This window comes from Streptomyces sp. NPDC056628 (assembly GCF_042792555.1).
In the GTDB taxonomy this organism is placed as follows: domain Bacteria; phylum Actinomycetota; class Actinomycetes; order Streptomycetales; family Streptomycetaceae; genus Streptomyces.
Genome location: NZ_JBHTWG010000021.1, coordinates 53,792 through 108,911, shown reverse-complemented (window position 1 = coordinate 108,911; position 55,120 = coordinate 53,792). Strand labels below are relative to the sequence as shown.

Annotated in this window: 52 protein-coding genes and 1 pseudogene (2 of these 53 cut by a window edge); 17 read left to right on the top strand and 36 right to left on the bottom strand. The window is 75.0% G+C overall.

Going from position 1 to position 55,120, the window contains the following annotated elements:
- From ACFRAC_RS24005 to ACFRAC_RS23985, 5 genes are all read right to left on the bottom strand, one after another.
- Positions 1-542, bottom strand: the 5' portion of a protein-coding gene (locus ACFRAC_RS24005) for a DUF5914 domain-containing protein (RefSeq protein ID WP_382927164.1). The gene continues 460 nt to the left of window position 1, outside the view; only the first 542 of its 1,002 coding nucleotides appear in the window; it begins with the start codon at positions 540-542; its stop codon lies beyond the left edge, outside the window.
- Positions 539-1,540, bottom strand: coding sequence for a phytoene/squalene synthase family protein (locus tag ACFRAC_RS24000; protein WP_382927162.1), 1,002 nt, complete (start codon positions 1,538-1,540; stop codon positions 539-541). The genes ACFRAC_RS24005 and ACFRAC_RS24000 overlap by 4 nt, the downstream gene beginning before the upstream one ends.
- Positions 1,527-3,101 (bottom strand): phytoene desaturase family protein, encoded by a 1,575-nt coding sequence (gene crtI / locus ACFRAC_RS23995; RefSeq protein WP_382927159.1) that lies wholly within the window; start codon positions 3,099-3,101, stop codon positions 1,527-1,529. The genes ACFRAC_RS24000 and crtI overlap by 14 nt, the downstream gene beginning before the upstream one ends.
- The gene (locus ACFRAC_RS23990) at positions 3,098-4,231 is read right to left on the bottom strand and encodes a polyprenyl synthetase family protein (RefSeq protein WP_382927156.1); all 1,134 of its coding nucleotides are present in this window, start codon (positions 4,229-4,231) and stop codon (positions 3,098-3,100) included. The genes crtI and ACFRAC_RS23990 overlap by 4 nt, the downstream gene beginning before the upstream one ends.
- Before the next feature lie 295 nt (positions 4,232-4,526).
- A complete protein-coding gene (locus ACFRAC_RS23985) occupies positions 4,527-6,596 on the bottom strand; it encodes an FUSC family protein (protein ID WP_382927207.1) in 2,070 nt (689 codons plus the stop codon).
- A 283-nt stretch (positions 6,597-6,879) separates the two neighbouring features.
- Here ACFRAC_RS23985 and ACFRAC_RS23980 point away from each other — a divergent pair, with 283 nt between their 5' ends.
- Positions 6,880-8,010 carry an AI-2E family transporter gene (locus ACFRAC_RS23980; RefSeq protein ID WP_382927154.1) on the top strand — a complete coding sequence of 377 codons (1,131 nt, stop codon included), beginning with the start codon at positions 6,880-6,882 and terminating at the stop codon, positions 8,008-8,010.
- Here the strand turns inward: ACFRAC_RS23980 and ACFRAC_RS23975 are convergent.
- The 9 genes and pseudogenes from ACFRAC_RS23975 to ACFRAC_RS23935 form a co-directional block, all read right to left on the bottom strand.
- Positions 8,007-8,681: an adenosylcobinamide amidohydrolase gene (locus ACFRAC_RS23975; RefSeq protein WP_382927150.1), complete on the bottom strand. Its 675-nt coding sequence runs from the start codon at positions 8,679-8,681 to the stop codon at positions 8,007-8,009. The two genes, ACFRAC_RS23980 and ACFRAC_RS23975, sit on opposite strands and share 4 nt — an antisense overlap.
- A 99-nt stretch (positions 8,682-8,780) precedes the next feature.
- Positions 8,781-10,073 carry an ABC transporter substrate-binding protein gene (locus tag ACFRAC_RS23970; protein WP_382927148.1) on the bottom strand — a complete coding sequence of 431 codons (1,293 nt, stop codon included), beginning with the start codon at positions 10,071-10,073 and terminating at the stop codon, positions 8,781-8,783.
- Entirely contained in the window at positions 10,070-11,209 is a 1,140-nt protein-coding gene (locus ACFRAC_RS23965) for a branched-chain amino acid ABC transporter permease (protein WP_382927146.1), read from the bottom strand. Before ACFRAC_RS23965 ends, ACFRAC_RS23970 begins: the two co-directional genes overlap by 4 nt.
- Complete coding sequence (locus tag ACFRAC_RS23960) at positions 11,202-12,101, bottom strand: branched-chain amino acid ABC transporter permease (protein WP_382927143.1); 900 nt, start codon at positions 12,099-12,101, stop codon at positions 11,202-11,204. Before ACFRAC_RS23960 ends, ACFRAC_RS23965 begins: the two co-directional genes overlap by 8 nt.
- Positions 12,098-12,898, bottom strand: coding sequence for an ABC transporter ATP-binding protein (locus ACFRAC_RS23955; RefSeq protein WP_382927139.1), 801 nt, complete (start codon positions 12,896-12,898; stop codon positions 12,098-12,100). Before ACFRAC_RS23955 ends, ACFRAC_RS23960 begins: the two co-directional genes overlap by 4 nt.
- The gene (locus ACFRAC_RS23950; RefSeq protein ID WP_382927136.1) at positions 12,895-13,704 is read right to left on the bottom strand and encodes an ABC transporter ATP-binding protein; all 810 of its coding nucleotides are present in this window, start codon (positions 13,702-13,704) and stop codon (positions 12,895-12,897) included. The genes ACFRAC_RS23955 and ACFRAC_RS23950 overlap by 4 nt, the downstream gene beginning before the upstream one ends.
- Positions 13,705-14,430: 726 nt before the next feature.
- Positions 14,431-15,732: a PucR family transcriptional regulator gene (locus ACFRAC_RS23945; RefSeq protein WP_382927133.1), complete on the bottom strand. Its 1,302-nt coding sequence runs from the start codon at positions 15,730-15,732 to the stop codon at positions 14,431-14,433.
- A gap of 216 nt (positions 15,733-15,948) precedes the next feature.
- Positions 15,949-17,394, bottom strand: a pseudogene (locus ACFRAC_RS23940) (LuxR C-terminal-related transcriptional regulator); the annotation flags it as partial.
- 288 nt (positions 17,395-17,682) lie between these two features.
- Positions 17,683-18,594, bottom strand: a complete 912-nt coding sequence (locus ACFRAC_RS23935) for an alpha/beta hydrolase (RefSeq protein WP_382927131.1) — start codon at positions 18,592-18,594, stop codon at positions 17,683-17,685.
- A 256-nt stretch (positions 18,595-18,850) separates the two neighbouring features.
- Here ACFRAC_RS23935 and ACFRAC_RS23930 point away from each other — a divergent pair, with 256 nt between their 5' ends.
- The 4 genes from ACFRAC_RS23930 to ACFRAC_RS23915 all read left to right on the top strand — a co-directional run bounded on the left by ACFRAC_RS23930 (position 18,851) and on the right by ACFRAC_RS23915 (position 22,332).
- Positions 18,851-19,498, top strand: coding sequence for a dihydrofolate reductase family protein (locus tag ACFRAC_RS23930; RefSeq protein ID WP_382927128.1), 648 nt, complete (start codon positions 18,851-18,853; stop codon positions 19,496-19,498).
- 124 nt (positions 19,499-19,622) lie between these two features.
- Entirely contained in the window at positions 19,623-20,462 is an 840-nt protein-coding gene (locus tag ACFRAC_RS23925; RefSeq protein WP_382927124.1) for a DUF1206 domain-containing protein, read from the top strand.
- Positions 20,463-20,490: 28 nt separating this feature from the next.
- The gene (locus ACFRAC_RS23920) at positions 20,491-20,922 is read left to right on the top strand and encodes a hypothetical protein (protein WP_361349538.1); all 432 of its coding nucleotides are present in this window, start codon (positions 20,491-20,493) and stop codon (positions 20,920-20,922) included.
- Between the two features lie 282 nt (positions 20,923-21,204).
- Entirely contained in the window at positions 21,205-22,332 is a 1,128-nt protein-coding gene (locus ACFRAC_RS23915) for a hypothetical protein (RefSeq protein WP_382927118.1), read from the top strand.
- A 72-nt stretch (positions 22,333-22,404) separates the two neighbouring features.
- On the opposite strand, the gene ACFRAC_RS23910 is transcribed toward ACFRAC_RS23915, so the two are convergent.
- The 4 genes from ACFRAC_RS23910 to ACFRAC_RS23895 are packed head-to-tail and all read right to left on the bottom strand — an operon-like array spanning position 22,405 to position 25,954.
- Entirely contained in the window at positions 22,405-23,286 is an 882-nt protein-coding gene (locus ACFRAC_RS23910; RefSeq protein WP_382927114.1) for an SDR family oxidoreductase, read from the bottom strand.
- A gap of 41 nt (positions 23,287-23,327) precedes the next feature.
- The gene (locus tag ACFRAC_RS23905; protein WP_382927110.1) at positions 23,328-23,789 is read right to left on the bottom strand and encodes a hypothetical protein; all 462 of its coding nucleotides are present in this window, start codon (positions 23,787-23,789) and stop codon (positions 23,328-23,330) included.
- Between the two features lie 49 nt (positions 23,790-23,838).
- Positions 23,839-25,458 carry a phytoene desaturase family protein gene (locus ACFRAC_RS23900; protein WP_382927106.1) on the bottom strand — a complete coding sequence of 540 codons (1,620 nt, stop codon included), beginning with the start codon at positions 25,456-25,458 and terminating at the stop codon, positions 23,839-23,841.
- Positions 25,451-25,954 carry an SRPBCC family protein gene (locus tag ACFRAC_RS23895; RefSeq protein ID WP_382927101.1) on the bottom strand — a complete coding sequence of 168 codons (504 nt, stop codon included), beginning with the start codon at positions 25,952-25,954 and terminating at the stop codon, positions 25,451-25,453. The genes ACFRAC_RS23900 and ACFRAC_RS23895 overlap by 8 nt, the downstream gene beginning before the upstream one ends.
- 119 nt (positions 25,955-26,073) lie before the next feature.
- Here ACFRAC_RS23895 and ACFRAC_RS23890 point away from each other — a divergent pair, with 119 nt between their 5' ends.
- From ACFRAC_RS23890 to ACFRAC_RS23870, 5 genes are all read left to right on the top strand, one after another.
- Complete coding sequence (locus tag ACFRAC_RS23890) at positions 26,074-26,760, top strand: DNA alkylation repair protein (RefSeq protein ID WP_382927098.1); 687 nt, start codon at positions 26,074-26,076, stop codon at positions 26,758-26,760.
- Positions 26,761-26,836: 76 nt separating this feature from the next.
- Complete coding sequence (locus ACFRAC_RS23885; RefSeq protein ID WP_382927095.1) at positions 26,837-27,754, top strand: amidohydrolase family protein; 918 nt, start codon at positions 26,837-26,839, stop codon at positions 27,752-27,754.
- Positions 27,755-28,155: 401 nt separating this feature from the next.
- Complete coding sequence (locus ACFRAC_RS23880) at positions 28,156-29,517, top strand: bifunctional o-acetylhomoserine/o-acetylserine sulfhydrylase (RefSeq protein ID WP_382927092.1); 1,362 nt, start codon at positions 28,156-28,158, stop codon at positions 29,515-29,517.
- A gap of 5 nt (positions 29,518-29,522) precedes the next feature.
- Positions 29,523-30,740 (top strand): homoserine O-acetyltransferase, encoded by a 1,218-nt coding sequence (locus tag ACFRAC_RS23875; RefSeq protein ID WP_382927089.1) that lies wholly within the window; start codon positions 29,523-29,525, stop codon positions 30,738-30,740.
- Positions 30,737-31,570: a DUF1684 domain-containing protein gene (locus tag ACFRAC_RS23870; RefSeq protein ID WP_382927087.1), complete on the top strand. Its 834-nt coding sequence runs from the start codon at positions 30,737-30,739 to the stop codon at positions 31,568-31,570. The genes ACFRAC_RS23875 and ACFRAC_RS23870 overlap by 4 nt, the downstream gene beginning before the upstream one ends.
- Positions 31,571-31,623: 53 nt before the next feature.
- Here ACFRAC_RS23870 and ACFRAC_RS23865 read toward each other — a convergent pair whose 3' ends face one another.
- From ACFRAC_RS23865 to ACFRAC_RS23850, 4 genes are all read right to left on the bottom strand, one after another.
- Positions 31,624-32,406 (bottom strand): sulfite exporter TauE/SafE family protein, encoded by a 783-nt coding sequence (locus ACFRAC_RS23865; RefSeq protein WP_382927085.1) that lies wholly within the window; start codon positions 32,404-32,406, stop codon positions 31,624-31,626.
- A gap of 38 nt (positions 32,407-32,444) precedes the next feature.
- Positions 32,445-33,314: a class I SAM-dependent methyltransferase gene (locus tag ACFRAC_RS23860; RefSeq protein ID WP_382927082.1), complete on the bottom strand. Its 870-nt coding sequence runs from the start codon at positions 33,312-33,314 to the stop codon at positions 32,445-32,447.
- A 92-nt stretch (positions 33,315-33,406) separates the two neighbouring features.
- Complete coding sequence (locus tag ACFRAC_RS23855) at positions 33,407-33,988, bottom strand: helix-turn-helix domain-containing protein (protein ID WP_382927080.1); 582 nt, start codon at positions 33,986-33,988, stop codon at positions 33,407-33,409.
- Between the two features lie 84 nt (positions 33,989-34,072).
- Complete coding sequence (locus ACFRAC_RS23850; RefSeq protein ID WP_382927078.1) at positions 34,073-36,184, bottom strand: MMPL family transporter; 2,112 nt, start codon at positions 36,182-36,184, stop codon at positions 34,073-34,075.
- A 74-nt stretch (positions 36,185-36,258) separates the two neighbouring features.
- Between ACFRAC_RS23850 and ACFRAC_RS23845 the strand changes: the two genes are divergently transcribed.
- Entirely contained in the window at positions 36,259-36,756 is a 498-nt protein-coding gene (locus tag ACFRAC_RS23845) for a MarR family winged helix-turn-helix transcriptional regulator (protein ID WP_382927076.1), read from the top strand.
- A gap of 1 nt (position 36,757) precedes the next feature.
- Here the strand turns inward: ACFRAC_RS23845 and ACFRAC_RS23840 are convergent, their stop codons facing one another.
- From ACFRAC_RS23840 to ACFRAC_RS23830, 3 genes are read right to left on the bottom strand one after another with little or no spacing between them, the layout of a single operon-like run.
- Entirely contained in the window at positions 36,758-38,482 is a 1,725-nt protein-coding gene (locus ACFRAC_RS23840) for an MOSC domain-containing protein (RefSeq protein WP_382927074.1), read from the bottom strand.
- A gap of 55 nt (positions 38,483-38,537) precedes the next feature.
- Entirely contained in the window at positions 38,538-39,422 is an 885-nt protein-coding gene (locus tag ACFRAC_RS23835) for a pyridoxamine 5'-phosphate oxidase family protein (RefSeq protein ID WP_382927069.1), read from the bottom strand.
- 44 nt (positions 39,423-39,466) lie between these two features.
- Positions 39,467-40,336: an alpha/beta fold hydrolase gene (locus ACFRAC_RS23830; RefSeq protein ID WP_382927066.1), complete on the bottom strand. Its 870-nt coding sequence runs from the start codon at positions 40,334-40,336 to the stop codon at positions 39,467-39,469.
- A 147-nt stretch (positions 40,337-40,483) separates the two neighbouring features.
- Here ACFRAC_RS23830 and ACFRAC_RS23825 point away from each other — a divergent pair, with 147 nt between their 5' ends.
- Positions 40,484-41,008, top strand: coding sequence for a CGNR zinc finger domain-containing protein (locus ACFRAC_RS23825; RefSeq protein ID WP_382927063.1), 525 nt, complete (start codon positions 40,484-40,486; stop codon positions 41,006-41,008).
- A 77-nt stretch (positions 41,009-41,085) separates the two neighbouring features.
- On the opposite strand, the gene ACFRAC_RS23820 is transcribed toward ACFRAC_RS23825, so the two are convergent.
- The 4 genes from ACFRAC_RS23820 to ACFRAC_RS23805 form a co-directional block, all read right to left on the bottom strand.
- A complete protein-coding gene (locus tag ACFRAC_RS23820) occupies positions 41,086-41,376 on the bottom strand; it encodes a DUF6355 family natural product biosynthesis protein (protein ID WP_382927060.1) in 291 nt (96 codons plus the stop codon).
- A 202-nt stretch (positions 41,377-41,578) separates the two neighbouring features.
- A complete protein-coding gene (locus tag ACFRAC_RS23815) occupies positions 41,579-42,373 on the bottom strand; it encodes an SDR family NAD(P)-dependent oxidoreductase (RefSeq protein WP_382927055.1) in 795 nt (264 codons plus the stop codon).
- Between the two features lie 183 nt (positions 42,374-42,556).
- Positions 42,557-43,762, bottom strand: coding sequence for a glycoside hydrolase family 64 protein (locus ACFRAC_RS23810; protein WP_382927051.1), 1,206 nt, complete (start codon positions 43,760-43,762; stop codon positions 42,557-42,559).
- Between the two features lie 160 nt (positions 43,763-43,922).
- A complete protein-coding gene (locus tag ACFRAC_RS23805; protein WP_382927047.1) occupies positions 43,923-44,882 on the bottom strand; it encodes a GlxA family transcriptional regulator in 960 nt (319 codons plus the stop codon).
- A 141-nt stretch (positions 44,883-45,023) separates the two neighbouring features.
- Here ACFRAC_RS23805 and ACFRAC_RS23800 point away from each other — a divergent pair, with 141 nt between their 5' ends.
- Positions 45,024-45,323 (top strand): putative quinol monooxygenase, encoded by a 300-nt coding sequence (locus tag ACFRAC_RS23800; RefSeq protein ID WP_382927044.1) that lies wholly within the window; start codon positions 45,024-45,026, stop codon positions 45,321-45,323.
- A gap of 51 nt (positions 45,324-45,374) precedes the next feature.
- Here the strand turns inward: ACFRAC_RS23800 and ACFRAC_RS23795 are convergent, their stop codons facing one another.
- The 4 genes from ACFRAC_RS23795 to ACFRAC_RS23780 form a co-directional block, all read right to left on the bottom strand.
- Positions 45,375-47,231, bottom strand: a complete 1,857-nt coding sequence (locus ACFRAC_RS23795) for a GMC family oxidoreductase N-terminal domain-containing protein (protein ID WP_382927040.1) — start codon at positions 47,229-47,231, stop codon at positions 45,375-45,377.
- A complete protein-coding gene (locus ACFRAC_RS23790; protein WP_382927036.1) occupies positions 47,228-48,625 on the bottom strand; it encodes a hypothetical protein in 1,398 nt (465 codons plus the stop codon). Before ACFRAC_RS23790 ends, ACFRAC_RS23795 begins: the two co-directional genes overlap by 4 nt.
- Positions 48,622-49,338, bottom strand: a complete 717-nt coding sequence (locus ACFRAC_RS23785) for a FadR/GntR family transcriptional regulator (protein ID WP_382927033.1) — start codon at positions 49,336-49,338, stop codon at positions 48,622-48,624. The genes ACFRAC_RS23790 and ACFRAC_RS23785 overlap by 4 nt, the downstream gene beginning before the upstream one ends.
- A 103-nt stretch (positions 49,339-49,441) precedes the next feature.
- Positions 49,442-51,157: a SpoIIE family protein phosphatase gene (locus ACFRAC_RS23780; protein ID WP_382927031.1), complete on the bottom strand. Its 1,716-nt coding sequence runs from the start codon at positions 51,155-51,157 to the stop codon at positions 49,442-49,444.
- A 194-nt stretch (positions 51,158-51,351) separates the two neighbouring features.
- Between ACFRAC_RS23780 and ACFRAC_RS23775 the strand changes: the two genes are divergently transcribed.
- Positions 51,352-52,248 carry a PfkB family carbohydrate kinase gene (locus ACFRAC_RS23775; protein WP_382927028.1) on the top strand — a complete coding sequence of 299 codons (897 nt, stop codon included), beginning with the start codon at positions 51,352-51,354 and terminating at the stop codon, positions 52,246-52,248.
- Positions 52,249-52,259: 11 nt separating this feature from the next.
- On the opposite strand, the gene ACFRAC_RS23770 is transcribed toward ACFRAC_RS23775, so the two are convergent.
- Genes ACFRAC_RS23770 through ACFRAC_RS23760 form a run of 3 tightly spaced genes read right to left on the bottom strand, consistent with a single transcriptional unit; the run spans position 52,260 to position 53,868 of the window.
- Positions 52,260-53,120: an oxygenase MpaB family protein gene (locus ACFRAC_RS23770; protein ID WP_382927025.1), complete on the bottom strand. Its 861-nt coding sequence runs from the start codon at positions 53,118-53,120 to the stop codon at positions 52,260-52,262.
- Between the two features lie 27 nt (positions 53,121-53,147).
- Positions 53,148-53,627, bottom strand: a complete 480-nt coding sequence (locus ACFRAC_RS23765) for an MSMEG_6728 family protein (RefSeq protein ID WP_382927022.1) — start codon at positions 53,625-53,627, stop codon at positions 53,148-53,150.
- 10 nt (positions 53,628-53,637) lie between these two features.
- Complete coding sequence (locus ACFRAC_RS23760; RefSeq protein WP_382927019.1) at positions 53,638-53,868, bottom strand: DUF2945 domain-containing protein; 231 nt, start codon at positions 53,866-53,868, stop codon at positions 53,638-53,640.
- Between the two features lie 229 nt (positions 53,869-54,097).
- Between ACFRAC_RS23760 and ACFRAC_RS23755 the strand changes: the two genes are divergently transcribed.
- The 3 genes from ACFRAC_RS23755 to ACFRAC_RS23745 form a co-directional block, all read left to right on the top strand.
- Positions 54,098-54,259, top strand: coding sequence for a hypothetical protein (locus tag ACFRAC_RS23755; RefSeq protein WP_382927016.1), 162 nt, complete (start codon positions 54,098-54,100; stop codon positions 54,257-54,259).
- On the top strand, positions 54,256-54,360 hold the full coding sequence (locus tag ACFRAC_RS23750) for an SHOCT domain-containing protein (RefSeq protein WP_382927013.1): 105 nt from the start codon (positions 54,256-54,258) through the stop codon (positions 54,358-54,360). The genes ACFRAC_RS23755 and ACFRAC_RS23750 overlap by 4 nt, the downstream gene beginning before the upstream one ends.
- An 80-nt stretch (positions 54,361-54,440) precedes the next feature.
- A protein-coding gene (locus tag ACFRAC_RS23745; protein ID WP_382927205.1) for a chloride channel protein crosses the window boundary here: on the top strand, positions 54,441-55,120 show its 5' portion. It continues 640 nt past the right edge of the window; only the first 680 of its 1,320 coding nucleotides appear in the window; the start codon lies at positions 54,441-54,443; the stop codon falls past the right edge of the window.

Sequence of the window (55,120 nt, the reverse complement as noted above, 5' to 3'; positions counted from 1 at the left end):
ACGTCCTGCGCTTCGCACTCCCCGACCGCCGTGAACACGGCGTCCAGCGCGCCCCCGGCCGGGCGCCGCGGCACCACCGGCCGCTCCAGCGGCTCCTCGCCGCCGACCGCGTCGAGGCGCACCCAGACGAGGACGCCGTCGTCGTGGACGGGGTAGGGCTCCCAGCCGGCGAACGGCGCGCCGTCCAGGGCGAGTCCGTGCCAATGGCACACCAGCGTGCCGCACACCACGCGGCTGTCGCGCAGCGGCGCTCCCAGGTGCGGGCAGATCCCGGACCCGGCGTGCGGTGTCCCGTCCTGCCCGCGCCACAGCACGACCTCGACGCCGCCGACCGTCCTGCCGTAAGGGCGTTCGCCGGCCCGGATGTCGCGGGAGGCGCCGACGACGAACCAGTTGCCGGAGGGGCGGGCCGAGGCCCGTTTGAGGGCGTCGGCGATGAGCGCGGGGCGCGCCTGCCGCCAGGAGGGCTGCTGGCGCGCCCAGTCCGGCGGGCGGCGGAACCGCAGCGGTGAGGTCCAGCGGTCGTCCGGTCGTCGGGTCACCTTGCCCGCCCTTTCGTCTGCGGCGCCGGCTGCCCGGCCCGGGGTGCCGGGTGCGCGGCGCGATTGGTGGTGTGCCGGCGGGCCGCGAGGATGCGGGCGGCGCCGGCCGCGGCGGTGGCCGCGCGGCGGCCGAGCGACACGACCGCGCGGCGGTGCAGGACGTCGTGGTCCTGCTCGGCGATGGCGTCGAGGATGCCGCCGTACAGGGTGAACGCGGTGCGGATGCAGGGCCGTACGCGGGGTTCGAGCATCGCGATGCCCGGTTCCGCGGCCCGGTAGACCTCGCGGGTCAGGGCCTCGGCGGCGACGAACGCGGCGCGGATGCGCGGGTCGCGCCGGCCGGTGCGGCGGCTCCACTCCAGCAGCGGCCGGTCCACTCCGTGGGCGGCGAGCAGGTCGGCCGGCAGATAGACACGGCCCCGGTCCAGGTCCTCGCCCACGTCCCGCAGGAAGTTGGTGAGCTGGAAGGCGACGCCGAGGTCCGCGGCGTGGGGGGCCGCCTCCTCGCGGGGGACGACGGTGCCGAGCACCGGCAGCATCTGCAGGCCGATGACCGCGGCCGAGCCGTGCATGTAGGCGCGCAGGTCGGCGTAGGTCGGGTAGTCCGTGACGGTCAGGTCGGCCCGCATCGAGGCCATGAAGTCGGCGAACAGCGCGGTGTCGATGCCGTACCGGGCGGCGGTGTCGGCGACGGCGCGGACCACGGGTTCGTCGCCGCCGCCGGTGCGCAGTCCGTGCGCGAGGTCGCTCTCCAGGCGGCGCAGCAGCACGTCCCGTTCCGCCGGGGTGCGGCTGCGGTCGAGGTCGTCGACGATGTCGTCCGCCCAGCGCGCGAAGCCGTACAGGGCGTGCACGGCGCAGCGGCGTTCCACCGGCAGCAGACGGGTGGCGAGGAAGTAGGTGCGCCCGTGGCGGGCGTTGAGGGTGCGGCAGCGCAGGTAGGCGTCGCGCAGCGCGGGGTCGGTGATGCGGGCGGCGTCCAGTTCACGACGGGACATCGGTACCTCGTACGGTCGGGGCGGACGCGACGCGCCCGGTGGGCGGAAGGGCACGGGCGCGGGGCGGGCGGCGGCGCGCGGTGACGCCGGTGACGCGGGCGGCGGCGAGCTTGCCGCTGACGAGCACCGTGGGCACGCCCACCCCGGGGGTGGTTCCGCAGCCGGCCAGGACGGCGTTGTCGAGGCCGCGGACGAGGTTGCGGGGCCGGAAGGGGCCGGTCTGCGCGAACGTGTGGGAGACCGAGAAGGGGCCGCCCGCGGCGTGGCCCTGGGCGGTCCAGTCCAGCGGGGTGACCAGCATCTCCTCCTGGACGCTCGCGTCGAAGCCCGTCAGGCCGCGCCGTTCGAGTTCGGCGACGAGGCTGTCCCGGTAGCGGGGGCCGAGGTCGCGCCAGGCGGGGGCGGACGGTCCGACGTCGGTGTTCGGGCAGGGGGCCAGGACGTAGTGCAGATGCCGTCCGGGCGGGGCCAGTTCCGGGTCGTGGGCCGTGGGGCGGGTGATGAGCAGGGAGGGGTCGCTCATCAGGGCGCCCGTGCGGGTGAGTTCGTGGAAGGTGGACTCCCACGCCGCTCCGAAGGACAGCGTGTGATGGGCGAGGCCGGGCCAGGTGCGGTCGGTGCCGGCGTGCAGGATCACCGCGGACGGGGAGTGCCGCAGGGGGACCGGGCGGCGCGGGGCGCGGCCCAGGAGCCGGTAGGCGGCGGGCAGTTCGCAGGTCAGCACCACCGCGTCGCAGGCGATGCGCTCCCCGGAGGTGAGGCGGACGGCGCGGACCCGGCCGGCCGACTGCTCCAGCGAGTCGACCTCGGCCGACCAGCGCAGGTCGGCGCCGGCTTCGGCGGCCGCGTCGGCCATCCCGCGGGGAAGCGCGTGCATGCCGCCGCGCGGGAACCAGACGCCGGCCACGGTGTCCATGTAGGCGATCACGGCGTAGGCGGCGAGGGCGCGGGCGGGGGCGACGCCGGCGTACAGGGCCTGGAAGGAGAAGACGCGCCGCAGCCGCTCGTCGCCGAGGAAGCGGCCGATCCGCCGGTCGAGGCGGCCGAAGCCGCCGAGGGCGGCGAGCCGGGCCAGGTCGGGGCCGAGGAGCTGCAGCGGGGAGTCGAAGTTGGCGTCGATGAAGCGGCCCATCTGCGCCCGGTAGAGGCGTTCCAGCCAGTTCCGCAGGTCCCGGTAGCCCGCCGCCTCGGCCGGTCCGGCGAACCGCCGGACCTCCTCCTCCATGGCCGCGCCGTCGGTGTGCACGTCCAGTGCGCTGCCGTCGGCGAACCGCGCCCGGTAGGCGGGGTGCAGCGGGATCAGCTCGACGTGGCGGGCGAGGCTGTCGCCGACCGCCGCGAACGCCTCGTCGGCCAGGTGGGGCATGGTCAGGACCGTGGGCCCGGTGTCGACGGCGTACGGGCCGAGCTGGACGCGTCCGGCCCGGCCGCCCGGGACGGCGTCGCGTTCGACGACGGTGACCCGGCGTCCGGCACCCAGCAGGTGGAGGGCGCAGGCGAGGCCGGAGAGGCCGGCGCCCACGACGACGACGTGTTCCGTCGGTCCCGGTACGGTCCTCACGCGATGTCCTCCGTCCGCTGCGGGACGCCGCCCGAGACCCGCGCGACCAGCGCGGCGAACTCCTCGCGTACGGCGGTGTCCGCGCCGGTCCCCTCGAAGTGCCGCAGGCTCGCCGCGGCCAGTTCGGCGATCTTCGCCTCGGTCAGCGCGCGGGCTCCGGTCCACTCCAGTGCCTTGCGCATCCGCTCGACGGCGCCGTCCGGCCGCTCGGAGGGGCCGGGGGCGAGCGCCGCCACGGCCTCCTCGTCGCCGGAGGCGTCGGCGAGCCGGGCGGCGACGGCGAGCAGGTAGGTCAGCTTGCGGGTACGCAGGTCCTCGTCGGCCGGCTTCCCGGTGAGCGCCGGGTCGCCGAACGCGCCGAGCAGGTCGTCGCGCAGCTGGAAGGCGAGCCCGGCGTCCCGTCCGGCGCGGCGCAGAGCGTCCACGGTGCGGGCGCCGGCCCCGGCGAGGGCCGCGCCGAGCGCGAGCGGCCGTTCGACCGTGTACAGGGCGCTCTTCAGGGTGGCGACGGTCAGCGCCTCCTCGACGCCGGACGCGCCGGTGGCCTGGGCGTGCAGATCGCGGTACTGCCCGGCGACCATCTCACCGCGCATGGCCCGCCACTCCTCGTACAGCAGCGGGCCGTGCGGGAGGCGCAGTGCCGTCTCGGTCAGCAGGTCGTCGGCCCAGGCGAGCGCCAGGTCGCCGGCGAGCACGGTGGCGGAGGCGCCGAACGACTCCCTCGAACCGGTCATTCGGGTGGCGCTGTGGAGGCGGGCCAGCTCCACGTGCATCGTGGGACCGCCCCGGCGCAGCGGTGAGCCGTCCATCAGGTCGTCGTGTATGAGCGCGCACGCCTGGAGGAGTTCGAGGGCGGCGCCGGTGCGCAGCACCGCGGTGGCGTCGCCCGTGCCGCCCGCCGCCCGCCATCCGCACCAGACGAACGCGGTGCGCAGCCGTTTGCCGCCTCTGCGGATCAGACCGGCGACCCGGTCGGCGACGTCCTCGGCGAAGACCGGGTCCACCTGACGGGCCTGGCGCAGTCTCGCGTCCAGGACGTCGTCCAGCACGGCGTCGACGTCGCGGGCGGCGTCGAGGGCCGTCGCGGGCGCGCGCGCCGCGTCGGCGGCCGTCGGCCTCAGTTCCAGCATGCACGGCCCCTTCTCACTCTCCGTCACCTGCACACCTGCACTTCTGCCGACACCTCGGGTGTGGATGCGCCCATGTGTTCCCCGCCTGCTCGGTCCGCCGGTCGAATGCACTCCCTGGGCCGAACGCGGCCGCGACGGCGAGCCCCGCGTGCCCTCGGGGGCCCGCGGCCCACCCGGCGCGCCTACCGATCGGAACCGGGACATGAAGGAGTGAAACGGACTCCCAGTGGACCACCGTCCGGGCACGTTCCCGCGCTACGGCACGGGGTTTCGCCCGCTCGCACCGCACGGCCCTCTACTCCTCGGACCGGGTGCGCGGGGGCCGCCGGAGCGCGTCGGGCAGCCCGGACTCGATCCGGCCGAGCTGGGCGGCGAGGCCCCGCAGCCAGAGGTCGAGGTCGACCAGCGCCGGTGTGGGCCGCCCCGACGGGCGCACGGCCGGGGGCTCCGTCCGCCGGGGCGGCGGTGTGTCACCGGCGCACAGCGCGGCCAGCCGGTCGGTGGTCTCGGCGAGGGCCCGGGCGCCTGCCCGTTGCCGGTCGGCCGCGGACGGCGGCAGCGCGGCGACGGGAAGATCGAAGCGGGGCAGCCACTGGGCGCCCAGGAAGACGTGGTGCGCCGTCAGGAGGACGGCCTGCCAGTCGGCCCCGCCGTGCCCGCCGCCCCCGGGTTCGCTGCGGAACTGCGCGTACGCGGCCTCCGCCAGCCGCAGCCGATGCAGGGCGGGCAGCGTCGGCGGGGGCGGCACCGATCCGGGTGGCACGGCGGCGAGCATGCCGACGGTGTCCTTGATCAGGGGCCCGCACTCGCGCAGGAGCCCCGCCATGGTGCGGCGCACCTCCGCGCGGGCACCGGTCGGCCAGGCGAGCAGCCCGCACAGCAGTCCGATCGCGCTGCCGGTGACGACGTCCACGATGCGCACCTCGGCCAGTTGCCAGGACGCCGGACTGATCTGGGCGAACGCGGAGGACACCACCAGGGTGAACAGCCCCTGGGCCCAGGCGATGCCCAGCAACGGCCCCACGGAGAAAGCGAGCAGCATGGCGGGGGCCAGCATCGCGGCGTAGGCGTCGGTGTGCCGGCCCAGCCCGATGAGCAGCGCGCCGGCGGCGACGGCGCCCAGCAGGTTGCCGAGGACGGCCAGGCGGATGGCCGCCCAGGTCTCGCCGACGGTGGTCCGGCTCAGGGTGAGCACCGTCAGCAGCACCCAGAAGCCGTGGGCCAGGTCGAGCGACCCGGCCACGAGCCGTGCCGCGGCGAGCGCCATCGCGATGCGCAGCGCGTTGTGGAACTGCACGGAGCGCGGCGTCAGGTTCCCGGTGATCCGCCGCAGCCACAGGCGCGGGACGGTGCTGTACGCGTACCAGAACAGCACCGGCGGGTCGATGGGCGCCCTGCGCCGTCCGTCGAGGCCGACCCGCACGGAGATCTCCAGGGTGCGCACGGACTCGGCGACCGACAGCAGCAGCGCCTGCCGGCGCAGCACGTCCGCGGGCGGCACCTCGTCGGCGGGCCCGGTGGCCTGCCGGACGCGGATCCGCTGGAAGTCCTCGATGGCCTCGTCCGTCCGGTGCGGGCCGGGCGCGGCGCGGCCGGTGCGCAGCGCGGTGACGGTGTCGTCGAGCAGGCCCGTCACCCGCGGCAGGAGCGAGCGCAGGGCCCGGTCCGCGCCGTTGGCGCCCTGCCCCTCGGGGGTGGCGAGGCCGCGCAGCTCACCGGTCTCGGTCAGATGGGCCAGCTGCTCCAGCAGCCGGCGGGTGGCGGTCCCCGCCTGGGCCAGCCCGCGCATGGCGCGTCCGGGTCCGGCGGGCCGCTGCGCGGGCGCCACCGCGGACAGCCGCAGCCGCGCGCCCGCCTCGCGCAGCGCCTGCGGGGAGAGGGCGGTCTCCCCCGTGACGGCGTCGCGCGCCGTCCGCAGCGCCGCCGCCAGCGCGGCACGGTAGGTCGGGTCGGGCGGGTCCGGCAGGACGAACAGTTCGCACAGCACCAGCGCCAGCACGCCGAGGGTGAGTCCCGCCAGCCGCAGCCCCAGCGCGTCCGGTTCGTAGGGCGGGAAGCACGCGAGGATGTAGAAGAGCTGGAGCGCGGGGGCGGCCCCGGCCGGGCGGGGGCCCGCGACGGCCGCGAAGGCCAGCAGGAACCCCACGACGAGCATGCCGAGCACGGCCGCCCAGGTGTGCACGGCCAGCGCGGTACCGAGCGCCACCAGCGCGAGGCCCACGGGAAGGGCCTTGAGCATCACCTCGGCCCGCTGCCGCCCCGACCCCGGGATGGTGGACAGCAGGCCCAGCGAGATCGGCGCGAAGAGCGCGTACAGCGCGAGCACGGGCTCGTCGAAGCCGTACAGACAGGTGTAGAAGCCCATGGACGCGGCGAGCGCCACGCGCGCCGCCCGGCGCAGGATCGCGGTCCGCCTCGCCGTGCCGGTCACGGCAGGTGCCCGCCGTGCGTCGGCGTCCGCACCGGCGAACCCTCAGCGCCCATCAGCATGTCCTCCCGGCCGACGCCACGGCGACGCGGTACGGCATGACCCGACCGGGCGGCCAGACATGCCGTACATCTCCTGATTGTCAGGGTGTACCGGCCTTCGGGCGAATTGCGGGCACCGGCCGCGATCCCCCGGACGCGGGGTGGTACGGGGCATGGAGATGGCCACTCCCCCCGATCCGTCCTCCCCGCCGCCGGGTCGCCCGAGCGGCACGGACCCGGGCGTGCCGGGATGGCTGCGGACGTCGGCCGCCTACGCGTGGCGGATCATCGCGGTCGCGGTCGTCGTGCGGGCCGCCTTCTCGGTGCTCGGGCAGTTCCACCGGATCGCCGTCGCCGTCTTCCTCGCGCTGGTCCTCACCACCGTGCTGCGCCCGGTCACGGGGCTCCTCGCCCGCCGGCTGCCCCGTCCGCTCGCGGTCGCGACGGCCCTCGTCGGCGCCCTGGCGCTGGTCGTCGGGGCGCTGGTGCTGGTCGGTGCGACGGTCGCCGACCAGCGCAAGGGCCTGCAGAGCGAGTTCGAGAAGGGGATCGACCGGATCGAGGGCCAGTTGGAGGGACCGCCGTTCCGGCTTCCCGCGGACACCTTCAGCGATGTGCAGAAGCGGATCGGCACGCTGCTGTCCGAGCATCGGTCCACGGTCATCAGTGAGGCGGTGAGCGGTGCGAGCCGGCTCGTGGAAGTCCTCACCGTGCTCGCGCTGGCGCTGTTCTGCGCCGTGTTCTTCACGCATTCGGGCGAGCGGCAGTGGCAGTGGATCTGCGACCAGCTCCCCGCCTCCGCGCGACGGCCGGTCGGGGTGGCGGGCCGGGCCGCCTGGCGGACCTTCACCGGGTACACCCACGGCATCCTGCTGGTCGCGGGCACCAACGCCGTCCTCGTGGGCGTCGCCCTGCTCGCGCTGCGCGTTCCGCTGGCCGTGCCCCTGGCGCTGCTGGAGTTCGCGGCCGCCTTCATCCCGCTGATCGGCTCACCCGTCGCCCTGGCCGTCGCGGCCGTCGTGGCGCTGGCGGCGAAGGGGCCGACGACGGCGCTGATCGTGGTGGCGCTGATCGTCGTCATCGGGCAGATCGAGGGGCATGTGCTGCATCCCCTCGTGCTGAGCTGGGCGGTCAGCCTGCATCCCGTCGTCGTGGTCCTCGCCGTCGTGGGCGGGGCCGTCGCGGCCGGCTTCATCGGCGCGGTGGTGGCCGTGCCCTTCGTGGCCGTCCTGTGGTCGGTGCGGCAGGCACTGCGGGGCATGGAGACCGGCCGTGAGGTCACGGGGAGCGGTGACCCGCCGGGGAACTAGGGGGTGGCGGCCGTGACGGCCTGGTGGACGGCGCGGGCCACGCGGGACCCCCACAGCGAGCGGGGCCCGCCGAAGGCGTACGTCTCCTCGCCGGCACGGGGGCGGCGCACGGCGACGCACACGGCGTCCGTGGGGGTGCCGGAGCAGTCGAGCCCGGCGTCGACCAGTGCCTGGACCTTGGCCTCGGTCGCGGTCATGACCGTGTTGACCAGGGCCGCGTCGGTCAGGGCCACCGGCACGGCGACCACGATGTTCACGGTCCCAGGCCGAACGGCCGTCGCGGCGGCCTCCGTCCAGTCCGCCGCCCAGCCCCGCACGCCGAGACCCGCGGTGGCGACGGCCGTCACCTCGCCGTCGTGCCCGCTGCCGTACGCCCGGACGTCCGCGGCCGTCATCAGCCCGACGCCCGGCCCATGCGCGCTCGCGTCGCGGGCGAGTTCGGCGAGGTGCCGGTCCGGGTCGGTGCGCCGGTAGCCGTGGGCGACCTGGGCGTTGAGGACCCAGGCGCGTTCGCCGATGCCCCCGCCCAGGACGGCGTTGCTGATCATCCGCCAGCCCTCCCCCGCCCGCCACAGCAGGGAGCCCAGCGACGCGCCGTCCTCCGTGCGGGTCAGGTGCTCCACCGCGGGCGCCGAGGGAGCGGGACGGGACGGGGGTACGACGGCGGTCACCGAGAGGATCTCCTTGCGCGGCGGGACCGGCTGATCGTACGGGACGGGCGGGGGCCGTCCGGGTCCGCCCGTCCCGGACCCGGACGGCCTGGCGCGTCGTCAGCGGCGGGAGGCCAGGTACTCCTTCACCCCGGGCGCGGTGTGCGCCTCCTCCTCGTTCACCACCGCGCCGACCGCCTTGGCGTCGGGCTTGAGCACATAGCTCTCGGTGCTGGCCGGCCGGGCCTTGTCGGAGAAGTTCTGGGCGGTGCCGAGGCCGACGTCGACCGCGGACTGCGCGCGGTGCGCCGCGACCACGTCCTCCCGGGCCAGACTGCCCTTCCCGCAGGCCTTCTTCAGGTCGTCGCCCATGATCCGGGCGGCGTTGTAGCCGGACAGCACCCCGGCGTCCAGCAGGGAGCCCGGGTACTTCTTCTGGTAGGCGGCGACCATCTCGCGCACCCCCGGCAGGTCGGAGCTGACCGCGGGAGCCGCGCTGACCACGTGCAGCAGGGCGGCGAGGGCCGGTGCGGCGGGGGTCTTCATCAGCTGCGGGGCGTAGCCGGGGGCGCTGGAGACGACGGGCACCTTCAGACCCCGTGACGCCGCGACACCGACCAGCGAGGCGGTCTGGGCGGGCCCGGCGCTGACGAGGATCGCCTTGACGCCTTCCTTCCGCAGCGCCGAGACCTGGGCGGACAGGTCGGTGTCGGTCGCCTTGATCTTCTGCCCGGCGACCTTCAGACCCGCCTTCTTCGCGGCCCATTCGGAGCCTTCGAGCGCGTTGGCGCCGTAGTCGCCCTCGAAGTAGACGTGGCCGATCGTGTCGCCCTTCGCCACCTTCTTCGTACGGGTCAGATAGTCGACGGCGGCGATCATGTCGATGTCGTAGGTGGTGCCCAGGACCTGGACGGCCTCCTTGTCGAGCAGGGAGGCGGCCCAGGCCTGCGGGAAGGTCAGCACCTTGTCCCGTTCGATGTCGTCGAGCAGCGCGGCCATCACGGGCGAGCCGATGACCTGGGGCAGGGCGACGACGTCGGAGGAGAGGTCGGCGTAGGCGGTGACCGCCTTCTGGACGTCGTAGCCGTGGTCCTTGACGACGATCTCGACGCGCCGGTCGCAGATGCCGCCGTCGGCGTTGACCTCGTCGGCCCACATCTGCTGGGCCTGCACGATGCTCTTGCCGAGGGTCGCGTACGGCCCGGTGAGGTCCGTCAGCGCGCCCAGCCTGATCGTCTTGTCGGTGACGCCGGGGCCGGTCTTGATGCCGCCGGCGCCGTCGCCGGTGTCCTTCGACGAGCCGGCCTTGGAGCTGCACCCGGTGCCGGCGAGCAGCAGGGCGGCGAGGGCCGCCGCCAGGAGGGTCCTGGTGCGGGGGGTGGCGCGGTGCGCGGGGTGGTGCGTGGGCTTCACGGGGTCGGCTCCTTGGCTCGTACGGCGGACGCGGGGGACGGGGAGGGTTCGGTGGCGTCGGCGGGCGGGGGCGCGGCGCGGGTGCGGCGCAGACGGGCGCGCAGGCGGCGGGTGAGGCCGTGCAGTCCGTCGGGGGCGAAGAGCAGGATCAGGACGATCGCGGCGCCGTAGAGGTAGCGGGCGGCCTCGGTGGGCCCGACCGTGCCGTCGGTGGTGCCGGGGGCCGCGACGAGCGGGAGCTGGTCGGCGTAACGGGTCATCAGCAGGGGCAGCGCCGTGACGAAGACCGCGCCGGCGGTGGCGCCCGCGACCGAGCCGAGGCCCCCGATGACGATCATGGCGAGGTAGTCGACGGACAGCACGAGGCCGAAGTAGTCGGGCACCACCCGGCGGAACGCCAGGGCGAGCAGCACCCCGGCGAGGCCCGCGTACATCGACGACACCACGAAGGCGGCCGAGCGGTAACGGGCGACGTCGACGCCCATCACGGCGGCGGCGGTCTCGCTGTCGCGCAGTGCCACCAGGGCGCGTCCGGGACGGCCGCGCAGCAGCCCCCGGGCGGTGAACCAGGTGACCGCGAACAGGGCGAGTCCCAGGTACCACAGGCGCTCCTCGGCGCCGAACGGCACGCCCAGCAGCGTGAGTTCGGAGTCGGCGGAGAACGAGAACCCGCCGAGTTCCAGCGGCGGCACCGAACGGCCGTTGAAGCCGCCGGTGACGGAGTCCGCCGTGAGCAGGACGTGGTGGCCGAGGAAGACCAGCGCCAGGGTGGCGACGCCCAGGTAGACGCCGCGCACCCGGCCGGCGACGGGGCTGAACAGCCCGCCCGCCGCCCCGGCCAGCAGCACCGCCAGCACGGCGGCCAGGGAGGTGGGGAGCCCCGGACCGGGCTCGCCCGCCAGCCACACATAGCCGTAGGCACCGACGGCGAGGAAGAAGGCGTGGCCGAGGGACAGTTGGCCGGCGGTGCCGGACAGCAGGCCGAGGCCCACCGCGCCGACGGCCGCGGCCATCGAGAACAGGCCGATGCGCAGCCAGAACGCGTCCAGGTAGAAGGGCAGGGCGCACAGGACGGCGACGGCGGCGAGGGTGCTGCCGAGGCGCAGCGCGCGGGCGCGGGAGGGTCGCTCAGACACGGACCGCCGCCTTTCCGCCGAACAGCCCGGTGGGCCGTACCAGCAGCACGAGCACCATCACCGCGTAGGGGGCGACGTCGCCGAACCCCTCGCCGAGGAGGTGCAGTTCGGACTGGTAGCCGGCGACGAGCGCCTCGGTGAGCCCGATCAGCAGGCTGCCCGCGAGGGCGCCCGGCGGGGACGCCATGCCGCCGAGGATCGCCGCGGGGAACGCCTTCAGGGCGATCTGCCCGGTCGTCCGTTCCAGCCCGGGGGCGGGGAACGCGGCGAGGAAGACGGCGGCGAGGGCCGCGAGCGCGCCGGCCAGGCACCAGGCGAGGGTGCGCACCCGCACCAGCCGCACGCCCATGAGGGAGGCGGCCTCGACGTCCTCGGCGGCGGCCCGCAGCGACAGGCCCCAGGAGGTGTACCGGAACAGGGCGAAGACCCCGGCGATGACGAGGGCCGAGACCACGATCGCGGCGATCCGGCTGTCCGCCACGGTGACCGGGCCCAGCGCGCTGACGGAGTCGCCCCACGGGTCGCCGAGCGACAGGAGGTCACCGCCGATGCGCCGGGACAGGTCGGTGAGGATGACGATGTCGACACCGATGGTGACGATGGTCTGCACATGGGCGGCGTGCGGGTCCGCTCCCCCGCCGGCCTGGAGCAGGAAGCGGTCCATGGCGCCGGCCACGGCCGCGGTGGCCAGGACGGACGCGGCGAGGGCGGCGGCGAAGCCGAGGTCGTCGTGGAGCACGGCGGTCAGATAGCCGCCGAGCAGCAGCAGCGAGCCGTGCGCGAAGTTCATGACGCCGGACGCCTTGAAGATGATGACGAAACCGAGGGCGACGAGGGCGTACACCGCGCCCAGGGCGAGGCCGTTGAAGAGGGTGTCCAGGAAGGTGGTCATGCCGCGTCCTCCTCGTCGGTGCCGGTGCCGAGGTAGGCGCGCAGCACCTCGGGGTCGCCCCGGACCTCGTCGGGGGTGCCGTGGGCGATGACCCGGCCGAAGTCGAGGACGGTGACCTCGTCGGCGAGCCGCATCACCAGGCCCATGTCGTGTTCCACCAGCACCACGGACAGGCCGAGTTCGGCCCGCACGGTGTGCACGACCTCGACGGCGCGGGCGCGTTCGGCCGCGTTCATCCCGGCGACCGGCTCGTCCAGCAGCAGGACGCTCGGTTCCAGGCACAGGGCGCGCGCGAACTCCACGCGCTTGCGGTCGCCGTAGGACAGCAGGGCGACGGGGCTGTCGAAGTGCTCGGCGAGACCGGTGAGTTCGGCGATCTCGCGGGCCCGTGCGAGGTGTTCGCGCTGCTCGCGGCGGGCGTGGGGCAGACGCAGCGCGCTGGCCGCGAAGCCGGCCCGGGACAGGGCGTGCCGGCCGAGCATCAGGTTGTCGGCGACGGTGCCCTGCGTGGTGACGATGTTCTGGAAGGTACGGGCCACACCGAGGGCGGCGATGCGGTGCGGGGCGAGCCGGGTCAACTCCGCCTCGCCGAGGCGTACGGTGCCCGAGGCCGGGCGGCACAGTCCGGAAAGGACGTTGAAGCAGGTGGACTTGCCGGCTCCGTTGGGGCCGATGAGCGCGTGCACGGTGCCCGGGGCGACGGTGAAGGACACCGTGTCCAGGGCGGTGAGACCGGCGAAGCGGACGGTCACGTCCGTCACGGCCAGTTCGGGCGGTGCGGTGGTGCGGACGGTCACGCGGCTCCCTGCCCCTCGGTGGTCTTCGTCGCGTCGCCGGCCTCCGGCGTCTCGCCCAGGTAGAGCCGGCGTACGGCGTCGGTGCGGGCGAGTTCGTCGGCGGGCCCGGACAGCCGGACCTCGCCGACCTCCAGGACGTGGGCGGTGTCGGCGAGGGACAGCGCCATGCCCGCGTTCTGCTCGACCAGCAGGACGGCGGTGCCCTGCGCGTGGATCTCGCGGACGACCTCGGCGATCCGGTACACCATCTGCGGGGCGAGGCCCAGGGAGGGCTCGTCCAGCAGGAGCAGCCGTGGCGCGGCCATCAGGGCGCGGCCGATGGCGAGCATCTGCTGTTCGCCGCCGGAGAGCAGCCCCGCGGCCTGCCGGGTGCGTTCGGCCAGCCGCGGGAAGAGTGCGAAGACCCGGTCGCGGGCCTCGTCGACCTGCGCCGGTCTCCGCCGTCCCAGGCCGAGGCCGCCGGTGCGCAGGTTCTCGTCGACGGTGAGCCCGGCGAAGACGCGGCGGCCCTCGGGTACTTGGACGACGCCGGCGCGCACGGCGGCGACCGGGTCGCGTCCGTGGAGTTCCGTGGCTCCGTAGCGGATCCGGCCGGCCGTGACGGCGCCGCGGTGCAGGCGCAGGGTCCCGGACACCGCGCGCAGCAGGGTCGTCTTGCCCGCCCCGTTGGCGCCGAGCAGGGCGACGACCGAGCCGTGCGGGACGGTCAGGGACACGGAACGCAGGGCGGACACGGCCCGGCCGTAGGTCACGTCGAGGGCTTCGACGCGCAGCGCTGGCTCGTCGTCCGGTGGTGCTTCGGGCATCACGTCTCCTCGGATCCGTGCCGCGGGGCACGGGTGCGTCGGGGGGAAGGGCAGCCCACGACAGCACGCCCGCGACCGGCCGGTACAGGCCCCCGCCCCAGGTCGCTGCGCGGTCCCAACGGGGCTGGCCCGGGGTTGTGCGGGTGCCCACCAGGGCCCTGCCGATCGGGTGTCCGGGCTCGCCGCTCCCCCTACGAGCTGCCCAGGATCTCCGCCCCGCGGTCCCGTTACTCCTGCTCCGTGAGCATGCCGGACGCGCGGTTCGTCCAGGGTGGCCGGGCGGGCGGCGACGTGGCCGGCGGAGTCCGGCGGGGGCGGGGTGCCGGCGGCGCGGCGGTGGCCCAGCAGGTCGGCGGGGGCCGTGCCCTGGTCCGACTCCTCCGCCGTCCGCGTCGGCATGTCGTGGCCGTAGCGGACCAGCCGCCGGTCCGTCATGACGAGGACCCCGGTGCCGCGGCTGTGGGACCCCATGGCGAGCATCTCCACGGTCTCGCCCTCGCTCAGCACCTCGGGCAGCCGCCGTACCGGGCGTGCCGCACACCGAGGGAGGCGGCACGGAAGGCCACGGCGTCGATCCGCGTCCGCGGGCCGCCGCGCGGCCGGGGCCGAGGCACGGGCGGGAGGGGCCCCGCGCCGGTGTTCACCGTCAGCCGTGGCGCTTCCGGGAGTGCACCACCCGGGCCCGGCCGCGCATCTCCGTACGGCGGCCGGGGCGGGCGCGGCCGGTCAGCCGCGCAGCAGGCGCCGGGCCGTCAGGGCGAGGCTGATGTCGACCACGTCGACCGGGCGGGCCAGGGAGCGGCCGGTGAGCTGTTCGCAGCGGCGCAGGCGGTTCAGGACGGTGTTGCGGTGGCAGTACAGGCGCTCCCCGGCCCGCTGGGCGGAGCCGTCGCAGTCGAACCAGGCGGTCAGGGTGTCCAGCAGGACGTCCCGGTCGGCCGGGTCCAGGCGCAGCAGCGGGCCGAGCACCCGTTCGGTGAGGGTGGCGCCCAGCTCCGGGCAGGAGACCACGAGGGCCTCGGGCAGGTGCTCGGTGAGCCGGACCGTGCCGCCCTCGGGCGGGCAGATGCCGAGCGCCAGATCGGCGAGGCGGCGGGCGTCGCCCACGGCGGCCAGGCCGGACACCGTGCCGCCGACGCCGATGCGCCGCCCGGGCACGCCGTCGGCGGTCAGCCCCAGCGCCTCGACAGGGTCGCGGCCGTCCGCCTCGTCCCCCTCGTCCCCTTCGTCGCCGACCAGGACGATGCCGTGGTCCACTTCCCCTCCTGAGTGCCAGTACACGCTCGCACCGGGTGGTACGGCGGTGGCGCGGACGCCCGCCGGCAGCTGGGGCCGGCCGCCCGCGACCGCGACGACGACGTAGCGGCCCTGTTCCGGCAGGCGCAGGCCCTCGGCGGTCTCCGGCAGGTCGGCGATGCGGCTCGTGCCGTCGAGGAGGGCGGCCGCGAGGAGCCGCACCCGGTTCTCGCGCCGCCAGGCCAGCTGCCGTTCGGCGTGCCGGTACGCCTCGGCGACGATGCCGCAGTGCTCGTCGACGAAGTCCCACACGTCGGTGGCGACGTGCACCAGGAGCCGGACGTCCTCGGGCGCCGAGCGGGACGTCTCCTCGACCAGCCGCTGCCAGACGAGGGAGCCGCCCAGCCGGAACGCGTGCAGCAGGGCGTCCAGGGGCAGTCCCTGCTCGGCCCGCGTGACGCCGATCCGCCAGGTGCAGCGGTGCGCGGCGTCGCGGGTGCCGCGCGGGTCGAGCAGGGAGGCGACGCTGTGCCGCAGGGAGCGGTGGGCCTCCTCCCAGGCGGCGCCGTGGTCGTGCGCCAGCGCGGTGCGGTACGCGGGTTCCTGCTCGCCGAGGACGGCCAGGAGCCGGTCGGTGAGTGCCGGGAGGTCGTCGAGCAGGACGCGGGCCGCCCGGTGCAGGACACGCAGCGCGTCGGCGTCGATCAGCGACCGCAGGCGCGGGGTCCGCTGCCGCGGGACGGGCACCGGCCCGGTGCGGATCATGGCGCGTGTGCGTACTGCAGGATGCATCGCGGTCCTCCCCCAGCCTCGGCTTCCCGGCAGGGCTCCGGCGCCGGGCCGGCTCAGCGGCGTCCGGCGGGGTGCGCTGCCCATGCGGCGGTCGCCACCCGAATCGTCCTGCACCGAAGGATGACATACCGTCCGGTCGGTCCCTAGGGGTGTGCAGGCGCATTCTTCGGCCGCCGCCCGTCGCGGCCGCCCGTACGGGGGCCGTCCCGGCGTGGATCACCGGTCCTCCTGGCCGACCATGAGCGCCAGTTCGATGCGGGAGCGGACACCGAGCGCGGCGAAGACGTTGCGCAGGTGGTAGTCGACGGTGCGGGTGCTGACGGCGAGGCGCTGGGCCACCTCGCGGTTGGTGGCGCCCTCGGCCACGTACCGGGCGACGCGCAGCTGCTGCGGGGTGAGGTGGGCCAGGCCCGCGGCCCGCTCGGTCCTGGACGCGGCACCGTTGGCGCGCAGTTCCCCGCGGGTCTGGTCGGCCCAGGCGGCGGCGCCGCAGCGCTCGAACCCGACCAGGGCGGCCCCGAGGCGGCCGCGGGCCTCGCGCAGGCGCCGGCGCCGGCGCAGCCAGCGGCCGTACAGCAGCTCGGTGCGGGCGCGCTCGAAGTCGCCGCCCGCCTCGTCGTGCAGGGCGAGCGCCCGCAGGTAGAGGGCGTCGGCCCGGTCGCCGGGGGCGAGCAGGGCCCGGCAGCGGGCGAGCTGCGCCGGGGCGTGCGGGTCGGCGCCGAAGGCCGCCCACAGCGCGAGGTCGCCGACGACCGTCCGCGCCTCCTCGGGGTGCCCGGCGAGCACCGCGGCCTCCACGAAGCACGGCACGGCGAGCATCCAGACGGCGAAGTGCCCGCGCCGGGGGCCGGGTCCGACGAGCGGGCCGAGCCGGTCCGCGGCGTCCAGAGGGCGCCCCCGGGCCAGGTCGGCGCGGGCCACGGCCCATTCGGCGAGGGTCGCCGCCTGCGCCAGGCCGTGCCGGCGGGCGACGGCGAGGGCGGCCGCCGCGTACCCCTCGACCGCGCTCGTGTCCCCCTCGATCGAGGCGGCCAGGGCCAGCATGGCGTGGTGGCTGGCCGCGGTGTTGCGGTGCCCGGCGACCGCCGCGGCCCGTACGCCCTCCTCGGCGTGGGCGCGGGCCTGCGCGTGGCGGCCGGCCCGCAGTTCGCCGTAGGCGAGGTACTCCAGGGCCCGCGCCTCCGACGCGGCGCAGTCCGCGTTGCGGGCCGCGGCCAGGGCGCGGGCGCCGGCGGCCCGGGCCTCCCGGAGGTCCCCGAGCAGCAGGGCCGCGGACGCCGCCCGCAGCAGGCGTTCGGGCCGGTCGTCGGTGCGGGCGCGGTCGAGCACCCGCCGCAGCGGGCCGGCGGCGCGCTCCGGGCGCCGGGCCAGCAGCGCGCGCATGCCGTCGCGGTGGTCCCGGAGGAAGGCGTCCTGGGGCCATCGCGGGCCGGAGGGGGCGTCCGCCGGGTCCTCGCCGTCGAGCGTGCTCAGGCAGGCCGTGATGTCGCCCGCCGCCCAGGCGGCCTCGGCCGCGGACATCCGGGCGGCCTCGGCCTGTGCGGGGGCGTCCGCCGCCAGCAGGGACGCGGCCAGCAGCAGGCTCTCCCGGGCGTCGTCCACCGGTCCGTCGAACAACTGCTCTCCGCCCCGGGCGAGTTCGAGGCGTCCTCGGTCGACCACGACCGACCCGGCGCCGTCCTCGCGGGAACGGCCCCTCTCCGGGGGAGCCGTTCGCGCGCTGCTCCTGTCTGTGGTCATTCCCGTGACGTTACGGGCGCGTAACGCGACGCGGAAGGCCCGCGTCCGTACGGGGACCGGGCCACAAACGTGACTTCACCTGCGGGTTGACCAAGGAGGCGGGGTGGCGGGACTGTGCCGGCGCCCAGCCGTCCGCGCCGGGGACCGTGCCCGGGCACAACGGGGCGGTGGACGCCGTACGCGCGTCCACCGCCCGAGTGCGGGGGAACGTCAGGAGGTGTGGGGGCAGTTGCCCCGGTACTCCTCGATGGTCAGGCTCGGCCCGGGCAGCGGGCACAGGAACTGCTCGTAGCGGGTGTCGTTGTCGATGAACCGCTTGAGCCAGGAGATGCTGTACTTCGCGATCGTCGTGTTCGACGAGTTGGGCGTGAAGTGGGTCGCCCCGTTCAGCTCCAGGTACGCCCGGTCGAGGCGCGAGGGCAGGCTGGTGTAGAACGGCTCGGCGTGCGAGGCGACCGGGGCGACGGTGTCGCCGTCGGCTCCGACGATCAGGGTCGGTGTGGTGAGCTCGGGCCAGGTCTTGTCGACGTTCCACGGGGTCAGCGGGATCGCCGCCTGGAGCGACGGCCGGGTCTTGGCGGCCTCCAGGCTGCCGCCGCCGCCCATGGAGTGGCCCATGACGCCGAGGCGGCTCGCGTCGATCCGCCCCCGTACCGCACTGCGCTCGGTCAAGTAGTCCAGTGCGGCCAGGAGTTGACGGCCCCGGGAGTCGGGTTGGTCGACCGTGGTGAGCGTGTCGATGGTGAACACCACGAAACCCTGCGAGGCGAGCCGCGGTCCGAGCCAAGCGATCGACGACTCGTACGCCGTGAAGCCCGGGGAGACGGCCACGGCGCCGAAGGTGCCGTCGCTGGTCGACGTCGGGTAGTAGATGGTGCCGCCGCCGAAACCGGTGACCGAGAGCGAGGACACGGAGGTCTGCGACACCGCGTACGGGCCGCGCGCGGCCTCGATGCCGGCCGTGGTCGGAGCCGGTCCGCGCTCGTAGGGGTTGTCGGCGGCGTGGGCGCCCGGACCGCCGAGGGTGCCGAGTCCGACGAGCGCGGCGAGGGCCGCGGCGGCGCCGGCGAGGCGTCCGGTCCGGCGCCTCGCGGGCGCGGTGCTGTGGGGGTGCAGTTGCACGGGTCGTCCCTTCTGTCGTGGCGGGCGGCCGCCCGCCACGGGCACACGGGACATGGGGAGTCGGCCGTGTGCCCGCGGCGGGGCCCGCCGTGGGCTGGCCGTGTCACTGTCGGGGACGGTGCGGCCCGCGCGGACCGGCAATGTCACCGGTCTCGTGGCGCACACGACGCGCCATGCGCCGTTTCGCTGCGCGGCGGCCGAGGAGCGGCCAAGCTGGGGCCCGGAACGTCCGACCGCAGGAGCAGGGAGCCACCGCATGTCACTCGCCCGTGTGCACAACTTCTCGGTCTCGCTCGACGGCTTCGCCACGGGTGAGGGACTCAGCCGCGCGGCGCCGTTCGGGCACGCCGGGGAGCGGCTGCACCAGTGGATGTTCGCCACCCGCTGGTGGCACGGGAGAAGCGGCCAGGAGGGCGGGAACAGCGGCCCCGACGACGCGTTCGTCCGGCGGTTCGAGCCCGGGATCGGCGCCGAGATCATGGGCGCCGGCAAGTACGGCTATCCCGGCTGGCACGAGGACCCGGAGTGGAAGGGGTGGTGGGGGCCCAATCCGCCGTTCCACACTCCGGCGTTCGTCCTCACCCGGCACACCCGGCCGCCGATCGCCATGGAGGGCGGCACCACGTTCCACTTCCTCGACACCTCCCCGGCCGTCGCGCTGGAGACGGCACGCGAGGCCGCGGGTGGGCAGGACGTGCGGATCGGCGGGGGCCCCACCGTGGTCCGGGACTTCCTCGCCGCCCGGCTGATCGACCATCTGCACGTCGTGGTCGTGCCGATCGTCCTGGGCCGGGGCGTCCGTCTGTGGGACGGGCTGGAGGACCTGGAGAAGGACTACGCCGTCGACTCCGTCACCACGTCGAGCGGTGTCACCCATCTGACGTTCGACCGGACCGGCCGCTGACCCGTACGGCACACGATCCCCTCAGGTCACCCGCTCTCCCGCCGGACACACCCCGGACGGCCTCTCTGGAGGCGCCGCGTGTGCGGTGGCCGCGCCGGGGCATGCGGACCTCCGGGAGGTCTACATGAACACGAGGGCGATGGCGTCGACCGGACGGCTGCGGGCCCGGCGTGCCGCGCGGGGTTCGGTCACGCGGGGGGCGGCACGAGCGGGGCTGGCCGCGCGAGGTGTGATCTATCTGCTGGTCGGGGCGCTGGCCCTGCAGGTCGCGTTCGGCGACACCGGCCAGCAGGCCGACCGCGGGGGAGCCCTGGCCGAGCTGTCGCAGCGGCCGTTCGGCGCGGTCCTGCTGTGGGCGCTGGGCCTCGGGCTGGTCGGCATGGCGCTGTGGCGGCTGAGCGAGGCCGTCTTCGGTTCCCTCGGCGAGGACGGGCGCAGCCCGCGCAAGCGGCTGCTGGCCGCGGTCCGCTGCGGGTTCTACGTCTTCGTCGCCTACTCCGTGCTGTACTTCGCCGCCACCCGGCACCAGAGCGGCGGCGGGTCGAGCGACAAGCAGTCGCGGGATGTCACCGCGCGGGCGCTGGAGCTGCCCGGCGGTCAGTGGCTGGTCGGCGCGGCCGGGATCGGTGTGGTGGCCGCCGGTGGCTGGATCGGTGTGCGGGCGGCCCTGCGCAAGTACCACGACAAGCTCCAGCTGGGCCGGATGAGCCGCCGCACCCGGCAGCTGGTCGACGTCACCGGCGTGGCCGGCGGGGTGGCGCGCGGCCTGGTGTTCGCCGTGGCCGGCGTCTTCGCGGTCCGTGCGGCGGTCGACTACGAGGCGGACCGGGCGAAGGGCCTGGACGACACGCTGCGCAGCCTCGCCGAGACGCCGCTCGGGCCCTGGCTGCTGGTCGGCGTGGCGGCGGGTCTGGTGCTGTTCGGGGTGTTCTCCTTCGCACTCGCCCGTTGGCGCCGTGTGTGAGCCGCGCCGCGCGGGAAACACGGGGCGAATGAGCGAATTCGAGATTCCGCAAGGCGACGGCCGGCCCGTGGACGTGTACCTGGACCTCCTGCGCATTCGGATGGACACGGAGGACTACCGCCTCCTGCGACGCCTGGTGGAGCCCGTCCTCCAGGCGATCGAGGAGGAGCGCCTGTCCAGCCTCGACCTCGCGCTCGACTCCGGGGCCGACGACCTGCCCCAAGAGGTCCGTGAGGAGGCCGCCCTGGTGATCGCCACCGCGGTCACCGGCCGCATGGACAACGAGGTGGTCGAGATCGACGTCGACGAGACCGGTCCGGTCCGCATCGTCACCGACGCCACCACCGCTTCCGATCCTGTCCGCCTCGGCGAGATCGCCGACTACATCAGGGAACGGCACAGGGAGACGGAGGAGCTGCGTGGCATCGCCGAGGTCAGCGGGCTCTCCACCGACTTCTGAACCAGAGCGAGGACGAGGGGTGTCCCTGGAGCTCCGGCTCCCCGGGCGCCCCTTCGGCATGCCCGCTCAGGACGCCGGTTCCCCCGGCGAGGTGCGGCGAGAGGCGGCGCGCGGAGGCGGTCGGCCAGCGCCGTGACGCCCTCCGGCGGCCATCGGGAGGTCCGGTCGCCGACCCGCGCCCGCGGGGTCGTGTTCCGGCCACGGGCCGCGACGCAAGATCGTCTCCCTCTATCCTTCCGCTGCCTGCCGTCGACGGCAGGCCCAGGACGGACGGGGGACGACATGACATACCGGCGCGCGGCGATACCGGCACTGGCCGGGGCCGTACTGATCACGCTGCTGCTGTGGTGGGCGGGGGCGAGCGCCCACGCCCTCCAGCTCCAGGGCGCCACCCGCGCGCTCGGCATCGAGTCCGTCCTGGAGCTGCGGCGCTGGCTGGCGCCCTGGGCCTACGACCCGTCGGTGCTGACCTCCCCCGGTGACGACACGGGGGTGAGCGGGGCCCCCGCGTACTCGGATCTGCGCCGCACCGGGATGCAGATCAGGTTCGTGGCGCTGTTCGTCCTCTACGGGGCCGGCGCGCTGCTGCTCCTGCGCAGGATGCCGCCCTCGCACGGGCGGACGCCCGGCACGCTGCTCGCGCTGTGGGCGTGGGGGCCGGTGGCGGGGACGCTGGCGGTCGCCGTCTCCACGCCGTGGCTGATCGCCTCGGGCGGGCAGGGCAGCTACCGGTTGCTGCCGCGGCTGGCGGCGGGCATCGAGTCGAGCGGACCGGTGGCGGTGCTCGCGGCCCTGCTGACCGCCGGGCTCACGGTGCTGGTGGGACGAGCGGCCGCCCAGGACGGGGAGACACCGCCCCGTTCCGCGGTGCCGGCCCGCCCCGCCCGCCTGGCCGCCTCGCTGGGCACCGCGGTGGTCGCCGTGTCCCTGCTGATCCTGTCCTACGACCGGGTCACGGCCCGCATCCACACCGCCTTCAGCGGCACGGGACGGCTGTCGGAGCCCGGCGATCTGCTGCGTCAGTGGCTGATCCTCGGCGTTTGGTCGGGCCCGGCGGGCACGCCGTTCGGCGACTGGCTGGTGTACCGGCTCGTCGACGTGCTGATGCTGGCGGTGGTCTGGTGGTCCCTGCGGCTGCTGCCGGGCCTGCTGACGCGGGCCACGCTCCCCGCGATGGCGGTGGGCGGCGTCTGCGCGACGGTGCTGGCACTGCTGACGGGCCAGGTGCTGCGCATCCCGCTCGACGACACGCTGGGCGTCTGGGGCCCGACCCACTTCCTGGCCGCCCTCGGCGCCCACGTCCCGGCCGCGCTCACCTTCGGGGCACTGGCGGGCACGGTGGCCTTCGCGGCCCTCCGCCTGACGGGCGAGCGCACCACGCCGGCCCCGCAGCCGGTGCCGGCCGCCTGACGTTCCCCGGGAGCGGCGGAAAAGCGAGGGGCGGCGGGCTCTCGCCGGACCCGGGGTGCCTGTAGCCGGCCCTCAGGCGTCCCCGGCCGTCGCCGTCCGGTCGGCCTGGCCGCCCGCGCCCAGCGGGCCGGTGTGGTCGAAGGGGATCTCCGCCTCCAGCCGGGGCATGACGCGGCGGGCCACGCGCGTCACGACCGGGGGTATCGCCGCGCGCACCGGCTGGGTCAGCCGCAGCCACGCCGGGGCGTAGACGGCCGTACGGCGGTGTTCGAGGCCGGTGACCAGGCGGGCGGCGATCTGGTCGACCGGGTACACCCGGCGTGCGGGCGGCGGCATGTGGCCGCGCAGTTCGCGCAGGACGGCGTACCGGTCGGCGTCCCGGATCATGTCGGTGTCGGTCCAGTTGAGGTAGGCGATGCCCACGCCGACCCCGCGGTGCGCCACCTCTGCGCGCAGGGAGTGCGCGAAGGCCTCGACGCCCGCCTTGGAGGCGCAGTAGGCGCTCATCAGCGGCGCGGCGCCGATCGCGGCGAGGGAGGCGACCTGGAGGAGGAACCCCCGGGTGTCGAAGAGGTCCGGCAGGAAGGCGCGTGCCGTGTGGGCGCTGCCGATGAGGTTGACCTCGATGACACGCGCCCAGTCGGCGGGATCGGAGGAGGGGAAGGGGCCGCCCTCGGCGATCCCCGCGTTGGCGACCACGGCGGACACGGGGCCGAGGCCGGACCGTATCCGGGCGGCGGCGGCCGCGAGGGCGTCGGGGTCGGTGATGTCGGCCTCGACGGCCAGCGCCGGTCCCGGCAGCTCCCCGGCCAGCGCCTCCAGTTCCGGCTTCTCGTGGCCCAGCAGGGCCAGGCGGGCGCCGCGTCCGGCGATGCGCCGGGCCATGGCGGCGCCCAGGCCGCGGGCGGCTCCGGTGACGACGACCGTCCGGTCGGCGAGCGGGCTGCTGCGCACGGGCGGTCCCTCCTCTCGGTGGCGGCCGGGCACGGCCGGCGTCAGGACTCCTCGGTCGGCGGCAGCGGCGTGTGGTGGGGGTGGCCGGGGGTCCGGCGCTCCTCCTTCATCTCCGCCTCGAACAGGTGGTCCGTGCCGTCGGCGAGCTCCCGCAGCACACTCGCCTCCAGCTGCTGGAACGGCCGGTAGTAGGTGGCGTTGTAGGCCTCGATGATCTGGAACGTCCAGTGCCCGGGGATGACGTTGCGGCCGAGGATCTCCTCGCGGACCTTCCCGGCCCACTCGGGATGGCCGGCCTCGCGCAGCAGCTCGACCGCGCGGTCCAGTTGCAGGTCGGCGGTCCCGGTCAGCTGATGGAAGTCGTAGAGGCGGCCGCGGGCCCGCTCGGTCGTCTCCAGGGCCTTGGAGAGCGCTCCGAGGGCCTCGACGGTCTTGTCGTCGACCCCGGCGGGGCGGGGCCGGATGCGGTCGCGGGTCGTGGGGGCGTCGTCGTGCGCGGTCATCGTTCTCCTCGACGGCGTCGAACGGTCGGCGGTGGGTGCGGGTGCGTGGTCATCGTCGCGTGCCGGTGCGGTCGCGGCCGCTCAGGAAGCGCTGGGCGCGGGCCAGCCCGGGCGGACGGTTGCGGTGCAGGGCGGCGCGTGCGGCGTTCGCCCCGGGCGCGCCGTGCACTCCGCCGCCCGGGTGAGCCCCGGCGGAGGCCAGGAAGAGCCCCGGGACGGGGGTCTCCGGGCGCCCGGTGCCGGGGACGGGGCGGAAGAAGAGCTGCTGGTGCATGGCGGTGGTGCCGCCGTTGATGGCGCCGCCCACCAGGTTGCCGTCGAGGGCCTGCAGGGTCGGGGGCGCGAGGAGGCGGCGGGCCCGGATCAGCCGGCGGAAACCGGGGGCGAAGCGTTCCACCTGGCGTTCCATCCGGTCGGCCATGAGCTCCTGGTCCTTGGCGTTCCAGATGCCGGTGATGTTCTCGTCAGCGGCGTCGGCGCGGATGTCGTGGGGCACGTGGGTGTAGGCCCAGGCGGACTCGGTGCCCCGCGGGGAGCGGGAGGCGTCGGAGGTGGTCATCTGGCCGAAGAGCAGGAAGGGGCGGTCGGGGACCTGCCGCATGGCGATCTGCGCGGCGAAGCGGGTCAGCTCGTCCACGCCGTCCGCGAGGTGCACGGTGCCGGCGCGGGCCGCCTCCTCGGCCTGCCAGGGAACCGGCCCGTCGAGCGCCCAGTCGACCTTGAAGGTGGCGAAGTCCCACTGGAAGCGCCGCAGGTCGTCCAGCAGCTGCGGGGGCAGGTGCTCGGGTTCGACGAGGTCGCCGTAGAGGGCGGGCACGGCCAGGTCGGCCAGGACGGCCCGGCGGGCGGCCACGGTGTCGCCCGCCGCGGTCCGTACGCCGACGGCGCGCCCGCCGCGGACGAGGACCCGCTCCACGCGCTGCCCGCAGCGCACCTCGCCGCCGAGCGAGCGCAGGCGCCGCACGAGGGCGTCGGTCAGCGCTCCGGACCCGCCGGCCGGCACCGGGAAGCCGTACGTCTGGCCCAGCATCGTCATCAGCCAGCCGAAGCCGCCGCTGCCGGCCGACTCCGGGGCGAGGTCGGCGTGCAGGGCGTTGCCGGCCAGCAGCAGCCGGCCGCCCTGGCCGCGGAACTCCTCCTCGCCGAGGCGGCGCACCGGCAGGATCATGCTGCGGGCCATGCGCAGTCCGCCCGCGACCCGCAGGCGCCGGGCGAGCCGCACCGCCGCCCGCACCGGCGGGAACGGGGTGAACAGGGTGTCCAGCAGGTCGGGGCGCAGTCGCTCCCAGGTGTCGTGCAGACGCCGCCAGGCGTCCCCGTCGCCCGGTGCGAACGTCTCCAGGGACGCGGCGGTGACGTCGACGTCGCGGTCCAGCAGGGCGCAGCGGCCGTCCGTGAGGGGGTGGGCGACGACGCTGGGCGCGTGGCTCCATCGCAGTCCGTGGTCCTCCAGACGCAGCCGGGTCACGACCGGCGACGCGGCGGCGAGCGGGTAGAAGGAGCTGAACACGTCGTTGACGAAGTCGGGGTCGACCCCCCGGTCGTGGCGGACGGCGCCGCCGGGCTCCGGCTGTTCCTCCAGCACCTCCACGTGCCATCCGGCGTCGGCGAGGACATTGGCGGCGACCAGCCCGTTGGGGCCGGCGCCGATCACCACGGCGTCAGGCATGCCCGGCTCCGTGGGCCTGCGCGGGACTGACGGTGTCCTGCCGGCCGGGCCGCTCGTCCGGGTTCGCCTCGCTCTCGCAGAGCCGTGCGAGACGGGCGAGCATGGTGCGGTGCCGGAGCTGGATCAGCACCTCGAAGCCGGCGTTGTGCAGCAGGCCGCCGGCTCCCTGGAGAGGGTGCTCGTCCACGATGACCAGGGTCTCCTCGCCCCACGGCCGGACGTCGATCGAGATGCGGGCCGTGCCCAGCGGGCCCGCCTTGGCCTCCAGCTCCAGGATGCGGCCCTCCTCGTAGCGGCGGACGACCGTCTCGTTGGTCAGCCGGGCCGGGCCGATCCTGATCTCGAAGCGGATCGCCGAGCCCGTCCGCGGCCACTGTCCGCGTACGGGTTCGGACCGTGCGGTGCCCACGACCCACTCCGCGTACCGGGTGCCGTCCGCGAGGACGTCCCAGACGGCACTCGGCCCGACGTGTATCAGACGATGGCGTACGGCCACGGAGACCTCCAGATGCCAGGACCGCGTCGACGGTCGACTCCGACGCCCCGAGTTCCCGCACTCCGGGGGTCCAACCGGCGCCGTATGCTGCCCGCGCACGCAAGCGACGGGAGGCCGTGATGACGGAGGCAGCGGAGACCGGTACGACGGTGGCCGAGGTGATGGCCGAGCTGACCGCGCTAGAGGACCCCGGGGCCCGCGCGGTGAACGAGCGGCACGGCGACGACCACGGCGTGAACCTGGGCAAGCTCCGCGCGGTCGCGAAACGACTCAAGACGCAGCAGGAGCTGGCGCGCGGGCTCTGGGCGACGGGTGACTCGGCGGCGCGGCTGCTGGCCCTGCTGATCTCCCGCCCGAAGGCCTTCGGGCGGGACGAGCTGGACGCCATGCTGCGGGAGGCACGCACCCCCAAGGTGCACGACTGGCTCGTGAACTACGTGGTGCGCAAGAGCCCGCACGCGGAGGAGCTGCGCGTGGCCTGGTTCGCCGATCGGGACCCCGTGGTCGCGAGCGCCGGCTGGGCGCTGACAACCGAGCGGGTCGCGAAGCGGCCGGACGGCCTGGACCTGCCGGGACTGCTCGACACGATCGAGGCGGAGATGAAGGACGCCCCGCCGCGCCTGCAGTGGGCGATGAACCACTGTCTGGCGCAGATCGGCATCGAGCGCCCCGAGCACCGTGCGCGGGCGATCGCCGTCGGCGAGCGGCTGGAGGTCCTCAAGGACTATCCGACCTCCCCCGGCTGCACCTCGCCGTTCGCCCCGGTGTGGATCGACGAGATGGTGCGCCGCCGCGCGGAGGGGTAGCCGCCCCCCGCGCGTGATCTTCCGCACAAGGGAAGGGAGTGGACCGGCCCGGGCGTCAGGGGTGATCGTGAACGGCATGACGGACCACCGCTCGCCGCAGACTCCCCGCAACGATTCCGCCGAGGCGCGGGAGGTCCGTCGCTTCTGGGAGGGGCTCGGTCTGCCCGGTCTGATCGACGTCCACACCCACTTCATGCCGGAGCGCGTGCTGCGCAAGGTGTGGGCGTACTTCGACGCGCTCGGGCCGCTGACCGGCGGCGTCGAGTGGCCGATCACCTACCGGGCCGAGGAGCGGGAACGCGCGGACCTGCTGCGGGACTTCGGGGTGCGGGCCTTCACCGCGATGCTCTATCCGCACAAGCCCGGCATGGCCCGCTGGCTGAACGGCTGGGCCGTCGACTTCGCCCGCCGCACCCCCGGCTGTCTGCACACCGCGACCCTCTTCCCCGAGCCCGGGGTGCAGACGTACGTGCGGGAGGCCGTGGAGGCGGGCGCGCGGGTGTTCAAGGCGCATGTGCAGGTGGGGGCGTACGACCCGGCGGACGACCTGCTGGACGCGGCGTGGGGACTGCTCGAGGAGGCCGCCGTCCCGGTGGTGATCCACTGCGGTTCGGGACCCGCGCCCGGCAAGCACACCGGGCCCGGCCCGATCGGGCGGGTGCTCGCCCGCCACCCCGGACTGCGGCTGATCGTCGCCCATCTGGGCATGCCGGAGTACGAGGACTTCCTGGATCTCGCCGAGCGGTACCCGCAGGTGCGCCTGGACACCACGATGGCGTTCACCGACTTCTCCGAGAACCTGATGCCGTTCCCGCGCCGGGCGCTCCCCCGCCTGGCGGAGCTCGGCGACCGCGTCCTGCTCGGCTCCGACTTCCCCAACATCCCCTACCCGTACGCGCATCAGCTCCGGGCGCTGGAACGGCTGGGGCTCGGGGAGGAGTGGCTGCGGGCCGTGTGCCACGACAACGCCGCGAAGCTGTTCGACCTCCCTTGAGTCGTAGGGCTGTTCGGCGGCCCTGAGCCGCAGGGCTGCTCGACCTCCCTGAGCCGCAGGGCTGTTCGGCGTCCGGTGGGCCGTGCGGGTGCGGAGCGCCCCGGCTCGCCCTCACCGCACGGTTCCTCCCAGGTGACTGGTGCGCACACGCTTCCGTGTGGTTACCTGGGTCCATGACCGTGCTCGTGACCCGCCGCCACGTTGACTACGTGCGTGTCACCACCACGGCCTGTTCCGTCGTGAGCTGACCTCGTCCTCCGACGTTCGAACCCTTTTTTCCACCGCTCAGCGTCGACGGCTGACCCCTGCCCGGCTCCGGGAGGGGTCCCGTCGGCCCGCGGTCTCTTCACCCTCCCCTTTTCCCGTCCCAGGCATCGCCGCACCCGCACCCAGGGAGAGCCATGAGCCAGCCCATCGACTCCGTCACCGCCGGCCACACCCCCGAGGACGACCACACCGGTCCCGACACCTCCGCGTGGTCCTTCGAGACCAAGCAGATCCACGCCGGCGCCACCCCCGATCCGACGACCGGCGCCCGGGCGACGCCGATCTACCAGACGACGTCGTTCGTGTTCCGGGACACCCAGCACGCGGCCGACCTGTTCTCGCTGGCCGAGCCGGGCAACATCTACACCCGCATCCACAACCCCACCCAGGACGTCTTCGAGCAGCGCGTCGCCGCCCTGGAGGGCGGGGTGGCCGCCGTGGCGCTCTCCTCCGGGCAGGCCGCGGAGACCCTCGCGATCCTGACGCTGGCGGGCGCCGGGGACCACATCGTCTCCAGCGCGTCGCTGTACGGCGGCACCTACAACCTGTTCCGGCACACGCTGCCCCGGTTCGGCGTCGAGGTGTCGTTCGTCGAGGACCCCGACGACCTGGACGCGTGGCGTGCGGCGATCCGGCCCGGCACCAAGGCGCTGTTCGCGGAGACGCTGGGCAATCCGCGCGGCAACGTCCTGGACGTACGCGCCGTCGCGGACGTGGCGCACGACGCCGGGGTGCCGCTGATCGTGGACAACACCGTGCCGACCCCCTATCTGCTGCGGCCCCTGGAGCACGGCGCGGACGTCGTGGTGCACTCGGCGACCAAGTTCCTCGGCGGGCACGGCACCACGATCGCCGGTGTGGTGGTCGACGGCGGCACCTTCGACTTCGGGGCGCACGCCGAGCGGTTCCCGGACTTCACCGAGCCCGATCCCAGCTACCACGGCCTGCGGTACTGGCCGGCGCTCGGCCCGGGCGCCTTCGCCGTCAAGCTGCGGGTGCAGCTGCTGCGCGACCTCGGGCCCGCCCTCTCCCCGCACTCCGCCTTCCTGCTGCTCCAGGGCGTGGAGACGCTGAGCCTGCGGATCGAACGGCACTCGGCGAACGCGCAGGCGCTGGCGGAGTGGCTGGAGCAGCGCGACGAGGTGGCCGCCGTCCACTACCCGGGCCTGGAGTCCAGCCGCTGGTACGAAGCGGGCCGGCGGTATCTGCCGCGCGGCGCGGGCGCGGTGCTCTCCTTCGAACTGCGGGACGGCGCGGAGGCGGGCAAGCGGTTCGTGGACGCCGTCGAGCTGTTCAGCCATCTCGCCAACATCGGGGACGTGCGCAGCCTCATCATCCACCCGGCGTCCACCACCCACAGCCAGCTGGACGCCGAGCAGCTGGCGGCGACCGGCACCTCCCCCGGCCTGGTGCGCCTGTCGGTCGGCATCGAGAACCTCGCCGACCTCAAGGCCGACCTGGAGGCCGGGTTCCGCGCGGCGAAGGGCGCGTCCTGAACGCCATGACGACCCCGTCCCCGGTCCCCCTCCCGCCGGCCTCCGGGGCCTGGCGGGAGGGGGACCCGCCCGGGCGCCGCCGGTGGCACGTGCGCGAACGGCCGCTGGCGCTGGAGGCGGGGGGTGAACTCCCCGCTCTGCGGCTGGCGTTCGAGACATGGGGGCGTCTCGCGCCGGACCGGCGCAACGCGGTGCTGGTGCTGCACGCCCTCACCGGTGACTCCCACGCGGCGGGCCCGGCGGGGCCCGGGCACCCGACGGCGGGCTGGTGGGACGCGCTCATCGGGCCCGGGCGCGCGCTGGACACGGACCGCTTCTTCGTCGTGGCGCCGAACGTGCTCGGCGGCTGCCAGGGCAGCACGGGCCCCTCGTCGGCGGGCCCGTCCGGCCGGCCCTGGGGCGGCGACTTCCCGTTCCTGACCCAACGCGACCAGGTCGCGGCCGAGGTGGGACTCGCCGACGCGCTCGGCGTCGAACGCTGGGCGCTCGTACTGGGCGGCTCGATGGGCGGGATGCGGGCGCTGGAGTGGGCGGCCTCCCACCCGGAGCGCACGGACGCGCTGCTGCTGATCGCCACCACGGCGACGGCGAGCGCCGAGCAGATCGCGTGGGCCGGCGTCCAGACGCACGCCATCCGCTCCGACCCCGCGTGGCGGGACGGCCACTACCACCACACCGGGACGGGCCCCGACGCCGGTCTGGGCCAGGCCCGGCGGATCGCCCATGTGACCTACCGCAGCGAGCCCGAACTCCAGTCCCGCTTCGGCCGTGCGCCCCAGGCGGCGGAGGACCCGTGGGACGGGGGGCGGTACCAGGTCGAGTCCTATCTGGACCATCACGCGGCCAAGCTCGTGCGCCGCTTCGACGCGGGCAGCTACGTCGTCCTGTCCGAGGCCATGAACAGTCACGACGTGGGCCGCGGCCGGGGCGGGGTACGCGCCGCCCTGCGCCGGGTGCGCGCCCGGACCCTGGTCGCGGCGGTCGACTCGGACCGTCTCTACCCGCCGTCGCAGCAGGCCGAGCTGGCGGCGGGCATCACCGGCGCGGACGCCCCGCGGGTGATCGAGTCGCCGTACGGGCACGACGGGTTCCTCATCGAGACGGAGCAGGTCGCCGGGCTCGTCCGGGAACTGCTGCCCGCACCGCCCCGGCCTTCGGAGCCGCCGCTCCCCCAGCCCTCCGCCCGACCGACCCCGTCACCCCTTTCCCAGGAGCACGCATGACCATCCAGGACACCCCCACCGACCTCACCGCCTTCACCGCCGCGTGGGAGGAGTGGCACCGGCAGAAGGACGCCTCACTCGCCCGGGAGCACGGCTTCCTCGCCGTCACCGGCCTGCACTGGCTGGACGCCGGGCCTCGGCGCTTCCCGGACGCGCCCGGCTCCTGGTGGACGGACGCTGACGGAGTGGGGGTCGAACTCGCCGAGGGGGAGGAACTCGTCGTCGGCGGCACGCCCGTGCGCGGACGGCACGGCTTCGGCGTGATCCCGGAGCGCGGCGGCGTCGAGGCCGTGTGGGGCGACGCCGTGATCGAGGTCGCCAAGCGCGGCGGCCAGGACCTGATCCGGCCCCGGCATCCCGGGAACCCGCTGCGCACGCGCTTCACCGGGACACCCGCCTACGCGCCCCATCCGCGCTGGGTGGTCACCGGTACGTACACGCCGTTCCCGGAGCCGCGGCCGACCACGGTGGGCGCGGCCGTCGAAGGGCTCCAGCACGTGTACGACGCGCCGGGCGAAGTCGGTTTCCGCCTCGACGGCACGCCGCTGCGGCTGACCGTGTTCAACGGGCACACGCCGGGCAGCCTCCAGGTGCTGTTCACCGACGCGACGTCCGGGGTGACCACGTACGCGGCCAACCGCGCCCTGCACATCGACGCGCCGGCCGCCGACGGCACGGTGACCCTCGACTTCAACCGCGCCACCAACCTGCCGTGCGCCTACACCGATCTGGCGACCTGCCCACTGCCGCCCGCCGAGAACCGGCTGCCGGTGCCGATCGAGGCCGGCGAGCGGATCCCGCGCGAGCGGACGGGGCCGATCGCGCAGTGACGCAGCCGGCCCGGCGCGTGCTCCTCCTGCGCGCCGGGCCGGTTGACGCCCGCTCAGCCCAGGCCCCGCACCACGTACAGGCCGCCGACGCCGGCGGCCAGGGCGCCGAGGAGCAGGCGCAGCGCCCGCTCCGGCAGCCGGGGCTGGAGGTACGCGCCGAGGTAGCCGCCGATCAGACCGCCGACGCCGCAGGCCAGGCCGAGGGACCAGTCGGGGGCGACGTCGCCCGGGCCGGTGAGCGACAGCACGGCGAAGGCCGCCGCACCCACCACGGACGTCGCGAAGGTGGACGCGAGGGCGGCCGGGGCGACCACGGCGACCGGCATGCCGCTCCCCACGAGGACCGGACCGAGCAGGGAGCCGCCGCCGATGCCATAGATCCCGCCGACGATGCCGACCGCCAGGGCCAGCGCGGTGACGGCGCGCGGCGACGGCTCCGCGCGCCGGGGCGTCCGGGCGGGCCGCAGGGTGCGGGCGACGAGCCACAGGCCCAGCGGGGTGAGCAGCCCGGCCACCAGGAGCCGGAAGACGGTGGCGCCGGGGACGGCGAAGACCCGTACGCAGGCGCCGATCACCACGCCGGGGAGGGTGCCCAGCACCAGCAGCCGTACGAGAGGTCCGCCCAGGGTGCCCTCCCGCCGGTACCGCAGGAGGGCGCCGGGGCCGGCGACCACGTTGTAGAGCAGATTGGTGGGCGTGACCGCCGGGCTGGGCACGCCGAACACGCTGAGCTGCACCGGCAGCAGGAACACGGCGCCCGACACCCCCACCGGCGCCGTGACGAGGGCGATCACCAGACCGGCGGCGAGACCGTACAGTTCCGTCGGCCCGTTCATCCCGGCTCCTTTCCGTGGCCGGGAACTGTATCCGTGATTCAGCCGCGGCGGGCCGCCCACACCTGGCGGCGGGTGCGCAGCGTCAGGTCGGGGCGGTGCAGGAGGCCGTCGGGGCTGCCGGGGTCGAGGAGGGCGTCGAACGCGGCCAGGTCCCGGGCGTCCAGCGTGGCGGCGGCGTTGCCGCGCATCCGGGTCCAGCCGGCGAGGGCGTAGCGGCGTACGGCCTCGGGGGCGGGCGGGCCGATCTCCACGTCGACGGTGCGCTGTCCGGCGAGGGTGAAGCCGGCGTGCGTGAGCTTGTCCCCCCAGTCGGCTCCGCGATGGGGGAGGCGGGCGGCGTGGTGGTGGTCCCGGGCCCCATGGAACCGCTCCTCCAGGCCGGGCGCCTCCCGCGGGGCGTCCGGCGGCAGGAACCGGGGGAAGCCCGCCAGTTCGACGACGGCGAACAGCCCTTGCGGCGCGAGCAGTTCACGCACCTGACGCAGGGCGCGGTCGGGGTCGGCGAGGTGGTGCAGGGAGGCGGAGGCCCAGACGAGGTCGGGGGGGTCCAGGCCGGGCCACGGCGTCGCGTCGAGGTCGGCCTCGACGAGGCGGACGCGGTCGGCGGCTCCGGCCGCGGCGGCGTGCTCGCGCAGCCGGTCCAGGTGCGTGGTGGAGGCGTCGACGGCCGTGACCCGGGCCGTGGGGAAGCGTTCGAGCAGGGTGAGGGTGCCGGCTCCGGTTCCGCAGCCGAGGTCGAGGATGTGCCGGGGGGCGGCCTCGACGGGCAGCCATGCGGCGATGGACGCGGTGTGCCGGGCGAGGACGTCCGCGTCCAGGTCGAGGATCTCCGCCTGGTCGCTGGCGTGGTGGTGGCCGGTGTGCTCGGCGGGGGCGCCGGCCCGGCAGTGTGCTGGGGTGTGGCTCATGGCCTCACGCTAGGTGCGCCCGGCGACGGGGACGGTCCGCGTGCCGGGATGCGCAAACCGCTGGACCGTGCGTATGCGCGGGACGCAAGACGTCACGACGCCGGACGCGTGTCCCGGCGGCCCTGGTGGCCGCGGCGGGCGTCGCGGTCGAAGATGCCGAGGATCTCGCAGGGCCCGCCGTCGGCGCCGATGGCGTGCGGCAGCATCGTGGGGAACTCCGCCGCCTGGTCGGTCTCGACGCGCAGACGCCGGTTGCCGAGGAGCAGGACGGCGGTGCCGGAGAGCACGACGAGCCATTCGCGGCCCGGGTGCGCGCGCATCTGCGCCGGGTTGTCGGGCGGCGGGCCGGTCAGGCGCCGGCGGACGACGGTCATGCCCGGTTCCGCCCTGACGGGCCAGCGCTTCTGGGTGTGGGCCGCGTCGACGGTCGGGTTGACGATCACGTCGTCGGTGGCGGTCTCCACGAGCTGGTCGAGGGTGGTGTCCAGGGCCCGGGCGAGGGTGACGAGCTGGTCCAGCGCGAGCCGGCGCTGCCCGTTCTCGATCCTGCTGAGCGTGGACTGGCTGACCCGGGCGCGGGTGGCCAGCTCCTCCAGGGACCAGCCCTGGGCCACGCGCAGGGCTCGGATGCGTCTGCGGACCAGGGTGTCGAGGTCGCCGTCGTCTTGCGTCATGGGCAAGAGCGTATGCGGTTCGGAAAAGGGGCCCCGGAGGAGGGCGGGGGCTCCCCGCCTGTCCGCAGGGGCCCCCGCCCGCTGTCACACCATCTCCTTGACCGCCTCCGCCGGCTCGGTCTCGCGCCGGGCGAGGGAGCTGGGCCACCACGCCCGCCGCCCGATGTCGATCATCAGCGCGGGGACCAGCAGGGAGCGGACCACGAGGGTGTCCAGCAGGACGCCGAAGGCGACGATGAACGCGATCTGCACGAGGAACGCCAGCGGGATCACCATGAGGGCCGCGAAGGTCGCGGCGAGCACCACGCCCGCGGAGGTGATCACGCCTCCGGTGGTGGTCAGGCCGCGCAGCACACCCTCCCGGTGGCCGTGCAGCAGCGCCTCCTCGCGGACCCGGGACATCAGGAAGATGTTGTAGTCCACACCGAGGGCGACCAGGAAGACGAAGCCGTACAGCGGGACCGAGGCGTCCGTGCCGCTGAAGCCGAGCAGGTGCTCGAAGACGAGCGTGGACACCCCGAGCGTCGCCAGGAAGTTCAGGGCCACGGTCGCGACGAGCAGCACCGGGACGAGCAGGGAGCGCAGCAGGAGCATGAGGATCAGCAGGATGATCGCGAGCACGACCGGCACGATGACCGTGCGGTCCCGGGCGGCGGTCTCCTGGGTGTCGTACTGCTGCGCCGTGTAGCCGCCGACCAGGGCGTCGGCGCCGGGGATCGCGTGCACCCCGGCGCGCAGCCGCTCGACGGCCGCCTTGGCGGCGTCGCTGTCGGCGGCGGCCTTCAGGGTGGCGTCGACGCGGACGCGTCCGTCGACGACGAGGGGGTCCCCGCCGCCGGGCCGGCCGGACGTGGAGACGGCGCCGGCGGACGCCACGCCCTCGGTCTTCTCGGCCGCGGCGGTCACCTCGTCCACGCGGTCGGCGGCGGCGATGATGACGGCCGGATTGCCGGAGCCGCCGGGAAAGTGCTCGCCGAGCGTGCGCTGGGCGGCCACCGACGGCGCGTCGTTGACGAAGATCTCGTCGAGCGGCACGCCCTTGGAGGACAGCTGGGGCGAGAAGGCCGCGAAGACGGCGAGGATCAGGACGGTCACCACCCAGGTGCGGCGCGGCCGCCCGTCCACCGTGGCGGCGACCCGGCGCCACACGCCGCGGCCCTGCGCGGACTCCTCGGGTGGCCGCGGCTTCGACGGCCAGTAGGCGGCGCGCCCGAGGAGGGCCAGCACGGCAGGCAGGAAGGTGAGCGTGGAGAGCACGGCGCACACGATGCCGATGGCGCCGACCGGGCCGAGCGCGCGGTTGTTGGTGAGGTCGCTGGCGAGCAGGGCCAGCAGGCCGAGCGCGACGGTGGCCGCGCTGGCGGTGATGGCGCCGAAGGAGCGGCGCACCGCGGCGAGCGCGGCGGCGGCCCGGTCCGCGCCGCGGGCCAGTTCCTCCCGGAAGCGGGCGGCCAGCAGGAGGGCGTAGTCGGTGGCGGCGCCGATCACCAGGATGGAGAGGATGCCCTGCACCTGCCCGTCGACCCGGACGACGTCGTGGTCGGCCAGGACGTAGACCACGGCGCAGGCCAGCCCGAGGGCGAAGACGGAGCCGAGGATGATCAGGAGCGGAAGCAGCACGCTGCGGTAGACCAGCAGCAGGATCACCAGGACGGCGCCGAGGGCCACGCCGAGGAGCAGCCCGTCGATGCCCGCGAAGGCGTCCGACAGATCGGCCTGGCCAGCGGCCGGGCCGGCGATCTGCGCCGTGGTGCCGGACACGCTCCCGGCGGCTTCCCGGACCGAGTCCAGGGTGGGCCCCAGGTCGTCGCCGAGGTCGGGCCTCAGCTGGACGACGGCCTGCAGCGCCTCACCGTCGTCGGAGGGCAGCGCGGGCGAGGGGCGGCCCACGATGCCGGGCTCGCCGGCGAGTGCGGCGACGGCCCGGGTGGCCTCGGCCTGCTCGGCCCTGGAGACGCGCTCACCGTCCGCCGTCCAGACGACGACGGCGGGCAGGGTCTCGGACTGGTCGAAGGCCTCCCGCTCCTCGAGCACCTGGGTGGACTCGGCGCTCTGGGGCAGGAAGGAGGCCTGGTCGTTGGTGGCCACCTCGCCCAGCTTGCCTGCGTAGGGTCCGAGCGCGCCGCCGACGCCCAGCCAGACGAGCAGCAGGACGGCAGGGACGAGCCACCGGGCCCAGCGCGGTGCGGTTCTCATGAGCATCCCAAGCGGTAGTCGAGTTAACTCAATGGCAAAGTATCTCAATCATTGAGTGATCTTATACTGCACTCATGAGCGGTTCCGAGGTGCCCTCCCCCACTGTTCCGGCGGACGACCCGACTGGGTTGCAGTCGTTCGCCGTCCTTCTGCGCCGGATGAACAGCGAGTTCAACCGCATCGCGCAGGAGTTCGCGCAGGCGCAGGGACTGCATCTGACCGACATGCAGGCGCTCATCGCCATCCTCGACGCCGATCCCGAGGCCGGCCCGATGACGCCCGGCCGGCTGCGCCGGCAGCTCAACCTGACGTCCGGAGCCGTCACGGCGTGCCTCGACCGCCTGGAGCGGGCGGGGCACATCCACCGCGTCCGGGCGGCGGGCGACCGCCGGGTGGTGCACCTGCACTACGCCGAGCCGGCGAAGGCCGTCGCCCGGGACTACTTCCGTCCTCTGGCGGAGCGCACCGCCGCGGCCATGGGCCGCTTCTCCCCCGAGGAACTGGCCGTCGTCGTGCGGTTCCTGCGCGAGCTGAACGCCGAGTTCGCCCTCCTGCGCGGCGGCCCCGCCTGACTCACATGTCCAGGACGACGTCGGTGCGCGGCCGGGAGCAGCAGATGAGGGCCTGTCCGGCCGCCGGCGGCTCGAGGGGCGCGGGCGCGTAGCCGACCTCGCCCGACAGGACCGGGGTGACACAGGTGTGGCACACCCCGGTCCGGCAGCTCCAGCGGGCCGGTACGTCGCAGGCGTCGGCGAGTTCGAGCAGGCTGCGTGCCCCGTCGGGGAACGGCGTCGTCACACCGCTGCGGGCGAAGGTGACCCGCGGTCCGGTGCCGGGCGGGCCGGGCGGCGGGTGCGGGGACGGGGCCGCGGTCCCGGCGAGGCCGGGGGTGACCGGCGGCAGGGTCGCGAAGAGTTCGGTGTGGACGCGGGCCGGGTCGACGCCGGCGTCGGCGAGGGCCCGCCCCATGTCGGCCATGAACGAGGCGGGCCCGCAGACGTAGGCGCTCGCCCCGGGCGGCACGCCGAGGGCCCGGACGGCGTCCGGGGTGAGGCGTCCCGGGGACGCGTGGCCCCGGCGGCGCTCCCCGGGGGTGGCCGCGCTGTAGAAGACGTGCTCGTGCGCGTGCGGCAGGGCGGCGAGCACGGCATGGGCCTCGGCGGCCAGGGGGTGCTCGCGCGGGCCGCGGGCGCCGTGCAGCCACCAGACGTCCCGGTCCGGGGAACGGGCGGCGAGCTCGTGCAGCATCGCCAGGACGGGGGTGACGCCGATGCCGGCGGAGACCAGGAGCACCGGTTCCGTACCGCCGTCCAGGACGAAGTCGCCGCGCGGCGCCGCGACGTCGAGGACGGATCCCGGCCGCAGCGCCGTCGTCAGGTAGCCGCTGGCGGTGCCGTGCGGTTCGCGTTTGACGCTGATGCGGTAGCCGTCGGCGCCGGGCACCGCGGAGAGCGAGTAGCTGCGGATCGGTGCGGACGGTCCGGCGCCCGGGACCCGCACCGTGAGGTACTGGCCGGCCCGGGCGTCGGGCAGCGGCGTCCCGTCGGTCGAGGTCAGGCGGAGGGAGACGACCGTGTCCGTCTCGGCGACCACGTCGGACACGCGCAGGGTCCGGAACCCGTCCCAGGCGGGCCCGTCGGCGGCGGGCTCCCCGTCCTCCGCGGCCAGCAGGTCACGGAAGGAACCCTGCCAGCCGGGGCTGAGCGCGGGGATGGCGAGCGCGCGCCGCAGCAGGGCGGGGTCCCGGCCGGGGAGATAGAGCAGGGCGTCCGTGTCGGCGACGCTGAGCGCGCCGGGGCCGGACCGGGTCCGGACGATCGGGTCGCCCGCCCGGATCAGCCCTTCCCGGACGACCCGCATGTAGAAGCCGGGCCGGTGGTGGGCGACGAGCAGCGCGGGCATCTCGGGTACGCCCAGCCGCAGTCCGACGCGGTAGCAGGTCACGCGGGGCTGGGTGACCTCGAACTCCGCCTCGCCGATCCGGTAGCGGTCGCCGATGCAGACCTCGTCGTCGGGCAGTCCGTCGACGGTGAGGTTCTCCCCGAACTGCCCGGGGACGAAGTCGTCCCGCCCGAGGTACCGCTGCCAGTACCGGTAGGAGTCGATCTGGTAGACGAGCACCGCGCGCTGCTCCCCGCCGTGGCCCTGGGTGTCCCCCTGGCCGTCGCCGTCGAGGTTGAGCCGGCGGGCCATCACCGGGCCGGGCACGGGGTGCTTCCACACGCCCGTGCGGACGGTTCTGCCCTGCCAGGGCACGTCCTTCGGCATTCCCACGTTCACCGACAGCAGTGAGGGCATCCGGACACTCCTTCCGGTACCAGTCAAGACGGTCCGGCGGGCGGGCTCATGTCGATCACGGCCGAGCAGTCGCCTCGCGCAGCGGGACGCGGCCGCCGCGCACCCGCCGGGGCCGGAACCGGACCCGGCGCCCGGTGCCGCCTTCGTCCCCGGCGGCCGCCGGTTCGTGCCACTCCACCGTCGCCTCACCGCTGAGGTGCAGTGTCCGGCCGGTCGTGAAGTCGAGGAACAGCAGGGCCGCGGCCGGGTCGACGGTGAGGTTGCCGAGGCTGGTGAAGAGGTTGTTCCCGGCGTAGTCGGGCCACCAGAGCTCCCCGCCCTCGATCCGCACGAAGCCGGGAGCACCGCCCTTGTGGGAGGCGTCGATGCCCCGAGTGGGATGGGTCGTGCCGAGGAAGAAGGTGTCGGCGCGCGCGATCAGTTCGCGGTCCCGCTCGTCGAGCGCGCCCCGGACGGCCGCGGGGGCCGATGCGCCCGCCGGGGCGGTGGTGTCCGGGGCGAGGAGGCGGGGGCGGATGTGGGCGGGGCAGTTGCCGAACGCCTGCTCGGCCTCGATGGTCAGCTCGCCGTCCGTGCCGTCCGTCAGCCGGCCGTTGACCCGGATGCGGCGGCGCAGACCGAGGTCGATCGCGAGCAGCCCGGCGGGTTGCGGAACGGGCAGGGCGTGCAGCGGGTCATCCGCCGGGGGCGCGGCGGCCACGGTGAGGGTGGTGCCGTCCCCGTCCAGGAAGCCCGGCTCCCCGGTGAGGGGGGAGGTCCACAGCGTCCCGTCCCGGTCGCGGGCGGTGAGGACGGCAAAGGTCCGCGCGGCGAGGGCGGCCCGCAGCCCGCCGCCCAGCCACGGCGGCCGCAGCATGCCGTGCAGCCGGGCGGCCTCCTCCGTGGCGCCCGCCCGTGCCTGGACGGCGCGCTCCCCCTCATGGAAGCCCGACGTGTTCATGGGGACCGTCTCCTCTCCTTCTGCCGTCGCTACGGTGCACGCGGTCATCCCAGGGCGCGGTCGAGGAAGTCGCGCATGGCCCCGGCGACGGCGCCCAGGTGCGATTCCAGGGCGAAGTGCCCGGTGTCCAGCAGACGGACCTGAGCGCCGGGCAGGTCCTGCCGGAACGCCTCCGCCCCCGCCGGGCCGAAGATCGGGTCGTTGGCCCCCCAGACGGCGAGCAGCGGGACCTGCGTGTCGCGGAAGTACTGGTGGACCTTCGGGTAGAGGGCCACGTTCGTGAGGTAGTCGCGGAACAGCTTCAGCTGGATCCGGTCGTTGCCGGGCCGGTCCAGCAGAGCCAGGTCGTGGGCCCAGGTGTCGGGGCTGACGAGGCTCGGGTCCGGGACACCGGTGAGGTACTGCCACCGCACACCCTCCAGGGTGAGTGCGGTCCGCACGGGGGCCTCGGTGTCGGGGCCGGGGTGCTCGCCGTAGGCGAAGACGTCCTTCCAGAACGACGGGACGAGCCCCTGCTCGTAGGCGTTGCCGTTCTGGGTGACGATCGCGGTGATCCGGCCGGGGCTCCGCAGGGCGAGGCGCCAGCCGATCGGAGCGCCGTAGTCCTGCACGTACATCGCGAACCGGTCGACGCCCAGCTGCCGCAGCAGCCCCTCGGTGACGTCGGCGAGCGCGTCGAAGGTGTACGGGAAGTCCTGGAGCGCGGGCATCGCGGACCGGCCGAACCCGATGTGGTCCGGGGCGATGACGTGGAAGCGGTCGGCGAGCGCCGGGATCAGTGCGCGGAACATGTGCGAGCTGGTCGGGAAGCCGTGCAGCAGGACGACGGTGGGCGCGCCCGGGTCGCCGGCTTCCCGGTAGAAGACCTCGAGGCCGTCGACGGTGGCGGTGCGGTGGTGCACTGTGTACTCCATTGCGCTAACCCCTCTGGAGCCGTTCACCGGTTATACGCACAGTCGACCACGGCCGACCTAACCTGTCAACATGGTTTTAAGGGTTACGATCGAGAGGTGGAGGCACGTTGTAGCCTGCGCAGGGCGAACAGGCGGTGAGGAGGCGGTATGGAGAGCGGACACACGGAGCAGGACACGTTGCTGGAGCTCCTGAACAGCACCCCCGTGACCGACGGCTCCCCCGAGGACCTGCTGGCCGACCCCGGGTCCGCCCGCGCCTGGCAGCGGGCACACGGCGGCAGCGGCACCGCCGCGGAGCGCCGGCATCTCGTCGAGGCACGCGACCTGCTGCAGCGGGTGGTGCGCGGCGACGTCCCCGCCACCGCCCTGGGCCCGCTGCTGGAGGGCGTGACGTCCCATCCCCGCGTCGACGCCGACGGCGTGACCTGGGAGCCGAGGCCGCCCGCCGACCGGCGGCTGGCGGTGCGGGCGGTACTGACCTGGGGCGCGCTCCAGGAGGCCATGCCCGGCAGGCTGCGCCCCTGCGCCAACGACGAGTGCCGGCGGTTCCTCCTGGACCGCAGCAAGACGAACAAGGGGCGCTGGTGCTCGATGGCCCTGTGCGGCAACCGCATGAAGGCCAGGCGCCACTACGAGCGCACCCGCCGGGCGGCCGCCCGGCAGCACGACTGACCCGGACGACGGTCAGGCCCCGCCCCCACCACGGCCGGTGGGGACGGGGCCTGACCCCGACGCGCTCTGCGGATCCGTCAGCAGGTGCGGCCGACGTAGTGCGCGCCCTGGATCTTGGCGGCGGAGCCGAGCCAGGTCCGGCCCGGCGCCACACAGCGCTCGTAGTCGGCGGCGTAGGCGACCCGCACCTGGATCACCACGCGGGAGCCGTCCGACGTGCAGTGGTTGTAGTAGGCGTCGGAGCTGGTCTCGTAGAACCCGCAGGGGTCGGCGGCGGCCGGGGCCGCGTGGGCGGTCACCACGCCGAGGGAGGTCAGCGCGAGGGCGGCGGAACCGAGGACGCCGGTCAGCGTACGGCGAAAACTCAAGGGAACTCCTTGGCCGGTGCGGGCGGCGGACCGGACATCCCCCGCCCGCCGATGGGTCGGTACGGCCCTCAGCATTCCGCCGGGCACCCGGCGCGCCGGGCCCCGCACGCCCCGTTCACCTGGTGAATCGTTCGGCCCTTGGGCCGTTGGGATGATCTCGGCCGGCGCGCCCGGCGGACTCCCCCGGCTCCGTGTACGGCCGTCACGGCAGGATCGCGTCGACGTAGCCGCCGTCGACCCGCACCGCCCCGCCCGTCGTGGCCGACGCCTGCTCGGAGGCGAGGTAGACGACCATGTTGGCGATCTCCTCCGGTTCGATCAGGCGATGCAGCAGGCTCTGCGGCCGGTACTCGCGCATGAAGGCCCGCTGCGCCTCCTCCCAGGGCAGGTCCTCGCCCACCAGCTCGCGGACGAAGTTCTCCACGCCGCCCGTGTGGGTGGGGCCGGCCATGACGGAGTTCACGGTGACCCCGGTGCCGGCCGCCCGCTTGGCGAACCCGCGGCTCACCGCGAGCAGGGCCGTCTTGGACATGCCGTAGTGGATCATCTCGGCCGGGGTCACGACCGCCGAGTCGCTGGCGATGTTCTGCACCCGCCCCCAGCCGCGCTCGATCATGCCGGGGAGGTACTGGCGTGTCAGCCGTACGGCCGACAACACGTTGACGTCGAAGTAGCGCCGCCACTCCTCGTCGCTGATCTCCAGAGGGTCGGCGGAGCCGAAGATGCCGAGGTTGTTGACGAGGATGTCCACCTGCGGCAGGAGCTCGGCCACCCGGTCGGCGCCCTCCTGCGTGGTCACGTCCGCCGCCACCGGGACCAGCCGGGCACCCGGCGCCCGGCTGCTGAACTCGGCGACGCTGCGCTCCACACGGTCCCGGCTGCGGCCGTTGACCCCCACCCGCGCCCCCGAGCGGGCCAGCCCGACGGCGATCGCCGCGCCGATGCCCTGGGTGGAACCGGTCACCAGCGCGGTGCGGCCCTTCAGATCGATCTGCATGCCTACAGCCCTTTCCCGTGTCCGTTCGTCGGTCTTCGGGTACCCCGCGGCATCCGTTGCGTACGCCCTCTACACGCACTGGCTCTTAAGGCGCGCTTGCAAGCGGACGCGGGCCGGGCAGCGGCACGCCTCCGGCCGCCGGGACGGACTCCCGGCGGCCGGAGCGGTAAGGGTGACGGGGGCTCAGCTGAAGGGTTCGAGGGTGACGGTGGCCTGGCGCGGGTCTCCGTCGTGGACGAGGGACTCGTGATGGCCGACGTCGTCGAAGGCGAACGCGTACGCCTTGCCGTCGGCCATCTGGGAGTGGATCACCCGCGCGTAGTGGTTCGTGACGGCGTCCCTGTAGAAGGCGTCCGCGGAGGTGTCCGGCTGGTTGGGGTTGACCAGCAGGGTGGAGCGGTGGAATCCGGCGCACAGGGTGCGGGAGATCGGGCCGCGCACCTGGTCGTTGGGCGCGTCGAGCTTGCGGTGACAGCCGAAGACGGAGGAGGCGTCCGGCTTCTCGAACTGGGTGACGACCGCGCCGGCGCTGTTGGTGAAGCGCATGAGGCCGCCCGAGACCCGGCCGAAATACTTGGTGTTGGGCTGGTCGCCGAACGGCGTCACCGTCAGGGTCGCCGAGGAGTACTTCTGCCAGACCCGGTTGATGTAGTCGTCCAGCACCGAGGCGGGCAGCGCGCCGGTCTCCAGGCCGTACAGCGGGGACAGGGCGCGCAGCACGGTGCCGTCGGCGCGGGTCTGGATCAGGTTGCCCCAGCCGCCGGGCTGGTTCCTGAGTCCGTTCAGCACCGCGTTGTAGCCGCCCGCCTTGAGCTTGCCGGCGCTCGCGGTGCTGCCGTCGGGGCGCTGCACGCCGACCGAGTACGGCGCGGAGAACATGTCGACCTGGGTGCTGTTGAGCCACAGGCCCCCGTCGTTGAGCGTGTACTCGGACCAGTTGAACAGGATGTCGCGGTTCGGGTCGCTGGGGTTCTGCACGGCTGGCTGGACGAGCCCGCCGGTGGTCAGCTTGAACACCAGCTTCCGCCCGTACGAGAAGTACACGCGGCCGGAGAACTTCGGCATCCGGATGGTCGTGGACTGCCCGGCGGCGGGACCCGGGATGGAGGCGTCCGGCGCGGGGGTCGGCGGGTTCCCCCCGGCCGGCCAGGGGTGGAAGGTGCCGTTCGCGTCGGCCCAGCCCTGCCGTCCGGTCGAGAGCTCGGTGCCGAGGTTGTAGATGTACACCTGGTCACCGCGCGCCGAGTTGTTGGTGATCTTCAGCGGGATGGTCGCCGGGACCGCGGCGTGGGCGGGTGCGCCCGTCCCGGTCGCCAGCAGCGTCCCGCCGAGGATCGTGGCGAGGGACAGGCCCGCGGCCGCGATCCGGCGTTCGAGTGTCTTCCCCATGCTCCGTCTCCGTTCGACTGGGGGATCGAGCACGATCTGAGAGCGCTCTCAGCGTCCCGCCTTGGTCTGGACCTGTCAACGACTCAACCAATATCGACTACGGCCGAAATCCGTACGGGGCGCGGGAGTCGGGTGCCGGCAGGCGGCGGGCGGCGGGCGGTCAGCGGCCCCGCAGGGCGCTCGCCGTCTCCCCCGTCCGCTCGCGGAGCAGGACGCGGAGCGTGGTGGCGTGCTCGTAGCCCACCTTGCGGGCCACCGCCTCGAGCGGGAGGTTCGTGGTGCGCAGCAGATGCGAGGCGCGTTCCACGCGCAGGTCCTGGACGAAGCGGACGGGCGAGGTGCCGAGGGTGCGGCGCACGACGCGCTGGAGGGTGCGCTCGCTGACGCCGACGGCGCGCGCCGCGTCGCCGATGGACAGCGGTTGGTCCAGGTGGGCCCGGGCCCAGCGCTCGAAGGCGGCCAGCGTCGGATCACTCTGCGCGAGGGCCGAGGAGATCGTGTACGCGGCCTGGGAGGGCCGCTCGTCGACGACCAGATAACGGGCGACGAGGTCGGCGAGGGCGGGGCTCCTCATCCGTACGACCGCCAGCGCGAGGTCGACGTGGCCGAACGCCGCGCCGGCGGTCGTCACCCCGTCGGAGGTGGTCACCATGCGGGTCTGGTCGAGCGTCACCCGCGGGTAGCGCGTGCGGAAGTACGGCGCCAGCCACCAGCTGGTGGTCGCCCGGCGTCCGTCGAGCACGCCCGCCTCGGCCAGCAGGAACGTGCCCGTGCAGGCCGACGCGACGGCCCCACGGCGCTGCCGCGTCTCGGCCACCAGCTGCCGCAGGGGCGCCCCGGCCGGACCCGAGACCTGTGCGAGGAGAGCGTCCGGGCGGCGCTCGGCGAGCGCCGGGACGATCAGCAGGTCGGCGTCCTCCGCCGTGGAGACGGGGCGGGTCTCGACCAGGTGCCCCGCGCCGGTGCGGATCCGCCGGCGGAAGCCGACGGTGGACACCGTCCAGGCGGGCGGCGGTTCGGGGAGCTCGTCGCGCATCGCGTTCGCCCCGTCGAGCACGTCGAGCAGGGCCGAGAGCCCTGAGTCGAATACGCCGTCGTACGCCAGCACCGCCACATCCATGTCGGGAACGGTATCGGACACGCCGTTCCCGACGCTGTCCGGATGCCGGGCCGCACCCTAGATTCAGGGGGGTCCGGACGACATCCGGTGCCCGGTACCGGCACCCCTCCCGTCACGACCCTCACGAAACTGGAGCACCACATGAGCACGTTGGGACTGCTGGCCCGGATCGAGGCGAGGCCCGGGCAGGCGGAGAAGGTCGCGGAGCTGCTGCGGGACGCGCTGGAGCTGGCCCGGCAGGAGGACCACACGCTGACGTGGTTCGCGTTCCGGCAGGGCGAGACCACCTTCGGCATCTTCGACACGTTCGCGGACGAGCAGGGACGGCAGGAGCACCTGCGGGGCCGGATCGCGGCCGCGCTGACGGAGAACGCCGCGACGCTGCTCAGCGAGGCACCGGACATCCGGCCGGTCGACCTCCTGGCGGTCAAGCTCCCCTGACCCGCCGCCGGGGGCGGCGACGCCGCCCCCGGCCCTCCCCGGCCCGGCCGGTCAGGCCCGGGTCAGCCAGCGGTCCGTGACGGCCAGGGCCGCCGCCATGATGCTGAGCTGCGGATTCACCTCGGGGCAGCTCGGCAGGACGGACCCGTCCGCGATCAGCACGCCGTGCACACCGCGCAGGCGTCCCTCCGGGTCGGCCGGCGCCCGGTCCTCGTCGGCGCCGGCCGCGGCCGTGCCGGTGGGGTGGAACGCGGACACGTGCAGGTGGCGTACGGACACGTCCGCCAGCAGGGCCTCCAGTTCCGCCATGTCGCGGGCGCGGGGGGCGTGCGGGACGCCGGTCAGGACCTCCTCGGCCCCGGCGGCGAACAGCAGGCGGCCCATGGCCCGTTGGGCGCGCAGCAGACGGCCCGCGTCGCGGAGCGCCAGGTCGTAGCGGACCAGGGTGCCGTGCCGGCCGAGGACCCGGCCCGAGGGACGGTCGGCGACCATCGCCCCGAGTGTCGCCAGGTGCTCGGTGTCCTCCAGCGCGTGGCGCAGGGCGCGTCCGACGCCCGGCAGCACGAAGGAGCTCATGCCCGGGGGTGCGGCGGTGGCCTCGATGAGGATGCCGTCGGCGTGCAGTTCCTCCACCGCGACGCTCTGCAGGACGGCCCGCCCGCCGCCGACGGGGTTCGCGAAGCGGCCCGCGACGCTGACGGCGGGGTGGACGCTGAGGTTGCGTCCGAGGCCCGGATGGCCGCCCAGACCGGAGCGGCGCAGGAGTTGGGGGGTCCCCAGGGCACCGGCCGCCACGACGACCAGGGGGCTGAGGATCTCCAGCTCGCCGCCGTCGGGGCGGCTCACCAGGACGCCCGCGGCCCGGGGGCCGCCCGGCCGGTCGCGGTCGGTCAGGGTGCGCCGGACGCGAGCGCCCGTGACGATACGGGCGCCGGAGGCGCACGCCTCGGGCAGCACCGAGAGCTGGACGCTCTGCTTGGCTCCGGTGGGGCAGCCGACGACGCACTGGCAGGAGCCCTGGCAGCCGGGCGCGTTGCGGCGCAGGGGCCGCGCGGCCCAGCCGAGCCGCCGGGCCCCGGACAGGGCGAGTCTGCCGTTCTCGCCGAGGACGTCGAGCGGCTGCCGGGCGACGCGCAGGGTGCGCTCCGCCTCGTCGAGGTGGGTGGCGAGAGCGTCGGCGGCGGCGAAGCCGTGGGTGGTGCGCCAGCGGGTGAGGACGTGGTCCGGAGTGCGGTAGCAGGTGCCGGAGTTGACGACGGTGGTGCCGCCGACCGCGCGGCCGGTGGGGACGACCAGCGGAGGGGCGCCGTACGCGATCGTGGCACCGGCGTCCCGGTACAGCCCGGTGAAGCGGTCGAGCGGCGCCCTGCCCGCGAACGAGGCGGTGCTGTGGTGGTCGCCCTCCTCCACGACGACGACCCGCAGTCCGGCGCGGGCCAGCGTCCGCGCCGCCATGGCACCCCCGGCGCCGGACCCGACGACGACGGCGTCGGCGGTGGACCGGCGGGGCCAGGCAGAGGACGGCGTGCAGTCCAGCGGCGGGTCGTCGGCGGCGGGCCGCGCGGACGGGGCCCCGCGGTGCAGCATCCGTTCCGTCCCGGCGGCGAGCAGCACCGGCACCTTGAGCGCGTCGAGGACCGGCAGGGCGGTCCGGTGGGCGGCGAGGCGGGCCAGCAGGCGCTCGCGTTCTCCGGGGGTCAGCGTGGTGAGACGGCGGCCGGTGCGCGCCAGCGCGTACGCGTCGACGGCCAGGGCCGCGCCGTGGACGGCGGTGCGGGCGGAGCGCGGCATGGCGTCCAGCAGGGTCCGCAGGCGCCGCGGCACCTCCCGCACCCAGTCGGTGGTGCCGTCGTCGGCGAGGAACGCGGCGGTGAGTGCCGGCAGGGCGTCGTCCGTACGAGGGCTCATCGCTCGCCGACCTCCGCGTGGGCGGTGCCCGCCAGCCGCCAGTGCGCCTCCGGCCGCCACCTCCCCCACCAGCGTTCCAGGCGGACCTCCGCGTCGGCGCTCTCGCTGTTGCGGCAGACCGCGGCGGACCCGTCGGGGTCGGTGTAGTCCAGCGCCAGGGTCCGCTCCTCGGGCTGGGTCACCGTCACCCGGATCCGGCGCAGTCCGGCCCGGCCGGTCACCCGCCAGCGGGGCAGGGCGAGGTCGGCCGTGAACCGGCCGGCTCCCGCCCAGCCCACGGCGGTGCGCTCGGGGCGCCGGGGCCATGTCCGCCCGCCGCGCAGCAGGCGCAGGAAGACGAGCGGGGGCAGCCGGTCGAGCCCGGGGCGGGTGGACACGGCGGCGACGATCTCGAGGAGGTCGCCGCCGCCCAGGTCGGCGTGGAGCCAGGCCCAGCGCGCGGCGTTGCCGTGGCCGTAGATGCGGGCGCTCGCACCGAACGCGCCGTCGAGACGCAGCGGTTCGCCGTGGCCGTGAAGGACGGTCCCGGTGTAGCGGCAGCGGGAGGCCGGGAGCATGTGGCTGGCGGGCAGCCAGGGGTGGCGCCAGGACCAGCGGGGGAAGGTGTGCACCGGTGGGCCCAGCGGTGTCTCGGTGAGCGACCAGGTGAGCGGGCCGGCGCTGCCGGACAGCTTTCCGGGGGCGACGCGGACGCCGTCGGCGGTGAAGCCCTGGGGGGTACCGGTCGCGGGGACGGGCCCGAACCGGGCGTGCCGTACCGGGCCGTCCTGGGGGAAGACGGCGGCCCAGCCGTGCGCGTAGGCGGCCGAGCCGTCCGTGGGGGCGACGACTTCGTGGTGCAGCCAGACCCCGGTGCCGGTCGCCGGGTCGGTCAGGGTGGTGTACCAGACCTCCGTGCGGCCCGGCCGCCCGTCCCAGCGTGCCGCGAGGTGCCGTCCGGGGTCGTGCGCGGAGGTGCGGGGGAAGCGGAAGCTCGTGAGGAACGGCAGCAGCCCGGTGCCGAGCGGGAAGCGGAGCGTGCCCTGGCCGGTCGGGCGCCCTGCCTCGTGGAGGCTGTACGGCAGGACGGTCATCGAGGTGAGGGGCCGTGCCGGTGACAGGGACTTCCAGCCGTCCAGTTCGAGGCGCCGGCCCTGCAGGGTGAACGTGATCCGGTAGCGGATCCTGCGGCGGGCCAGCGGGGATATCTCCAGCTCCCCCACGGCCTCGGCGTCGTCGGCGCGTCCCGCGATCCGGACGCGTCCGGTGAGCCGGGCCCGGGTGGTGCGGTGGGGCAGCACCACCGTGTCGGCGCGGGCCACGAGGTCGAGGCGGACGGGGCGTTCGCGGTCCTCGCCGTCCAGGCGTACGCGGCCCAGAAGGGTCTCCCGGAACTCCGTCCCACGGGGGCTCACCGGTCCCCGCCCTGACTCCGGCCGGCGGAGGCCAGCCCTTCGAGCATGATGCGTTCCGTCGCGGACAGGTAGGCCCCGGCGGCCGTGCGGGCCGCGGTCTCGTCGCGGGCGGCGACCGCCTCGACGACGGGGGCCAACCGCCCGTGGGCGGCCCCGGCGTCGTGGAAGGGCCCCACCAGGGCCGAGCGGACCGGCAGATAGGCGTTGAACAGGGTGTTGGTCAGCAGGACGTACACCCGGTTCCCGGTGGCGCGGGCGAGCGCGCGGTGCACCTCGGCGTCCGCGAGCTGCGCGTCCTCGCCGCCGTCCGCCCCCGCGACGGCGGCGACGAGACGGCGCAGTTCGGCGATCTGGGCCTCGGTGGCGCGGGAGGCGGCGCGTTCGGCGATCAACGCGCCGATGCTGCGGCGCACTTCGAAGATCTCCCCGATCCAGTCCGGGCTGTGCCGCACCAGCATCGGGAGCAGGTCCGCCCCGCCCAGCCGCAGGAAGTCGCGGACGCGCGTGCCCACTCCGTGCCGGGTCTCCAGGAGTCCGGCGTGCACCAGGCGGCCGAACGCGTGCTTGAGGGTGGTGCGGTTGACGCCGAACTCGTCGGCGAGTTCCCTCTCCGGGGGCAGATAGCTCCCGGCGGGGTGCCGCCCGGCGAGGATCCGCTCGCGCAGGCGCTGCTCCAGTACGTCGACGACCGTCTCGCGCGGCAGTGCTTCCATCGAGACCCCCAGCCCGGTTGTGGTTCAGTGACTGAGCCACTGAACCACCGTGGTTGACTGGGCGTCAACAAGTCGTGCGCACACGGTTGCCGGGAGCCTCCGGTCAGACCGGGGTGCGCAGCGCGAGGAGGGCCACGTCGTCGTCGTTGTCGTCGGGACGGACGCGGCGCAGCACCTGGTCGGCGAGGACGGAGAGCGGCCGGTGCACGAAGGCCGCCGCGTGCCGGCGCAGGCGGTCCAGGCCCACGTCGATCACCTTGCCGTACTCCTCGACGAGGCCGTCCGTGTACAGCACGAGGGTGGAGCCGGGCTCCAGCACGGCCTGCGCGTCCGGCCGCGGGGCGCGCAGGCCCGTGCCGAGGGCCACACCGTGCCCGTCCTCGAGGAACCGGGCCACGCCGTCCCTGCCGATCAGCAGCGGCGGCGGATGTCCCGCGTTGGTCCAGGACAGCCGCCAGGTGCCGTCGTCCAGTGCCTCGATCCGGGCGAAGATCATGGTGGCCATGCGGACGTCGGTGATGTGCTCCATCGCCTCGTCCAGCCAGGCCACGATCCGGCTGGGGGGTTCGTTCTGCGACCAGGCGTAGGCCCGCAGCATGTTGCGCACCTGCGCCATGCCGGAGGCCGCCTCCAGGTCGTGGCCGACGACGTCGCCGATGGCCAGGGCGGTCGCCCCGTCGGACAGCGGGAACGCGTCGTACCAGTCGCCGCCCACCTGCGAGGCGTCCGGCGCGGGCAGGTAGCGGGCCGTCATCTCCAGGCCCGGGACCCTCGGCAGCTGCGGCAGCAGATGGTTCTGCATGGTCTCGGCGACCTTGCGCTGACGCTGGTAGAGGCGGGCGTTGTCCAGGGCGAGCCCGGCGCGGCGCGCGATGTCCTCGACCAGCGGCAGGTCGGCGGAGGTGTAGCCCACCGGGTTCTCGGCGCGGCCCAGCGTCAGCGCGCCCAGCACCTCGCGGGTGCCGCGGATGGGGGCGATGGCCGCCGAGTGCATGCCCGTACGGTCGAACAGGTGGCGCTGCTCGACCGCGATCCCGGAGTCTGGGGTCCGGTGGTACCGCTCGGGCCCGGTCACCGTGGACGCCACGCCGCGCAGGGCCCTCGACAGCGGCCACTGGGACTCCTCCAGCACGGGCGGCATGGGCCCCTCCAGATCCTCGTGCCGCTTGATGGCCGCGCCCTCCGCGTGGGCGACGACGTCCCGCCACACCTCGTCGCGCTCGGTGATCAGGTCGACGATCACCCAGTCGGCGAGCCGTGGCACGACCAGCCGGATGAGCCGGCGCAGCATCTCGTCGGTGTCGAGCGTCGAGGTCAGCTGGGCGGTGGCCTCGGCGAGCAGGGCCAGCCGTTCCAGCTCGGTCAGGGTGGCGGTCGGCGCCTCCGGGAGCGGGCCCGGCTCCTGCGCGGGCTCCTGCGCGTGGAAGATCACCAGGGTGCGGCCCCCCTCGCCGTCGAATGCGTACGGCGTGATCAGCCAGCTGATGGGGAGGACGGAACCGTCGGGGAGCGCGAAGTACTCGCCCGCGCCCTGGGCCGACCTGCCCTCGTGGAACGCCTGGCGCATGGCGCACTGGCTGTGCGGCAGCGTCTGGCCGTGCGGGCCGCGGTGCAGCAGCTCGTGGGCGTCGTGGCCGACGAGTTCCTCCGTGGATCTGCCGAGCATGAGCTCCGCCTGCGCGTTCACCGCGATGATGCAGCCCCGCTCGTCCACGACGTAGGCGCCGGCGCCGACGGCGTCCAGGGCCCGGGACAGCTCGGCGGGCGCCGGCGCCACAGCGTCGTTACGCCCGGTCTCCGTGTCCTGTGGCCCTTCCACGTCCTGCCTCCCTGCGATCGGTCCGGGTGTCCCCGCCGCGGTCCCGAACCCCCTGTCGAGCCACGCCGCCCCGCCCCCGGTGTGCCCTCCGTGTGCCCCCGGACGACCGAAAGGCACCTTCCTTGCGCGGCCGGCCTCGGGACCGGAGGATCCATGGCCACACGATACGCACGCCGAGGCGGGGAGGAGCAGGGATGGAACCGCGGACGAGGGGCCGGCCGCGCGGGCTGTTCGTCGGACTGTGCACGCTGGACGTCGTGCAGTTGGTCGACCGGGTGCCCGCCGCCGACGAGAAGCTGACGGCACGGGACCAGCTCGTCGCGGCCGGGGGCCCGGCCGCGAACGCGGCCGTGACCTTCGCCCATCTGGGGGGCGCGGCACGGCTGCTCACCGCGGTCGGCTCGCACCCGCTGGGCGAGGCCGTCCGGGCGGACCTGGACCGGGCGGGGGTGGCCGTGACCGACCTGGCGGCCGGCCGGGACGAGCCGCCCGCCGTGTCCTCGGTTCTGGTCACCGCCGCCACCGGGGAACGGGCCGTCGCCTCCACCAACGCCCGTGGGCACCGGCTCGCCCCACCCCCGGACCTCGAGGCCCGGGTGGCGGCCTGCGACATCGTGCAGTTCGACGGCCACCACCCCGCCCTGGCGCTCGCCACCGCGCGTGCGGCGCGGGCCGCGGGGCGCCGGACCGTCCTCGACGGGGGCAGCTGGAAACCGGGGACGGAAGACCTGCTGCCGTACATCGACGTGGCCGTGTGCTCGGCGGCCTTCCGGCCACCCGGTACCGCCGGGCCCGACGGCACCCTGCGGTTCCTGCGGGATCACGGGGTCGTCTGGACGGCCGTCAGCCACGGGCCGGAGCCCCTGGTGTGGGCCGGACCGGACGGCGGCGGAACGGTGAAGGTGCCCGTGACGCGCGTGGTGGACACCCTCGGCGCCGGCGACGTCCTGCACGGCGCGCTCACCCATCGGCTGGCGCGGCACGCCGAGCTGACCGGCGCGGACTTCGCCGGGGCCCTGCGCGCGGCGGCGGCCCTGGCCGCTCGGTCCTGCGCCTCGTTCGGCACGCGCGAATGGATGCGGGACAACTGAGCCCTGCCCGCTCATCCCTGTCCCGGTGTGCTCGGCGGGCGCATCACCCAGCGGATGGTGCGGGTGAGCGCCTGCCCGGTGGGACGCACCGCGAGGTCCTCGACGACCGGGATGCGGGGCAGCCCCAGCAGGCGCCGGGCCCACGGCGGCAGCAGGGTCACGCCGTTCGCGGCGAGGCCGCCGTACAGGGGCCGTACGGCGAGGGGCACGGGCGGCTGGAGCAGCAGGAAGCGGGCGGTCGAGCGGGCCTCCGGGGTGGCGCGCAGCTCGGCCCGGTAGGAGGCGAGGCGGGCCGCCAGCTCCCGGCGGTCGCGCGGCGGGTCGGTCACGCCCAGCGCCCGCGCCACCCGTGCGGCGTCGGCGACGTAGCCGTCGTAGCCGTCCGCGTCCAGTGGGTGCGCGCCGAAGCGCTGGTGGGCACGGAGAAAGCTGTCCGTCTCGGCGGCGTGCACCCAGCCGAGCAGATGCGGATCGGCCGCGCGGTACGGCTGACCGTCGGCGTTCGTGCCGCGGATGCGCTCGTGGATGGCGCGGACCTGCTCGACCGCCCGCTGGGCGTCCTCGGCGGTGCCGTACGTCGTCACGGCGAGGAAGGTGCTGGTGCGCTGCAGGCGTCCCCACGGGTCGCCCCGGTAGCCGGAGTGCCCGGCCACCGCCGCCATCGCCAGGGGGTGCAGGGACTGCAGCAGCAGCGCGCTCAGCCCGCCGATGAACATGGACGCGTCGCCGTGGACCGCGCGGATCGGCCGGTCGGGGCCGAACCAGCGCGGCCCCGGGGTCAGATGGATACGGGCGCGGGTCGCCGGGCCGTCGGGGCCCGCGACCCGGCGGAACAGGGCCTGCCCCAGCTGCCCGCGCACCACGCTCAGCACGGCCGTCCTCCCTTCCGCCGTCGCCGGTCACCCGGCGGCGGACGCGCGCTCCCGGTCGGAGGCGGGCCACACGTACGGCAGGTCGTCGGCCACACCGGGGAACACCGCGGCGTACACCCCGGGGTCCTTGCGGACCAAGGCCGAGCGGTGGCTCTCGTGGAAGGCCTCGTCACCGAGCCACGGCGGCAGCTCGGCGGCCGCCGCCAGCTCCTCCTGTTCCCGGACGGGTCCGGGCCGGTGCGCCGCCAGCCCGGAGACCAGGGAGGCGGCGCAGCTGTCCTGGTGCCCCTGGTCGCGCCAGACCCGGCAGATCTCCAGGCCGTAGCGGACCAGGGCCTCCTCGTAGCCGGTCCACATGCGGACGGCCGGATGCCGGCGCCAGCCGTAGCCGGGCACGGTCAGGCCCCGCAGGACCTGGAGCGCCTCCACGCGCTGCTTGCCCAGCCGGCGCCGGTCCAGCAGCAGCGCCGTCCGCCGGAAGTCGGGGTCCGGCAGGAACGTCTGCATGCGACCCCGCTCACTTCCTGCGCAGCGCGGACGGCTTGTGGACGGCGGATCTGCCGGACTTCTCGCTGCGCACCTCGTACTGCGGTTCCTCCGCGGAGGCGTCCACGGTACGGCCGGCGGCCTCCGTACGGTGGGTGATCTTCCGCTCGACGGTGCCCTCGGCGGTGCCGCCGTGACTCTTCCAGGTCACCTCGTCGCCCTGGGCGAGGCCGTCGTCGGACTTCTTCGCGTTCTTCGCCACCGTGATCCCTCACTTCTTGCGTGTGCGGAGACGTCGGGACCCGCTCCGAGTGCCCGCGCGGCACCGGCCCAACCGGCACCGCCGGACCCGTCGATCGCCGGGCGGCGCCCGGATGCAGGGGGGCGGGCCGAGTGCTGCAATGACTGCGGGGCCGAACTCGGGCTGCGCGCGGACGTTCTCGCCGGCCGTGTCGCGGCCGGGCCCCGACCCGTTCGTGTGAGGAGAGGCCATGCACCAGGACCTCGCGGACATGGGGCCCGTCGACCACCTGATCGTCGAGTTCCCCGGCAGCCGGACGACGGTCGACCGGGGGGTCGTCCGCGTCCTCGACCTGGCCTTCGTGCGCGAGGGCACCGACGGGACGGTCGAGTCCCTGGAGCCGACGACATGACCACCAAGACCGACCGGTTGGGGCAGCTCGGTGACCTCAAGGCCCAAGGGGTGCTCACCGAGGAGGGGTTCCAGTACCGGAAGCGCCGGATCCTCGCTTGAGGCACGACGAGCAGGGTGCGCGCGAGACGCCACCGCCGGGCGGACGGACCCAGCCGGAGGAGGCCGACCGGCTGCGGGAGATGTTGCGCGATCCGGCGTACGGGAAGGCGCTCGTCTTCTCCGCGCTGATCGGCGTGCCGGTCTCCCTGCTGGCGTTCTGGTTCCTGGCCGGGCTGCACCAGCTGGAGCACGCGCTGTGGGCCGATCTGCCCGACGCGCTGGGATGGGACACCCCGCCGTGGTGGTGGCCGCTGCCGATGCTGGCGGTCGCGGGCGTCTGTGTGGGTCTGGTGGTCCGTCATCTCCCGGGCGCGGGCGGGCATGTGCCGGCGGCCGGGCTGCACGCCCCCGGAACGACCGCGGCCGCCCTGCCGGGTGTCATCCTGGCCGCGTTCGCCAGCCTGCCGCTGGGCGCGACGCTCGGCCCCGAGGCCCCGCTGATCGCGGTGGGCGGCGGCCTGGCCATGCTGTTCGCGCGTCCGGCCCGGGCGCCGACGACCCCGCAGAGCGCCACCCTGCTCGCCGCGGCCGGTGCGGCCGCGGCCCTGCCGGCGATCTTCGGCAACCCGCTGATCGGCGCGGTGATCCTGATAGAGGTCGCCGGGGTGGGCGGCCCGCAGCTGTTCGCGGTGATGCTGCCGGCGCTCCTGTCCAGCGGCGTCGGCTCCCTCGTCTTCACCGGTTTCGGCCGCTGGACCGGCCTGTCGACCGGCAGCCTCACGCTCCGTCTCGGCGTGCCGACCCCGCACATCGACGCCGG

Bases quoted from the DNA above. Each gene is read 5' to 3' on its own strand.
- ACFRAC_RS23960 (WP_382927143.1), bottom strand. From the start codon at position 12,101: ATGACCACCTTCCTGGACACCCTCTTCAACGGCCTCGCCCTGGGCGCG.
- ACFRAC_RS23870 (WP_382927087.1), top strand. From the start codon at position 30,737: ATGACCATCCAGGACACCCCCACCGACCTCACCGCCTTCACCGCCGCG.
- ACFRAC_RS23845 (WP_382927076.1), top strand. From the start codon at position 36,259: ATGAGCGGTTCCGAGGTGCCCTCCCCCACTGTTCCGGCGGACGACCCG.
- ACFRAC_RS23775 (WP_382927028.1), top strand. From the start codon at position 51,352: ATGGAACCGCGGACGAGGGGCCGGCCGCGCGGGCTGTTCGTCGGACTG.
- ACFRAC_RS23795 (WP_382927040.1), bottom strand. From the start codon at position 47,231: ATGAGCCCTCGTACGGACGACGCCCTGCCGGCACTCACCGCCGCGTTC.
- ACFRAC_RS23825 (WP_382927063.1), top strand. From the start codon at position 40,484: ATGGAGAGCGGACACACGGAGCAGGACACGTTGCTGGAGCTCCTGAAC.
- ACFRAC_RS23855 (WP_382927080.1), bottom strand. From the start codon at position 33,988: ATGACGCAAGACGACGGCGACCTCGACACCCTGGTCCGCAGACGCATC.
- ACFRAC_RS23815 (WP_382927055.1), bottom strand. From the start codon at position 42,373: ATGCAGATCGATCTGAAGGGCCGCACCGCGCTGGTGACCGGTTCCACC.
- ACFRAC_RS23915 (WP_382927118.1), top strand. From the start codon at position 21,205: ATGACATACCGGCGCGCGGCGATACCGGCACTGGCCGGGGCCGTACTG.
- ACFRAC_RS23750 (WP_382927013.1), top strand. From the start codon at position 54,256: ATGACCACCAAGACCGACCGGTTGGGGCAGCTCGGTGACCTCAAGGCC.
- ACFRAC_RS23890 (WP_382927098.1), top strand. From the start codon at position 26,074: ATGACGGAGGCAGCGGAGACCGGTACGACGGTGGCCGAGGTGATGGCC.
- ACFRAC_RS23810 (WP_382927051.1), bottom strand. From the start codon at position 43,762: ATGGGGAAGACACTCGAACGCCGGATCGCGGCCGCGGGCCTGTCCCTC.
- ACFRAC_RS23865 (WP_382927085.1), bottom strand. From the start codon at position 32,406: ATGAACGGGCCGACGGAACTGTACGGTCTCGCCGCCGGTCTGGTGATC.
- ACFRAC_RS23980 (WP_382927154.1), top strand. From the start codon at position 6,880: ATGGCCACTCCCCCCGATCCGTCCTCCCCGCCGCCGGGTCGCCCGAGC.
- ACFRAC_RS23985 (WP_382927207.1), bottom strand. From the start codon at position 6,596: ATGGGCTTCTACACCTGTCTGTACGGCTTCGACGAGCCCGTGCTCGCG.
- ACFRAC_RS23860 (WP_382927082.1), bottom strand. From the start codon at position 33,314: ATGAGCCACACCCCAGCACACTGCCGGGCCGGCGCCCCCGCCGAGCAC.
- ACFRAC_RS23800 (WP_382927044.1), top strand. From the start codon at position 45,024: ATGAGCACGTTGGGACTGCTGGCCCGGATCGAGGCGAGGCCCGGGCAG.
- ACFRAC_RS23840 (WP_382927074.1), bottom strand. From the start codon at position 38,482: ATGCCCTCACTGCTGTCGGTGAACGTGGGAATGCCGAAGGACGTGCCC.
- ACFRAC_RS23950 (WP_382927136.1), bottom strand. From the start codon at position 13,704: ATGCCCGAAGCACCACCGGACGACGAGCCAGCGCTGCGCGTCGAAGCC.
- ACFRAC_RS23875 (WP_382927089.1), top strand. From the start codon at position 29,523: ATGACGACCCCGTCCCCGGTCCCCCTCCCGCCGGCCTCCGGGGCCTGG.
- ACFRAC_RS24000 (WP_382927162.1), bottom strand. From the start codon at position 1,540: ATGTCCCGTCGTGAACTGGACGCCGCCCGCATCACCGACCCCGCGCTG.
- ACFRAC_RS23880 (WP_382927092.1), top strand. From the start codon at position 28,156: ATGAGCCAGCCCATCGACTCCGTCACCGCCGGCCACACCCCCGAGGAC.
- ACFRAC_RS23765 (WP_382927022.1), bottom strand. From the start codon at position 53,627: ATGCAGACGTTCCTGCCGGACCCCGACTTCCGGCGGACGGCGCTGCTG.
- ACFRAC_RS23990 (WP_382927156.1), bottom strand. From the start codon at position 4,231: ATGCTGGAACTGAGGCCGACGGCCGCCGACGCGGCGCGCGCGCCCGCG.
- ACFRAC_RS23905 (WP_382927110.1), bottom strand. From the start codon at position 23,789: ATGACCGCGCACGACGACGCCCCCACGACCCGCGACCGCATCCGGCCC.
- ACFRAC_RS23805 (WP_382927047.1), bottom strand. From the start codon at position 44,882: ATGGATGTGGCGGTGCTGGCGTACGACGGCGTATTCGACTCAGGGCTC.
- ACFRAC_RS23785 (WP_382927033.1), bottom strand. From the start codon at position 49,338: ATGGAAGCACTGCCGCGCGAGACGGTCGTCGACGTACTGGAGCAGCGC.
- ACFRAC_RS23830 (WP_382927066.1), bottom strand. From the start codon at position 40,336: ATGGAGTACACAGTGCACCACCGCACCGCCACCGTCGACGGCCTCGAG.
- ACFRAC_RS23850 (WP_382927078.1), bottom strand. From the start codon at position 36,184: ATGAGAACCGCACCGCGCTGGGCCCGGTGGCTCGTCCCTGCCGTCCTG.
- ACFRAC_RS23930 (WP_382927128.1), top strand. From the start codon at position 18,851: ATGTCACTCGCCCGTGTGCACAACTTCTCGGTCTCGCTCGACGGCTTC.
- ACFRAC_RS23885 (WP_382927095.1), top strand. From the start codon at position 26,837: ATGACGGACCACCGCTCGCCGCAGACTCCCCGCAACGATTCCGCCGAG.
- ACFRAC_RS23755 (WP_382927016.1), top strand. From the start codon at position 54,098: ATGCACCAGGACCTCGCGGACATGGGGCCCGTCGACCACCTGATCGTC.
- ACFRAC_RS23920 (WP_361349538.1), top strand. From the start codon at position 20,491: ATGAGCGAATTCGAGATTCCGCAAGGCGACGGCCGGCCCGTGGACGTG.
- ACFRAC_RS23900 (WP_382927106.1), bottom strand. From the start codon at position 25,458: ATGCCTGACGCCGTGGTGATCGGCGCCGGCCCCAACGGGCTGGTCGCC.
- ACFRAC_RS23835 (WP_382927069.1), bottom strand. From the start codon at position 39,422: ATGAACACGTCGGGCTTCCATGAGGGGGAGCGCGCCGTCCAGGCACGG.
- ACFRAC_RS23925 (WP_382927124.1), top strand. From the start codon at position 19,623: ATGAACACGAGGGCGATGGCGTCGACCGGACGGCTGCGGGCCCGGCGT.
- ACFRAC_RS23945 (WP_382927133.1), bottom strand. From the start codon at position 15,732: ATGCATCCTGCAGTACGCACACGCGCCATGATCCGCACCGGGCCGGTG.